57 protein-coding genes, 1 tRNA gene and 5 pseudogenes (1 of these 63 cut by a window edge) are annotated in these 55,485 nt (G+C 61.7%); 43 read left to right on the top strand and 20 right to left on the bottom strand.

Annotation, left to right across the window (positions count from 1 at the left end; genetic code table 11):
• From AC0L39_RS14305 to AC0L39_RS14330, 6 genes are all read left to right on the top strand, one after another.
• Window positions 1-566, top strand: partial view of a phasin family protein gene (locus AC0L39_RS14305; protein ID WP_473258868.1) — the 3' portion only. Its footprint begins 25 nt before the window's first position; 566 of the gene's 591 nt are visible here — the last part of the coding sequence; its start codon lies beyond the left edge, outside the window; the stop codon is at window positions 564-566.
• A gap of 295 nt (window positions 567-861) precedes the next feature.
• Window positions 862-1,206 carry an ATP-dependent Clp protease adapter ClpS gene (gene clpS / locus AC0L39_RS14310; RefSeq protein ID WP_473262400.1) on the top strand — a complete coding sequence of 115 codons (345 nt, stop codon included), beginning with the start codon at window positions 862-864 and terminating at the stop codon, window positions 1,204-1,206.
• Window positions 1,203-1,709 (top strand): DUF427 domain-containing protein, encoded by a 507-nt coding sequence (locus AC0L39_RS14315; protein WP_473258870.1) that lies wholly within the window; start codon window positions 1,203-1,205, stop codon window positions 1,707-1,709. Before clpS ends, AC0L39_RS14315 begins: the two co-directional genes overlap by 4 nt.
• 145 nt (window positions 1,710-1,854) lie before the next feature.
• On the top strand, window positions 1,855-3,096 hold the full coding sequence (locus AC0L39_RS14320) for an LptF/LptG family permease (RefSeq protein WP_473262402.1): 1,242 nt from the start codon (window positions 1,855-1,857) through the stop codon (window positions 3,094-3,096).
• Between the two features lie 18 nt (window positions 3,097-3,114).
• Window positions 3,115-4,212, top strand: a complete 1,098-nt coding sequence (gene lptG / locus AC0L39_RS14325; RefSeq protein WP_473258872.1) for an LPS export ABC transporter permease LptG — start codon at window positions 3,115-3,117, stop codon at window positions 4,210-4,212.
• Window positions 4,209-4,745, top strand: a complete 537-nt coding sequence (locus AC0L39_RS14330) for a GNAT family N-acetyltransferase (protein WP_473258874.1) — start codon at window positions 4,209-4,211, stop codon at window positions 4,743-4,745. Before lptG ends, AC0L39_RS14330 begins: the two co-directional genes overlap by 4 nt.
• A gap of 9 nt (window positions 4,746-4,754) precedes the next feature.
• Here the strand turns inward: AC0L39_RS14330 and AC0L39_RS14335 are convergent, their stop codons facing one another.
• On the bottom strand, window positions 4,755-5,858 hold the full coding sequence (locus AC0L39_RS14335) for a fatty acid desaturase family protein (RefSeq protein WP_473258876.1): 1,104 nt from the start codon (window positions 5,856-5,858) through the stop codon (window positions 4,755-4,757).
• A 143-nt stretch (window positions 5,859-6,001) separates the two neighbouring features.
• On the opposite strand from AC0L39_RS14335, the gene AC0L39_RS14340 reads away from it, so the two are divergent.
• Window positions 6,002-7,162: an N-acetyltransferase gene (locus tag AC0L39_RS14340; RefSeq protein WP_473258877.1), complete on the top strand. Its 1,161-nt coding sequence runs from the start codon at window positions 6,002-6,004 to the stop codon at window positions 7,160-7,162.
• A gap of 359 nt (window positions 7,163-7,521) precedes the next feature.
• Window positions 7,522-8,316, top strand: a complete 795-nt coding sequence (locus tag AC0L39_RS14345) for a response regulator (RefSeq protein ID WP_473258879.1) — start codon at window positions 7,522-7,524, stop codon at window positions 8,314-8,316.
• Here AC0L39_RS14345 and AC0L39_RS14350 read toward each other — a convergent pair.
• A complete protein-coding gene (locus AC0L39_RS14350; protein WP_473258881.1) occupies window positions 8,313-9,836 on the bottom strand; it encodes a CHASE domain-containing protein in 1,524 nt (507 codons plus the stop codon). The genes AC0L39_RS14345 and AC0L39_RS14350 overlap by 4 nt on opposite strands.
• 357 nt (window positions 9,837-10,193) lie before the next feature.
• Between AC0L39_RS14350 and AC0L39_RS14355 the strand changes: the two genes are divergently transcribed.
• The gene (locus AC0L39_RS14355) at window positions 10,194-10,400 is read left to right on the top strand and encodes a NepR family anti-sigma factor (protein ID WP_473258883.1); all 207 of its coding nucleotides are present in this window, start codon (window positions 10,194-10,196) and stop codon (window positions 10,398-10,400) included.
• Between the two features lie 16 nt (window positions 10,401-10,416).
• The gene (locus tag AC0L39_RS14360) at window positions 10,417-11,022 is read left to right on the top strand and encodes a sigma-70 family RNA polymerase sigma factor (RefSeq protein WP_473258885.1); all 606 of its coding nucleotides are present in this window, start codon (window positions 10,417-10,419) and stop codon (window positions 11,020-11,022) included.
• Here AC0L39_RS14360 and AC0L39_RS14365 read toward each other — a convergent pair.
• Together AC0L39_RS14365 and AC0L39_RS14370 are read right to left on the bottom strand one after the other, a co-directional pair.
• Complete coding sequence (locus AC0L39_RS14365; protein ID WP_473262404.1) at window positions 11,019-12,002, bottom strand: dicarboxylate/amino acid:cation symporter; 984 nt, start codon at window positions 12,000-12,002, stop codon at window positions 11,019-11,021. The genes AC0L39_RS14360 and AC0L39_RS14365 overlap by 4 nt on opposite strands.
• Entirely contained in the window at window positions 11,987-12,295 is a 309-nt protein-coding gene (locus AC0L39_RS14370) for a cation:dicarboxylate symporter family transporter (RefSeq protein WP_473258887.1), read from the bottom strand. The genes AC0L39_RS14365 and AC0L39_RS14370 overlap by 16 nt, the downstream gene beginning before the upstream one ends.
• Before the next feature lie 102 nt (window positions 12,296-12,397).
• Here AC0L39_RS14370 and glmM point away from each other — a divergent pair, with 102 nt between their 5' ends.
• From glmM to thiD, 3 genes are read left to right on the top strand one after another with little or no spacing between them, the layout of a single operon-like run.
• On the top strand, window positions 12,398-13,735 hold the full coding sequence (gene glmM / locus AC0L39_RS14375) for a phosphoglucosamine mutase (protein WP_473258889.1): 1,338 nt from the start codon (window positions 12,398-12,400) through the stop codon (window positions 13,733-13,735).
• Window positions 13,736-13,749: 14 nt separating this feature from the next.
• Entirely contained in the window at window positions 13,750-13,974 is a 225-nt protein-coding gene (locus tag AC0L39_RS14380; RefSeq protein ID WP_473258891.1) for a DUF1272 domain-containing protein, read from the top strand.
• Complete coding sequence (thiD, locus tag AC0L39_RS14385) at window positions 13,971-14,786, top strand: bifunctional hydroxymethylpyrimidine kinase/phosphomethylpyrimidine kinase (RefSeq protein ID WP_473258892.1); 816 nt, start codon at window positions 13,971-13,973, stop codon at window positions 14,784-14,786. Before AC0L39_RS14380 ends, thiD begins: the two co-directional genes overlap by 4 nt.
• Here thiD and AC0L39_RS14390 read toward each other — a convergent pair.
• Together AC0L39_RS14390 and AC0L39_RS14395 are read right to left on the bottom strand one after the other, a co-directional pair.
• Window positions 14,783-15,667: an LOG family protein gene (locus AC0L39_RS14390; RefSeq protein ID WP_473258894.1), complete on the bottom strand. Its 885-nt coding sequence runs from the start codon at window positions 15,665-15,667 to the stop codon at window positions 14,783-14,785. The two genes, thiD and AC0L39_RS14390, sit on opposite strands and share 4 nt — an antisense overlap.
• Before the next feature lie 65 nt (window positions 15,668-15,732).
• Window positions 15,733-15,806 (bottom strand) — tRNA-Gln (locus AC0L39_RS14395).
• A gap of 227 nt (window positions 15,807-16,033) precedes the next feature.
• Here AC0L39_RS14395 and AC0L39_RS14400 point away from each other — a divergent pair.
• Together AC0L39_RS14400 and AC0L39_RS14405 are read left to right on the top strand one after the other, a co-directional pair.
• On the top strand, window positions 16,034-17,245 hold the full coding sequence (locus AC0L39_RS14400) for a Ppx/GppA phosphatase family protein (protein ID WP_473258896.1): 1,212 nt from the start codon (window positions 16,034-16,036) through the stop codon (window positions 17,243-17,245).
• Complete coding sequence (locus AC0L39_RS14405) at window positions 17,242-17,907, top strand: RlmE family RNA methyltransferase (protein ID WP_473258898.1); 666 nt, start codon at window positions 17,242-17,244, stop codon at window positions 17,905-17,907. Before AC0L39_RS14400 ends, AC0L39_RS14405 begins: the two co-directional genes overlap by 4 nt.
• On the opposite strand, the gene AC0L39_RS14410 is transcribed toward AC0L39_RS14405, so the two are convergent.
• Window positions 17,891-18,421 (bottom strand): c-type cytochrome, encoded by a 531-nt coding sequence (locus AC0L39_RS14410; protein WP_473258900.1) that lies wholly within the window; start codon window positions 18,419-18,421, stop codon window positions 17,891-17,893. The two genes, AC0L39_RS14405 and AC0L39_RS14410, sit on opposite strands and share 17 nt — an antisense overlap.
• A gap of 341 nt (window positions 18,422-18,762) precedes the next feature.
• On the opposite strand from AC0L39_RS14410, the gene AC0L39_RS14415 reads away from it, so the two are divergent.
• The 9 genes and pseudogenes from AC0L39_RS14415 to bla all read left to right on the top strand — a co-directional run bounded on the left by AC0L39_RS14415 (window position 18,763) and on the right by bla (window position 27,392).
• A complete protein-coding gene (locus AC0L39_RS14415; RefSeq protein WP_473258901.1) occupies window positions 18,763-19,656 on the top strand; it encodes a prephenate dehydratase in 894 nt (297 codons plus the stop codon).
• Window positions 19,657-19,726: 70 nt separating this feature from the next.
• On the top strand, window positions 19,727-20,428 hold the full coding sequence (locus tag AC0L39_RS14420; RefSeq protein ID WP_473258903.1) for a hypothetical protein: 702 nt from the start codon (window positions 19,727-19,729) through the stop codon (window positions 20,426-20,428).
• The gene (locus AC0L39_RS14425; protein WP_473258905.1) at window positions 20,425-21,699 is read left to right on the top strand and encodes a DUF4350 domain-containing protein; all 1,275 of its coding nucleotides are present in this window, start codon (window positions 20,425-20,427) and stop codon (window positions 21,697-21,699) included. The genes AC0L39_RS14420 and AC0L39_RS14425 overlap by 4 nt, the downstream gene beginning before the upstream one ends.
• 2 nt (window positions 21,700-21,701) lie before the next feature.
• Window positions 21,702-22,657, top strand: a pseudogene (locus AC0L39_RS14430) (AAA family ATPase).
• Between the two features lie 15 nt (window positions 22,658-22,672).
• Window positions 22,673-24,014 (top strand): annotated as a pseudogene (locus AC0L39_RS14435) (DUF58 domain-containing protein).
• Window positions 24,011-25,103 (top strand): annotated as a pseudogene (locus AC0L39_RS14440) (stage II sporulation protein M). The pseudogenes AC0L39_RS14435 and AC0L39_RS14440 overlap by 4 nt, the downstream one beginning before the upstream one ends.
• Window positions 25,100-26,020, top strand: coding sequence for an RDD family protein (locus AC0L39_RS14445; RefSeq protein ID WP_473258907.1), 921 nt, complete (start codon window positions 25,100-25,102; stop codon window positions 26,018-26,020). Before AC0L39_RS14440 ends, AC0L39_RS14445 begins: the two are co-directional and overlap by 4 nt.
• Entirely contained in the window at window positions 26,017-26,481 is a 465-nt protein-coding gene (locus AC0L39_RS14450) for a GNAT family N-acetyltransferase (protein WP_473258908.1), read from the top strand. The genes AC0L39_RS14445 and AC0L39_RS14450 overlap by 4 nt, the downstream gene beginning before the upstream one ends.
• A complete protein-coding gene (gene bla, locus AC0L39_RS14455; RefSeq protein WP_473258910.1) occupies window positions 26,478-27,392 on the top strand; it encodes a class A beta-lactamase in 915 nt (304 codons plus the stop codon). The genes AC0L39_RS14450 and bla overlap by 4 nt, the downstream gene beginning before the upstream one ends.
• 89 nt (window positions 27,393-27,481) lie before the next feature.
• Here the strand turns inward: bla and AC0L39_RS14460 are convergent, their stop codons facing one another.
• The gene (locus AC0L39_RS14460; RefSeq protein ID WP_473258912.1) at window positions 27,482-28,531 is read right to left on the bottom strand and encodes an isoaspartyl peptidase/L-asparaginase family protein; all 1,050 of its coding nucleotides are present in this window, start codon (window positions 28,529-28,531) and stop codon (window positions 27,482-27,484) included.
• A 70-nt stretch (window positions 28,532-28,601) separates the two neighbouring features.
• Between AC0L39_RS14460 and AC0L39_RS14465 the strand changes: the two genes are divergently transcribed.
• Window positions 28,602-29,552: an SDR family NAD(P)-dependent oxidoreductase gene (locus AC0L39_RS14465; RefSeq protein WP_473258914.1), complete on the top strand. Its 951-nt coding sequence runs from the start codon at window positions 28,602-28,604 to the stop codon at window positions 29,550-29,552.
• Here AC0L39_RS14465 and AC0L39_RS14470 read toward each other — a convergent pair.
• The 3 genes and pseudogenes from AC0L39_RS14470 to bufB form a co-directional block, all read right to left on the bottom strand.
• Window positions 29,549-30,414: pseudogene (locus AC0L39_RS14470) on the bottom strand (alpha/beta hydrolase). The gene AC0L39_RS14465 and the pseudogene AC0L39_RS14470 sit on opposite strands and share 4 nt — an antisense overlap.
• Window positions 30,415-30,532: 118 nt before the next feature.
• A complete protein-coding gene (locus tag AC0L39_RS14475) occupies window positions 30,533-31,330 on the bottom strand; it encodes an HvfC/BufC family peptide modification chaperone (protein WP_473258916.1) in 798 nt (265 codons plus the stop codon).
• Window positions 31,327-32,184, bottom strand: a complete 858-nt coding sequence (bufB, locus tag AC0L39_RS14480; protein ID WP_473258918.1) for an MNIO family bufferin maturase — start codon at window positions 32,182-32,184, stop codon at window positions 31,327-31,329. The genes AC0L39_RS14475 and bufB overlap by 4 nt, the downstream gene beginning before the upstream one ends.
• Before the next feature lie 400 nt (window positions 32,185-32,584).
• Here bufB and AC0L39_RS14485 point away from each other — a divergent pair, with 400 nt between their 5' ends.
• The 4 genes from AC0L39_RS14485 to AC0L39_RS14500 are packed head-to-tail and all read left to right on the top strand — an operon-like array spanning window position 32,585 to window position 34,577.
• Window positions 32,585-32,866 carry a BufA1 family periplasmic bufferin-type metallophore gene (locus AC0L39_RS14485; protein WP_473258920.1) on the top strand — a complete coding sequence of 94 codons (282 nt, stop codon included), beginning with the start codon at window positions 32,585-32,587 and terminating at the stop codon, window positions 32,864-32,866.
• A 51-nt stretch (window positions 32,867-32,917) separates the two neighbouring features.
• On the top strand, window positions 32,918-33,391 hold the full coding sequence (locus AC0L39_RS14490) for a DoxX family protein (RefSeq protein WP_473258922.1): 474 nt from the start codon (window positions 32,918-32,920) through the stop codon (window positions 33,389-33,391).
• Entirely contained in the window at window positions 33,392-33,922 is a 531-nt protein-coding gene (locus AC0L39_RS14495; protein ID WP_473258924.1) for a sigma-70 family RNA polymerase sigma factor, read from the top strand.
• A gap of 1 nt (window position 33,923) precedes the next feature.
• On the top strand, window positions 33,924-34,577 hold the full coding sequence (locus AC0L39_RS14500; protein ID WP_473258925.1) for an NrsF family protein: 654 nt from the start codon (window positions 33,924-33,926) through the stop codon (window positions 34,575-34,577).
• A gap of 29 nt (window positions 34,578-34,606) precedes the next feature.
• Here the strand turns inward: AC0L39_RS14500 and AC0L39_RS14505 are convergent, their stop codons facing one another.
• Entirely contained in the window at window positions 34,607-35,335 is a 729-nt protein-coding gene (locus tag AC0L39_RS14505; RefSeq protein WP_473258927.1) for a CorA family divalent cation transporter, read from the bottom strand.
• Between the two features lie 13 nt (window positions 35,336-35,348).
• Window positions 35,349-35,612: a hypothetical protein gene (locus tag AC0L39_RS14510; protein ID WP_473258929.1), complete on the bottom strand. Its 264-nt coding sequence runs from the start codon at window positions 35,610-35,612 to the stop codon at window positions 35,349-35,351.
• A 70-nt stretch (window positions 35,613-35,682) separates the two neighbouring features.
• Here AC0L39_RS14510 and ispG point away from each other — a divergent pair, with 70 nt between their 5' ends.
• From ispG to AC0L39_RS14545, 7 genes are read left to right on the top strand one after another with little or no spacing between them, the layout of a single operon-like run.
• Window positions 35,683-36,831 (top strand): flavodoxin-dependent (E)-4-hydroxy-3-methylbut-2-enyl-diphosphate synthase, encoded by a 1,149-nt coding sequence (ispG, locus tag AC0L39_RS14515; protein WP_473258931.1) that lies wholly within the window; start codon window positions 35,683-35,685, stop codon window positions 36,829-36,831.
• Window position 36,832: 1 nt separating this feature from the next.
• Complete coding sequence (locus AC0L39_RS14520) at window positions 36,833-37,126, top strand: hypothetical protein (RefSeq protein WP_473258933.1); 294 nt, start codon at window positions 36,833-36,835, stop codon at window positions 37,124-37,126.
• Window positions 37,123-37,641: a thioredoxin family protein gene (locus AC0L39_RS14525; RefSeq protein WP_473258935.1), complete on the top strand. Its 519-nt coding sequence runs from the start codon at window positions 37,123-37,125 to the stop codon at window positions 37,639-37,641. The genes AC0L39_RS14520 and AC0L39_RS14525 overlap by 4 nt, the downstream gene beginning before the upstream one ends.
• Window positions 37,642-37,673: 32 nt before the next feature.
• Window positions 37,674-38,561, top strand: a complete 888-nt coding sequence (locus tag AC0L39_RS14530) for a histone deacetylase family protein (protein WP_473258937.1) — start codon at window positions 37,674-37,676, stop codon at window positions 38,559-38,561.
• A 41-nt stretch (window positions 38,562-38,602) separates the two neighbouring features.
• Window positions 38,603-40,063 (top strand): NAD(P)-binding protein, encoded by a 1,461-nt coding sequence (locus AC0L39_RS14535; protein ID WP_473258939.1) that lies wholly within the window; start codon window positions 38,603-38,605, stop codon window positions 40,061-40,063.
• A gap of 58 nt (window positions 40,064-40,121) precedes the next feature.
• Window positions 40,122-40,547, top strand: a complete 426-nt coding sequence (locus AC0L39_RS14540) for a twin-arginine translocation signal domain-containing protein (RefSeq protein ID WP_473258940.1) — start codon at window positions 40,122-40,124, stop codon at window positions 40,545-40,547.
• Window positions 40,492-40,803, top strand: coding sequence for a murein L,D-transpeptidase catalytic domain-containing protein (locus AC0L39_RS14545; RefSeq protein WP_473258942.1), 312 nt, complete (start codon window positions 40,492-40,494; stop codon window positions 40,801-40,803). The genes AC0L39_RS14540 and AC0L39_RS14545 overlap by 56 nt, the downstream gene beginning before the upstream one ends.
• Here the strand turns inward: AC0L39_RS14545 and AC0L39_RS14550 are convergent.
• On the bottom strand, window positions 40,800-42,203 hold the full coding sequence (locus AC0L39_RS14550; RefSeq protein WP_473258943.1) for a L,D-transpeptidase family protein: 1,404 nt from the start codon (window positions 42,201-42,203) through the stop codon (window positions 40,800-40,802). The two genes, AC0L39_RS14545 and AC0L39_RS14550, sit on opposite strands and share 4 nt — an antisense overlap.
• Before the next feature lie 177 nt (window positions 42,204-42,380).
• Between AC0L39_RS14550 and AC0L39_RS14555 the strand changes: the two genes are divergently transcribed.
• The 5 genes from AC0L39_RS14555 (at window position 42,381) to AC0L39_RS14575 (ending at window position 47,634) form a co-directional block, all read left to right on the top strand.
• Complete coding sequence (locus AC0L39_RS14555) at window positions 42,381-43,283, top strand: DMT family transporter (protein ID WP_473258945.1); 903 nt, start codon at window positions 42,381-42,383, stop codon at window positions 43,281-43,283.
• 169 nt (window positions 43,284-43,452) lie between these two features.
• Window positions 43,453-46,125, top strand: a complete 2,673-nt coding sequence (gene acnA / locus AC0L39_RS14560; RefSeq protein WP_473258947.1) for an aconitate hydratase AcnA — start codon at window positions 43,453-43,455, stop codon at window positions 46,123-46,125.
• Between the two features lie 34 nt (window positions 46,126-46,159).
• Entirely contained in the window at window positions 46,160-46,567 is a 408-nt protein-coding gene (locus tag AC0L39_RS14565) for a rhodanese-like domain-containing protein (RefSeq protein ID WP_473258949.1), read from the top strand.
• A gap of 137 nt (window positions 46,568-46,704) precedes the next feature.
• A complete protein-coding gene (locus AC0L39_RS14570) occupies window positions 46,705-47,271 on the top strand; it encodes a hypothetical protein (RefSeq protein ID WP_473258951.1) in 567 nt (188 codons plus the stop codon).
• A gap of 30 nt (window positions 47,272-47,301) precedes the next feature.
• Window positions 47,302-47,634 (top strand): hypothetical protein, encoded by a 333-nt coding sequence (locus AC0L39_RS14575; protein ID WP_473258952.1) that lies wholly within the window; start codon window positions 47,302-47,304, stop codon window positions 47,632-47,634.
• A 584-nt stretch (window positions 47,635-48,218) separates the two neighbouring features.
• On the opposite strand, the gene ruvB is transcribed toward AC0L39_RS14575, so the two are convergent.
• From ruvB to ruvA, 4 genes are all read right to left on the bottom strand, one after another.
• Window positions 48,219-49,259 (bottom strand): Holliday junction branch migration DNA helicase RuvB, encoded by a 1,041-nt coding sequence (gene ruvB / locus AC0L39_RS14580; protein WP_473258954.1) that lies wholly within the window; start codon window positions 49,257-49,259, stop codon window positions 48,219-48,221.
• A complete protein-coding gene (locus AC0L39_RS14585; protein WP_473258956.1) occupies window positions 49,256-49,603 on the bottom strand; it encodes a hypothetical protein in 348 nt (115 codons plus the stop codon). The genes ruvB and AC0L39_RS14585 overlap by 4 nt, the downstream gene beginning before the upstream one ends.
• Window positions 49,600-50,013, bottom strand: coding sequence for a DsrE family protein (locus AC0L39_RS14590; RefSeq protein ID WP_473258958.1), 414 nt, complete (start codon window positions 50,011-50,013; stop codon window positions 49,600-49,602). Before AC0L39_RS14590 ends, AC0L39_RS14585 begins: the two co-directional genes overlap by 4 nt.
• 142 nt (window positions 50,014-50,155) lie before the next feature.
• A complete protein-coding gene (gene ruvA / locus AC0L39_RS14595; RefSeq protein ID WP_473262406.1) occupies window positions 50,156-50,758 on the bottom strand; it encodes a Holliday junction branch migration protein RuvA in 603 nt (200 codons plus the stop codon).
• Between the two features lie 273 nt (window positions 50,759-51,031).
• Between ruvA and aroC the strand changes: the two are divergent.
• Window positions 51,032-52,135, top strand: a pseudogene (gene aroC, locus AC0L39_RS14600) (chorismate synthase).
• Between the two features lie 353 nt (window positions 52,136-52,488).
• Here aroC and AC0L39_RS14605 read toward each other — a convergent pair.
• Entirely contained in the window at window positions 52,489-53,040 is a 552-nt protein-coding gene (locus AC0L39_RS14605; RefSeq protein WP_473258960.1) for a class I SAM-dependent methyltransferase, read from the bottom strand.
• A 237-nt stretch (window positions 53,041-53,277) separates the two neighbouring features.
• The gene (locus AC0L39_RS14610; RefSeq protein WP_473258961.1) at window positions 53,278-54,180 is read right to left on the bottom strand and encodes an OmpA family protein; all 903 of its coding nucleotides are present in this window, start codon (window positions 54,178-54,180) and stop codon (window positions 53,278-53,280) included.
• Window positions 54,181-54,731: 551 nt separating this feature from the next.
• Between AC0L39_RS14610 and ahpC the strand changes: the two genes are divergently transcribed.
• On the top strand, window positions 54,732-55,298 hold the full coding sequence (gene ahpC, locus AC0L39_RS14615; RefSeq protein WP_473258963.1) for an alkyl hydroperoxide reductase subunit C: 567 nt from the start codon (window positions 54,732-54,734) through the stop codon (window positions 55,296-55,298).
• Window positions 55,299-55,485 lie beyond the last annotated feature (187 nt).

The following is a 55,485-nucleotide window of genomic DNA, read 5'->3' on the forward strand; positions in this document are numbered from 1 at the left end:
CGCCGGTGAAGACCGCCGCCAAGAAAACTCCCGCCAAGAAGCCCGTTGCCAAGAAGGCGCCGGCCAAGAAGGCGGCCCCGAAGACCACGAACACCAACCCCATCACCAAACTCAAGGAAACCATCATGGCTACTGCAGAAAAGAAAGACATCACCTCGACCGCCAAGGAAATGGCTGCTGACGTGCAAGAGCGCGTGAAGACCGCCTACGCCAATGCAGGCGAATTCGCTGGCGATTTCGGCGAGTTCAACAAGGCAAATGTCGATGCAGTCGTTGAAAGCGGCAAGATTTTCTTCTCCGGCGCCCAGGAACTGGTCCGTGACAATGTCGAAACCGGCAAGACCGTTGTCGAGACCGTCACCGAAGACGCCAAGAAGATGACTTCGGTCAAGTCGCCAACCGAGCTGTTCCAGCTCCAGGGCGAACTTGCACGCCGCAACTTCGACGCAGTCGTCGGCTACGGTTCGAAGCGCACCGAAGCATGGGTGAAGCTCTATAACGACGCATTCGCTCCGATCTCGAACCGCGTGAGCGTTGCTGCCGAGAAGATCTCGAAGGCTGCCTAAGCACAAGTTTCTAAGCCGGGCCTCTCCTCTCTCTCCCAATCCCGGTTTATGAAAGCGCGCTTAATTGCGCAGGGCCGGATGGACCGTATGGTCTGTCCGGCCCTTTACTTTGTTCCAAACGCCACTTGCCATCGACCCCCGATGGAACCGCTGCGGCGACGCCTTGTTAAGGCAAGGCGCTCTATGACGATGCGCGAACCCTTGCGATCATCGATACAGAATCCCATAATGGAGCCTCATGGCAAAGCCCCGCCCCACTCTCGATCCTGCCGATCTGCATCTGACGCTCGTGCCGCTGGGTGCGGGCGATGACGATGCTGGCAAGGATGGCGATAGCGGCGGCGACAGTGAAGTCGGCATCGCGACGAAGACACGCACGAAGCCAAAGAAGCCGAGCCAGTACAAAGTCTTGCTGCTGAACGACGATTACACCCCGATGGAATTCGTGGTGATGGTCCTGAAGCGCTTCTTCTCGATGGACATCGAACAGGCCACGCAGGTCATGTTGCATGTGCATCAGAAAGGCGTCGGCGTGTGCGGCATCTTCCCCTACGAAGTGGCCGAGACCAAGGTGAACCAGGTGATGGACTTCGCCCGGCAGAACCAGCACCCGCTGCAATGCACGCTTGAAAAGGCGTGAGGCAGCCGCACCATCCTGAGCCCGATCCCGTTGGACGGGGGCAGGAAAGTGTGTGGGACTACCCTCGCCCGGCGATTGCCGAACCAACCGCGCGCCGTATCCAGATCATCCACCGCGGCGTTGCCATTGCCGACAGCACCAATGCCTGGCGCACGCTCGAAACCAGTCACCCGCCGACCTATTATTTGCCGCAATCCGATATCGCGATGGAGCACCTCTCGCCCAATGCGCGACGGTCCATGTGCGAATGGAAAGGTCAGGCGCGCTACTGGGATGTGAGCGTCGCCGAGGACCGGATCGAGGCCGCCGCCTGGTCCTATCCCGATCCCACGCCGAGCTTTGCCGGCATTCGCGATTTCTTGGCCTTCTATCCTGATCCGTTCGACCAGTGCCTTGTCGATGGCGAAGTCATCACGCCGCAGCCGGGCCAATTCTATGGCGGGTGGATCAGTCAGTACGAAGCCGGCCCCTTCAAGGGCGGACCGGGCAGCCGGTTCTGGTAAGCGGCGCCGAGCCCTATCGGCTGCTGCAAGACGGCACATGACCGCGCGGTAATTTCGCGCTATGGGCCGCGAAGAAGCGGAAGCCGGTGCTATCCGGCGTTCCTGTGTTGAATACGAGCGACGCGAAGGCCAGTTTGACCACGTGCTGAATGCCATCCCCAGTTTAGACCGGTACATTTTCCGGCTGGTGATCGTTCCGATGTTGAGCGTGTTTGCGCTCGCCGCCTCGCTCCTGCTGCTCGACAAGATGCTTCGCCTGTTCGACTTCGTGGCGGTCGAAGGCGGGCCGATCGGCGTCGTCTTCAAGATGCTGGGAGCGTTGATCCCGGAATATGCGAGCCTCGCCATCCCGCTCGGGCTGCTGCTCGGCGTGCTGCTGGCGTTCCGCAAGCTTGCCACCTCCAGCGAGCTCGACACGATGCGCGCAGTGGGCCTGTCCTATTGGCGATTGCTGCGCGTTCCCTATGCGATCACGCTCGTGCTGGTGGCGGTGAATGTCGCGCTGGTATTCTACGTCCAGCCGCTCAGCCGTTATTATTACGAGCAGATGGAATATGAGCTGCGCTCGGGTGCCCTGGGCGCATCGATCAAGGTCGGCGAATTTACCACTTTGGCCGACCGCATGGCGCTGCGTATCGAGGAGAGCGAGGATGACGGGCGGCGCCTGATCGGTATTTTCGCGCGCGTCTCGAACAGCCGCGACCAGGTGCTCTCGATCAGCGCCCGCGAAGGCTCGTTCCTTGCAACCAATGACGACCCCGACACGATCATCCTGCGCCTGAGCGAAGGCACTATCATCCAGGACACCGGCAGCGAAACGCCGCGTGTCCTCTCCTTCAGCCGGCACGACCTGCCGATCGACCTGCCCGCTATCGAGGAATTTCGCGCAAGAGGCGACGCTTCGCGGGAGTTCATCCTGCCCGAATTGCTGCGTATCGGCTGGAGCGACAATGCGGCGGAGCAGGTGCGCGATGCGAGCCAGGCATCGTTCAATTTTCGGCTTGTCGAAGTGGTTATGATGCTGCTGATGCCGTTGCTCGCGGTCGCGTTGGCGATCCCTCCCAAGCGATCTACCAGTGCGCTTGGTGTGTTTGTCTCGATCGTGATGGTGGTCGCCTATCACAAGGTGAACCAGTACGGAGAGGACGTCGCGTCGCTGGGGCGGATCGACCCGATCATCGCGCTTTGGGGGCCATTTGTGGTCTTCGCCGCACTGATCCTGTGGATGTATCACAGGGTTGCCCATGTGCCGGGCGGACAGGCTATCGGCGCGCTCGAGACGGTGTTTGCCAAGGTCTCGAAGAAGCTGGCGAAGCTGTTTGGCCGAAGGCGCGCGAAAACCGCGCTGCCCGAGGATTCCGATCCGCAACTGGCTCCGGCTGAATAGGCAGAGACACCGCACCCTATGCAGCTCGATTTCTTTCCCTCGCGCACGCTTACGCTTTACCTTGCGAAAGCCTTCGTGGTGCGCATTCTGGCCGTGCTCGTCATGCTCGTGCTGGTTCTCATGGCGCTCGATCTGCTGTCCGCAACGGGCGATATTCTCACGCCCGAGGGCAATGGCCAGGCCGAGATCCTGAAATATGCAGGCCTGCGCATACCCCAGTTGATATCGCGTTTCCTGCCCTATTCCGTGCTGCTTGCGACGCTGATAACGCTGGTCACGCTCAACCAGAACAGCGAAGTTGTGGCGATGAAAGCGGCTGGGCTGTCTGCCCATCAGGTGCTGGCCCCGCTCCTGCTCACCGCTGCGCTCGTTGCTGTCATCAGCTTTGCCTTCAACGAGCGGGTGGTTACGCGGGCCAATTCGACACTCAAGGCGTGGGAGGCAGCCGATTATGGCCCGATCCCGCAGGAAAGCGGCGTCCGCTCGAACGTGTATCTGACGGATGGCGCGCATATCCTGACCGCAGCGACACTGAGCGGGTCGGGCGAGCGGATCACTCTCAATGACGTGACATGGTATGAGCGCGGGCCGAGCGGGATTATCCGCGAGCAGATCAATGCCAGCGCCGCGACCTACGCCGCGCCGGGCTGGAAGCTTGAAAGCCCCGTGCGCTTCGATGTCGGCAGCGCCGAGACAATCGATCTCCCGGCCCTAACCGTGGGAGAGACGCTGACTCCCGAGCAGATCGACCTGCAATCGGTCGATCCCGATGCGCAGTCTTTCTGGGAGCTCTATGAAACCATCGATGCCTATGAGGCTGCCGGACGGCGCACCTCGGAAATGCGCGCCAATTGGTGGCACCGGTTGTCCGGCCCGCTGTCTGCCCTGCTGATGCCGCTGCTCGGTTCGGTCGCGGCCTTCGGTCTTGCGCGCTCGGGACAATTGTTTGTTCGCGCCGTGATCGGAATGGCTTTGGGTTTTGCCTATTTCGTGGTCGATAACGCCGCGCTCGCAATGGGGAGTTTCGGCGGGTATCCGCCATTCCTCGCCGCGTGGGCACCCTTCTTCCTGTTCCTGCTGCTGGGCGAAACGGTGCTTGTGCGGACCGAGGAATGAGCGCTGCAAATTACGGTGGCGACTGGTCGCTGCGGCTCGCACGTCTTGAGGATGCGGACGCAATGCCCGCTATCGAAGCGGCGGCTGGCAAACTGTTCGAAAGCGTCGCAGGACTTGCCGGAATCGCCGGTTCGCACACCGTCCCGGTCGACCGCTTGCGCCGCCTGATCCGCAAGGGTCATTGCCTCGTTTCGCATTCTGGCGAGCGCTTGATCGGCTTTCTCGTGGGCGAACCATTTTCGCGCGAGCTTCATATATGGGAATTCAACGTCCATCCGGACTTTCAGGGTCGGGGGATCGGCGCTGGCCTACTGCGCGCATGTCAGATCGACGCGCGCAATTCCGGGTTCAAGGCGATAACCCTCACGACTTTCCGCGACGTGCCCTGGAATGCACCGTTTTACGAGCGGCTTGGCTTTGAGGAAGTGACGGCGCTGGATGCGCATCCACGGCTGGCTGGCGAGCTGGCGCTTGAGGCCGATAACGGTCTACCTCCAGAGCGCCGCTGCGCGATGATCCATTTTCTCGATTGATCGCGTTGATCAGCGCCGGATCATGGTGCTGCGCGCGATCCTTCCGACCAGCGGGTACATGCCCGGGTGGTTGGCGCCCTCATAGGTCGAGCCTGCGCCAAGCTCCCTGACGAGCCGGCGATGCGCCTCCGGCAGGTCGTGATACGGCATTGACGGCATCAGGTGGTGCAGCGCGTGATAGCGCAGCCCAACGGGCGCCCACACCTCGGCGATGCGGCCCGGCGGGGGCACGTTTACGCTATCGAGAAACTGCGCGGTCACCGTCATCGGCTCGCCTTCGTTTTCCCAGAGATGCGCAACCAGTGTGCGCAGCTGATTGAGCACCGCCGTTACCGAGAAGATTGCCAGCGCGATCAGCACAGGACGCCAATCGAAGACCAGCGGGCTCAGCAAGATTGCGATGGACCAGACACTCGCGGCAGCTTCCTGCCACAGCACGCGCCCGCGAAAATCGCCGGTCGGCGGCTTGCGGCGAAACTCGGGATTGATCGAGAGCGAGGAGAAACGCTGCCACACGAACTTGCGCACCGGAGGAAGGATTGCGCCCAGCGGCACGAGAATGCCGAAGCGCAGGATCAGCGCCGCCGGGGCAAGCAGCGCAATCAGCACGAAGACGGGCAAGCTCCACGGTTTCATCAGCGCCAGCGGAAGATATTCGGGATCCTCCACCGTTCCGTATTGCGCGCGCTTGTGATGGATCACGTGCACGCCTTCATACATGAAGCTTGGGGTGAGCATCGGAATGCCGACCAGCAGGTTCCAGCCAAGGCGGAACCCGGGCAAGGCGTCCTTGCGGATATGGGTAAGCTCATGAATGAACATCAGCGCGCGGTAGAGCGCGAGCGCGGCAACCACGCCAGCAATCACCGAAATCGCCGTGCTGCCCGAAAGAATTGCTACGGCGATGCCGGAATAACCGACCACCGCCGAAACTAGCATGTCGGGCCAGTAGATCGCAGCCCTGGCCTCGCCCAGATCCTTGGTCAGATCACGCGCAGCGCGCAGCATGTCCTTGTCATCGCTCGTCTGGAACTCTGCGCGCGTGGCAGGGGCCTTGTGGCGGGTAGCCAAGGAAGCGCCTTCGGCGGTTAAGGGGGTCTGCTGGGTATTCATACTTTTAAACTCGTGGGCGCATTACCGCAATTTGTGCGACAAAGCCAAATGGACTGTGTTGGCAAGTGTGATCGACTGGCTTGCTTGTCAGACCCGTTCAAGGGCACAGATGCATTGAGATAAATCGATACGGGGCAGCCTGCGTGACAGATGCGCAAATAAGCATTGAGACCATCGACGACAAGCGCGGGCGCGCACGCTTTGTCGACCTCGGACGCGACTTTTCAGCGCGGGTGGAAAACTCGGTTCCCCAGCTTCGCAGCGAGCAGCTGGAACTGGTGAATCCGAAAAAGAACCCGTTTTTCGAGCATGCCCGCGCGCAATTCTTCATCGCTCACCGCGCGGGCAAACCGGTGGGCCGCATATCGGCGCATATCGATGAACTGGCGCTGAAAATGCCGCGCGAGCAGGGCTTCGGACCCGGCACCGGCATGTTCGGCTATTTCGACGCCGAAGATCAGGCTGTGGCCAACGCCCTGATCGCGACGGCCGAAAGATGGCTCAAAGATCAGGGCATGACCCGCATTGTCGGACCGATTTCGATGTCGATCTGGGAGGAGCCCGGACTTCTCGTGCGCGGGCAGGATCATCCTCCGATCATCATGATGGGCCACCACCCCGCCGAGTATCGCGGTTGGATCGAAGCGGCGGGGTACACACCTGCAAAATCGCTTTTCACATATGACCTCGATATCAGCGGTGACTTCACGCCGCTAATCCAGCGCATCGTCAGATCGGGAGAGCGCAACGAACGGATCACAATCCGGCGCGTGAACAAAAAGCGCTGGGACGATGATGCCGAGGCGATCCTCGACATCCTCAATGACGCGTGGTCGGACAATTGGGGCTTTGTCCCTCTCACCCCGGCGGAGGTCGCCCATACCGGCGTCAAACTGAAGCCGATCATCCACGAAGAACTCAACATGATCGCCGAGGTGGACGGACGTCCGGTCGCGTTCATGCTGACATTCCCCGACCTCAATCAGGCCTTGGCAAAAATCGACGGAAAGCTCTTCCCGTTTGGTTGGTTCCATCTGCTGCGCTGGCTGAGGAAACCTTACGGGGCAGACATGCGGGTCCCGCTCATGGGCGTCCTCAAGGAATTTCAGAGCTCACGCATGGCGAGCCAGTTGGCCTTTATGATGATCAGCGCGATCCGTGAGGAAGCGAATGGAAAGTTTGCCTCGACCAGAGGCGAGCTTGGCTGGGTCCTTGAAGACAATCAGGGGATGGTCGCGATTGCCGATACCATCCAGAGCACGGTCAACCGCGAATACGTGATTTTCGAAAAACCGCTGACCTGAGAAGACCACCGATAGCGAAAAAGGCCCCCACTTCGGAAAGTGGAGGCCTCGGGATCGTATCACCAGCCGCTTGGACGGGAGGGGGTCTCGGCGGTGATACAAGGATAATGCGCCTCCAAAGAACCGGTTCCCGCACGCCTGAATTTTTTTGAACTTTTTTCTTCTGGTGCGGATCGAATGGCCTTTTGGATGGTAGCTCAGAAGACCGGTAGACTTTGTTTGGAACGGGAACGCTGGTCTGTTTGAAGAGCAATTGACAGGCACCGAACTTGGGGGCGACGGACGCGTATCAACACGCTATGGCCGCACATTGTTTGCCCCGTGCGGGTGTAAAAGTCAGTTTGAGAAAGCGAGTTTTTATGTCGTTGGGTCAGCAAGTCGCCGCAAACCTCCCTTTCCTTCGCCGCTATGCGCGCGCGCTAACAGGATCGCAGACAACCGGTGACGCATTTGTCCGCGCAACCCTTGAGGCGGTATTGGCAGATGATGAGGTGAAAGCATCGCTGGATGGCGGCCGGATCCCGCTCTATCGCGCATTCAACAAGGTGTGGTCGAGCGCCAATGTCGAAGTCGACCGCGCAGAAGTCGCCAACGGCGAACACGAGACAGGGGCACAATCCCGGCTCGGCGCGATCACGCCGCTCAACCGCCAGGCGCTTTTGCTGACGACGCTGGAAGACTTCTCTCCCGCACAGGCGGGCCAGATCATGGGCCTCGAAACCGCAGAGATCGAAACGCTGGTTGCAGAGGCGATCAGCGAGATCGACCGTGAGCAAGCCACGTCGGTCCTGATCATCGAGGACGAGCCCCTCATTTCCATGCAGCTCGAAGACCTCGTATCGGCGCTGGGCCACGATATTTGCGGGACAGCCGCCACGCGGACACAGGCCAGGGAGGTTGTCGAGCAAAAGACACCGGGCCTGGTATTGGCCGATATCCAGCTCGCCGACGGGTCATCGGGCCTTGATGCGGTCGACGATATCCTTGCGATTGCAAAAGTGCCGGTGATTTTCATCACGGCCTATCCCGAACGGCTGCTGACCGGTGATCGGCCCGAGCCGACCTATCTCGTCACCAAGCCTTTCCAGGAACAGACCGTTCGGGCTGCGATCAGTCAGGCGCTGTTTTTCGGGTCCACCCGCCCGCTGGATTAAGCCGCGGTTTCCTCGGCGGTTTCACGGATCTGGAAATCGCTGCGCTGGCGCACCGGGACGCGAAGTGTGCAGCGCACACCCTCGGCTTCGAAGAAAAGCTGGACAGGCTGCTTGAGTTCGTGCGCGACAATCTTCTCGATCAGATCGGTCCCGAACCCGCGAGCGCGCGTGTCCGCGACAGCCGGACCGCCACGCTCCAACCATTCGATCTGCGCCAGTTGATGGTCCAGCAACTGCCACCGGACCGATACTGAGCCGCCCGGCACACTGAGCGAGCCATACTTTGCAGCATTGGTGGCGAGTTCGTGCACCGCGAGCCCGAATGAAAGGGCATCGTTGGGTGCCAGTTCGACCGGCGGCCCCTCAATAACGATATCGTTCGCCGTGTCTGCGACAACGTGCTGCAATTCGGCTTCGATCACCGCGCGGATCGGTGTAGTCCCCCAATCGGTCCCGGTCAGGAGGTCATGCGTCGCTGAAAGCGAGCGGATGCGCCCTTCAAGGCTGTCGGCAAATTCATCGAGATCGGTGCTGCGTCGGCGCGTGAGCGAGAGGATCGACAGGACATTCGCCAGCGTGTTCTTGACCCTGTGATTGAGTTCGCGGCTGAGTGAATTGCGGATCGAGTGCTGCTCTTCGAAGAATGCAAGCCTGGTCTGGTCTTCCTGCGCCTGGCGTGTCAGCAATCTGGCCAGCAGCATCAGCAGGCTCGCAACCGCCAATCCGAACAAAAGCGTCACCATCGAAAGCGGCGCGAGGACGCGGGTGTCATAGGACTCGACCACGAGCAGGAGGCGCCGGTTCGCGATATTCACGCGCTGTTCGATCTGATGGGTCGGTTGCCCGGCCATCAATCGGCTGACCATCAGGTTCTGCGCATCGAGCGCTCCATCATAGAGTCGCACACCATGGTCGGCGGGCACAGCATTCTCGATGGCCGCATCCAGAAAGCTTGCGGCGTTGAACGGTGAATAGACGAAGCCCGACAGGCTTGTTTCGCTGTCCCGCGTTGCCGGATCGCCCGAATAGACCGGCATGAAGATCAGGAAACCGGGAGCATTGCCCGCCCCTTCCTGTGCCAGCACGATCCGCCCTGATGCGGTCGGCTGCACCGTTGTTTTCGCTTCGTCCATCGCCTCGGCGCGGATGGGATCGGAATACATGTTGAAGCCAAGCGCCCTGCGATTGCGCTCCGTCTCAGGAGACAGATACGTGACCGGAGCAAGCCTCGGCAGCGATTGTCCGGACTTGGGGCGGATCGCCGGAAAGTCGGGCTGCGCCTCGCGAACGCGCTCGATAAATTCGGCCTCCCCGGCGCGCGGAACGTGTGTCACCCATCCAATGCCTTCCGCCCCCTTGAAATCGACATTGACGCGCAGTTCGCTGACAAACTGGTTGAAGACCTGCGGCGTGACCTCGTCGACGCTGGAAAACAGCGCCGCGCCCGCTCGCAAATACGACGAATAGCTGGTGCCGCGTCGTTCGAGGTCCGAGGCGATCGACTGCGCGTATTTGCTCATTTGCGCAGCTTCTCGCGCGCGAACATTGCTTTCGATCGAAAAGACACTCAACGCCGTAATGGCTGCAATGGCGGCGAAGATCGCTAGCGGTATCGCACGCGGATAATTCAGGAGCCAGCGGCGCGCACGGTTGCGATCGGTTGCACGCCGCTCCGCGCGCTTCCGTTCCGCCCCATCAGAGGCACCCACCATTGGCTTTGAAGCGTTGATCCCCATCTCTACCTTCATTGCGAGTGTGTTTGGACGGAACCAAACTGACGCGGCATCGTTCCCACTCCACATCGCAAGGATTGTCCAAAAAGGACCAAATTGCGCGGACTTCGTGGAGTTCGCAGCTAAGGGATCAAGGCAACAGATATGCCGCCGCACGATAAAACAGACGACGAACCAAAGCCCAAGGGCAAGCCCGGAACTGGAAAGCACTCGCCGGAATGGGCCGACGGGCTGCGCCATCTCTATGACGCAGTTGTCGATGAGCCATTGCCGGACAGCTTCAAGGACTTGCTCGATCAGCTTGACCAAAGTGACGCCGCACCCTCTTCCGACGAAGGAAAAGCTGGCTGATGGCTGAAAAAAGGAATTGCCAAAGCGCACCGCTTCGCAAAAGGCCGACTTCAAGCGTGAGCTTACCGAAGTCGTGCCGCACCTGCGCGCATTTGCGCGCGGTTTGTGCGGCCGGCCCGACATGGCCGACGATCTCGTGCAGGAAACCATGCTGAAGGCATGGGCAGCGCAAGAGCGGTTCGAACCCGGCACCTCAATGCGCGCCTGGACCTTTGTGATCCTGCGCAATGCCTATCTCACCGATATGCGGCGCAACAGGTTTCGCGGTGAATACGACGAAGGCGTCGCAGAGCGCATTCTGACCGCTCCAGCGGGTCAGGAAGAGCCACTGCACCTTTCCGACATGCACCGAGCGCTGCTTACGCTTCCGCCGGAACGCCGCGAGGCATTGCTGCTCGTGGGTGCTGGCGGGTTTTCCTACGAAGAGGCAGCAAATATCTGCGGCTGCGCAGTCGGCACCATCAAGAGCCGTGTGGGCCGTGCCCGGGCGACGCTCAATTCAATGCTTGCCGACGGCGATATTCCGCAGCGTTCACTCAACGATGCAAGCGCGCACCGCGCAATCCTCGAAGAGCTGGACGATGTCGCTGCCGGCAAAGGCGAGGCAGCAGCGAAGGCTTAATCGGCGCTGCCTGCTCCGTTCCCGCGATCCACGATCGAGGCGACCGATACGTTCATCGTCACATTGGCGAGGGTCCGCATGATGTCGGGCAGCATCTCGACTGCCACCAGCAAGGCAAGCGGCTCGATCGGGACACCCATTGCCAGCGCGATCGGTCCGATCGAAACAACGAAGCTGATCGATCCGGGCAGGCTGACCGATCCGATGCTGATGATGACGGCGATGAGAATGCCGATCACGATCAGCGCGGCAGGAATGTCGATCCCGGCAAGCGCTGCCACGTAGAGCGCGACGGCGAGGTTCATCGCGACACTGGTGGCCCTGAAAATCGCAACCGCCAGCGGCAATACGAATTCGCTTGTCTCGGCTCTCAAACCGAGCCGGTTCGAGCTGTCGAGCATGGCGGGAAGACTGGCGAGCGAGCTTTGGGTCGAAACGGCCACCGCCTGGGCGGGCAAGACCGCAGACGCGAAGCGGAGCGGGCTGACGCCGCCAAGCAGCCATGCCATCGCGTATGCGAGGATAAGAATGAACCCGCCCATGGCCGCCACCACCAGAATGTAATGCGCTAGCGCGGCAAATGCACCGCCGCCGCTTCGCAGGCCGACGCCGAACGCCAGCGCAATCACGCCAAGCGGCGCAGCCCACAGCACCCAGCCGATGATCAGCAGCATCGCATTGGCAAGCGCATGAAAGAAACCCAGCAATGCCGTGTTCTGGTCCTTTGGCAATTTCGCAATCGCGACAGCAAACAGGGCGAAGAAAATCGTCAGCGGGAGCATCGCAGTGTCGACCGCCGCAGCAATCATGTTGGGAGCAATAAGCGATTCCGCGAAATCGAGGATGCCCGGGACGACCTGCTCTTCTTGAGGGACATTCGCCAAAAAGCCCGCCGCAGCCTCGGGGATCGGCACCGCCTGCAAAATCAGCGGCATCGCGAAGGCGGTGAAAATACCGCCGGCAATCAGCACAGCAAACACCAGCAGCAGAAACTTGATCGCCGCCGCGCCGGCCCTTGCGGCGCGATCATCTGCGCAATGCCGAGGACCAGCAGGCTTGCGACCAGCGGGATGATCGTCATCTGCAATGCGCGCAGCCACAACGTGCCGATCAGCGCGATGCTGTCCTGAACCCACGGCGCGGTGCCGCCGTCCGAAAACGCGACACCAAGCGCGAGACCGGCGATAAGAGCGACGAACGTCGCCACGACAGGCAGCCGAATGGTAACGAGTTGAAAGCCGCTTTCCGGCGTGCCGCCAGTTGAATTCGCCAAGAAAACGGCTCCCTGTAATGCCTGATGCCCTTCCCTTCGGGCGATAACCGCGCCAGAAGCGCCTGACAAATAATCGCGATCAAACAGAGGTAATCTCCCAGCATGACACGCAAGTTTTTCGGCACCGACGGAATCAGGGGCCGCACCAATGCCGATGTAATGACCGCGAAGACGGCGATGCGGGTCGGTCAGGCCGCCGGCAACTACTTCGTGCGCGGCAAGCACCGCCACCGCGTCGTCATCGGCAAGGATACCCGCCTCTCCGGCTACATGATGGAGAGCGCGCTCGTTGCCGGCTTTACCAGCGTCGGCATGGATGTGATCATGACCGGTCCCCTGCCCACTCCAGCGATTGCTCTGCTCACCCGAGAGATGCGCGCCGATCTGGGCGTGATGATTTCCGCGAGCCACAACCCCTATGCCGACAATGGCATCAAGCTGTTCGGTCCCGACGGTTTCAAGCTGTCGGACGATGCCGAGGCTGAAATCGAACGATTGCTCGAAACGGAGCCGAAACTCGCCGAAGCCGAAGCGATCGGACGGGCGCGGCGGATCGAGGACGCGCGGGGGCGCTATATTCACGCGGTCAAGAATTCGGTTGCGAGCGAAGTGCGCTTCGACGGGTTGAAGGTCGTGGTCGATTGCGCTCACGGGGCCTCTTACCAGGTTACCCCGTCTGCCATTTGGGAACTCGGGGCAGAGGTCATCACGCTCGGCGTGTCACCCGACGGCACCAATATCAACGACGGCGTGGGATCGACCGCAATCGACACTCTGCAAGCGAAAGTCGTCGAGGAAAAGGCGGATATCGGCATTGCTCTCGATGGCGATGCCGACCGGCTGATCGTCGTCGATGAAAAGGGGCAGGCGGTCGACGGCGATCAGATCATGGCCCTGATTGCGACCAGAATGCATGAGAAAGGCGCCCTTACCGGCGGAGGAGTGGTTTCGACCGTCATGTCCAATCTTGGGCTTGAGCGGTATTTCGAGGCGCTCGGATTGACGCTTGAACGAACCAAGGTCGGCGACCGCTACGTGCTTGAGCGCATGAAGGAAGGCGGTTTCAATGTCGGGGGCGAGCAATCGGGCCATATGATCCTGCTCGACCATGCTACGACAGGCGATGGCACGGTCGCAGCGTTACGCGCGCTGACCAGCCTCGTGCGCTCTCAGAAACCCGCCAGCGAGATCCTCCATCTGTTCGATCCCGTCCCGCAATTGCTCAAGAATGTGCGCTATGATGGAGATTCGCCGCTCGGCAACGAGCAAGTCCGTGCGGTCATCGCCGAGGTTGAAAGCGAGCTGGTCGGCAAGGGCCGGCTCGTCATCCGCCCATCTGGCACGGAGCCGGTGATACGGGTCATGGCCGAGGGCGATGATGCGTCACAGGTCGAAACGGTGGTGGACCGCGTGTGCGATGCGGTGCGCGCCGCCGCTTGAGGGGGCATCTGACCATGCTCGAAATGCGTCCCGATTGTGAGCGCTGCGGCGCAGACCTCCCGGCAGAAGCGCCCGGTTCTTTCATCTGCAGTTTCGAATGTACGTTCTGCGCGCGGTGCGCGGAACAGCTCGACGATCAATGCCCCAATTGCGGCGGAGAATTGATGGATCGCCCTACGCGCGCCGCGGCGCTGCATGACAAGTTCCCGCCATCGACGGTCAGGAAATATAAGGCGTGAGCAATGCTCCCCCTCCCCGGGTGCTCGCGATTGCCGGCTCCGATTCGTCCGGAGGCGCCGGCATCCAGGCGGACATCAAGACCATCGCCATGCTCGGCGGCTACGCGATGACAGCGGTCACAGCCGTCACGGCCCAGAACACTTTGGGCGTTCAGGCGATCGCGCCAATGTCCGGCGAGGTCGTCGCCCAGCAAATCACCTCGTGCCTTGACGACATTGGCGTGGATGCGATCAAGATCGGAATGCTGCACGATGCCGACATCATCGCGCATGTCGCCGAAGCACTTGTCGGGGTCAAAGCCCCGATCGTCCTCGACCCGGTCATGATTTCGACCAGCGGTGCTGCCCTGATTGCACCTGAAGCCATCGAGGCCCTACGCGAAAAGTTGTTCCCGCTCGCAAGCCTGGTCACGCCGAACTTACCCGAACTCGGTCACCTGCTCGAGCGCAATCTGACCGTCAGCTCGCAAATGGCTCAGGCCGCAGAGGAGCTGTCGCACAGGACAGGAGCCGCTGTTCTCGCCAAAGGCGGTCACACAAGCGATGCGCGGATTATCGATATACTCTACGTGCCCAGCGAAAGAGCGGTGCAGTTCGACCATGCCAGGATCGACACAAAGCACACGCACGGCACAGGTTGCACGCTGTCTTCGGCCATCGCCACCTTGTTGGGGCACGGACAGCCGCTCGAACACGCGGTGCGGTTGGGACGTCATTTCGTCCGCAGCGCGATCGAGAACGCACCGGGCTTCGGCTCGGGCAACGGACCGCTCGGCCATCATGCCGTGAGACGGCTGTCCGACGAAGTTTAAGCCGCCGATCCGTTTTCCAGCTCGTAGAATTCCTCGATATGGGCCCAAGCCTCGTCGGCTGTCTCGCACCAGTGGAACAGGTCGAGGTCCTTCTTCGAGATCGTGCCCTCCTCGGCAATCGCTTCGAAATCGACGACGCGCGTCCAGAAATCCCTGCCGAACAGCAGGATCGGTAGCGGCTTCATCTTGCCGGTCTGGATCAACGTAAGCAGCTCAAAGAATTCGTCGAACGTGCCGAAGCCGCCCGGGAAGACAGCCACGGCCCGCGCGCGCAGAAGAAAGTGCATCTTGCGGAGCGCAAAATAGTGGAAGTTGAGCGACAGATAGGGCGTAACATAGCTGTTGGGTGCTTGCTCATGCGGTAGGATGATGTTGAGCCCGATAGATTCGCTGCCCGCATCGCTTGCCCCGCGATTGCCCGCTTCCATGATCGAGGGCCCGCCGCCGGTCGTGACGACGAACTGGCGTTTGCCATCCTCGATGATCGCTTTTTCGGAAACGAGCCGCGCCAGCTTGTAGGCCTCATCGTAATACTTCGCCTTTTCCGCGAGGCGCGCGGCGACCTTCTGTTCGAACTCGGTCCCGTCCTTCGCCGCCTCGATGGTGGCCTGCGCTTGCTCTGGCGACGGGATGCGGGCCGACCCGTACATCACCATGGTCGAGCCGACGCGGGCCTCGTCGAGCAGCATTTCAGGCTTGAGCAATTCCAGTTGGAACCGGACGGGCCGCAATTCATCGCGCAGCAGGAAGTCATGATCGCGGAACGCCAGCTTGTAGGCTGGGTGCTCCGTCTGCGGAGTGCGATCTGGCGCTTCCTCGGCAAAACGGGATTCTTCTCCCGCACGGTAAAATCGGCGGTCTTTGAGGTCTTTATCTGTCATTGCTGCAGCCCTAGGCGCAGGACAAGCCATCGGCAAGGCAGCGCGTATCAGTGATAGTTAGGTAATGGATGCCCCGTGAGGATTCGAACCTCAATTGACGGAGTCAGAGTCCGTAGTCTTACCATTAGACGACGGGGCAGTGCGCGGCAGGTCGATAGTGCGACTCTTGCTTTGCGAGCGCGCCTCCTAGTTTTGGCGAGAGGCAAGGTCAAGGCTTCGTGCGCTGCGGAGCGGCTCCCTGCACGCAATAGAAGCCGGCCGGATCGGCGGCGCACTCGTTTGCTTGCTCTCTGTTCCCGCTTCGGTTAGCATTTGTTTCAGGTGCTCGTGCAACGACAACACGAGTGGTATGAAAGAAATAGTATTATGGCGGACATGCTTCCGCCGGACGAAGACAGGAGTGCTGGTAAGAACGGGGGCGGCAAGTCCGGCAAGGTAGCCGATTTTCGCTACAAGCGTCCCCTCCAGCGTGATGAAGCCCACTGCGACCGCAAGGCCGATGGTCGTGCACGCGGAACTTCGGCATCAATTTCCAAGCACAATGGCAAGCGCCCTCACCGGCCGGGCGAAGCGTATGCTGCGCTCGACCTTGGCACGAACAATTGCCGCTTGCTCATCGCGCGCCCATCGGGCCGCGATTTCACAGTCATCGACGCGTTCAGCCGAGTGGTGAAGCTGGGCGAGGATCTGGCCAAGTCCGGGCGATTGTCGGACGAAGCTATGGACCGCGCGCTCGGTGCACTTTCAGTGTGCGCCGACAAATTGCGCCGCCGCAATGTTCGCCTCGCAAGATCGGTCGCTACCGAGGCGCGCCGGCGAGCAGCCAACGGGCCCAAGTTCATCGAACGGGTGCGCGAGGAAACCGGGATAGTGCTCGACATAATCACCGCCGAGGAAGAGGCGCGGCTGGCCGTGCTGGGCTGTCATATCCTGCTCGAGAATGGTCAGGGACCGGCGGTCATATTCGACATCGGCGGCGGATCGACCGAGCTCGTATTGCTCGAACCCGGCGGCAAGATCCCGCGCATCATCGACTGGCAGAGCGTCCCCTGGGGCGTTGTCTCGCTTACCGACACGGTCGGCAGGGGCGAAGACACTCGTGCAGCCCGGCTGGATCGCTATGCCAAGATGCGGGAGATCGTATCGGGCAGCTTCGCTCCGTTTGCGGACCGGATTGCAGGTTCCGCGACCGAGGACGATATCCGCCTGCTCGGCACGAGCGGAACGGTGACCACGCTCGCCAGCCTCCATCTCGAATTGCCGCATTATGACCGCAAGGCTGTCGACGGTTTGATCGTGCCCTCGGCTGCCATGCGCGCCATCAGCGAGCAATTGTCCGGTATGTCGCCGGCTGAGCGCAGCGAATTGCCCTGTATCGGCCATGACCGGGCAGACCTGGTCGTGGCTGGCTGCGCTATCCTCGATTCGATCCTCGATCTTTGGCCTGCCGAGCGGCTTGGCGTTGCCGACAGGGGCATCCGCGAAGGCATCCTGCGCAGCCTGATGGCAGCCGAGCGGCAAAGCGAGCGGGCGCTCAAGGCGCTCAAGGATACACGATCCGGGCAGAGCGGCGCGTGACGCGTTCAGGCCGCAACCCTGACCGCCGCGTCAGGACTGCGAAGAAGCGCACGGCGTCATCGACACGCTGGCTCGAGCGGCAGCTCAACGATCCTTACGTCAAGCAGGCCAAGGCAGACGGCTATCGCAGCCGCGCGGCCTACAAGCTGCTGGAGCTGGACGACCGTTTCAATCTTATCCGGGGATCGAAGAGGGTGGTCGATCTGGGCATAGCCCCCGGCGGGTGGTCACAGGTCGTGCGCGCCAGGGCCCCGAAAGCCAAGGTCGTCGGCATCGACCTGCTGCCGACCGACGCCATCGAAGGCGTCACGATATTCGAAATGGATTTCATGGACGAGGCCGCGCCCGCAGTGCTCGAAGAAGCGCTCGAAGGGCCGCCCGACCTTGTCCTGTCCGACATGGCAGCAAACAACGTTGGCCATAAGCAGACCGATCACCTGCGCACCATGGCCTTGGTCGAAGCGGGCGCCTGGTTTGCGGCGGAAACGCTCGAAAAGGGCGGAGCGTTCGTGGCAAAAGTGCTCGCGGGCGGCACGGACACTGAATTGCTGAACCTGCTCAAACAGCACTTCAAGAGCGTCAAACACGCAAAACCGCCGGCGAGCCGCAAAGGCTCATCCGAATGGTACGTCGTTGCTCAGGGGTTCAAGGGCCGCGATTAGGCGCGGCCACCTGAAAAGAGTTTACTCGTACCGCTGCGACTTCGTTGATTTCTGCCGCCGCATCCTGCTCGGCCTCGGCCTCGGCAGCGCCTTCCGCTTCGCCTTCGGTTTCAGCATCGGGCGTTTCTTCAGCCGCTGCCTCTTCCACATATTCGGGAACCGCAAGGCCGGACCCATTGGCGTTGAGATACATCGCGACAGCCGCGCGGTCTTCGATCTTGCCGAGACCGGCAAAGCTCATCGAAGTGCCCTCGATATAGCGCTTCGGGTTGAGCAGCCATTCGTTCATTTCTTCCCAGCCCCAGTTCCCGCTCGCGCCGGAAAGTGCCGAAGAATAGTTGAAGCCAGCCTTGCTGGCGAACGGCGCGCCCATGATCGCATGCAGGTTCGGGCCGACCCCGTTAGGGCCGCCCTGCGCCACGTTGTGGCACGCCTGACACTTGGCAAAGACCTTCTCGCCCTTGGTAACGAGCTCGTCCTGCGGCATCATGTTGAGTGCAGCGGCCATCGTCATTTCAGGCTCGTGCCGCGCCCTCTTCTTCAGCGGCTTCGATGAAGTAGCCGGGCTGCTCCGGCATTTCCGGATCGTAGCCGTGAAAGAACTTGTCGCTCAGGATCGAGAGGCCGAGGCCCAGTCCTGCTGCGAACAGAACCCATCCGGCAGCGGTGTTGAAGAGATCGCCGCCACTGTTTTCCGTGGCAGGATCTCGCGTCTGAAGAGTTTTCCTGTGTCATCCCGGCGCTCCATTAATGCCGCCTACGTCCCTAGGCAAGAGCGATAGCGACATCATTTGTTGCGGACGGCGCAAGCAGGCTTGCCGCGCGGTCCGCGCCGCTCTAGCACCGCTGCCAATTATGCGCAGTTTTCCCGGACCAGCCCTCGCCCTTGTCGACACGCTTCGCGCCGCCGCCGAGGCCGAGCCTGAACGCGCCATAGCCTTCCAGGGCTCGCCCGGCGCCAATTCGCACCGTGCCGCGAAAGAGGCCCGCCCCGATGCGCTGCCCCTACCGTGTTTCAGCTTCGAGGATGCACTTGAGGCGGTGAAGGATGGCCGCGCGGGCCAGGCAATCATTCCAATTGAAAACTCGCAGCATGGGCGCGTCGCTGACATTCACTTTCTGCTGCCCGAAAGCGGCCTCGCCATCGTTGGCGAATATTTCATGCCGATCCACCACGCGCTGATGGGTCTTGGCAAAGGCCCGTTCGAGGCCGCCTACAGCCATCCGCAGGCGCTCGGCCAGTCGCGTTTGTTCCTGCGCGAACGCGGTATCGTGCCGCTCAGTCATGCAGACACGGCGGGGGCAGCCGCGTTCGTGGCGGAGAAAGGCGACCCCAAGCTTGCCGCCATAGCGCCATCGATCGCCGCTGAACTGTACGGCCTCGACATCGCGGAAACCCATGTCGAGGACAGCGCCGACAACATGACGAGGTTTGTGGTTCTCGCTGGTGACCAACTGTCGCCCGAAGACCTCGCGGGCAAACAGGCGATCACGACATTCGTGTTCGAGGTGAAGAATATTCCGGCGGCGCTGTACAAGGCCCTCGGCGGCTTTGCGACCAACGGCGTCAACATGACCAAGCTGGAAAGCTACCAGGAAGGCGCGAGCTTTTCCGCGTCGAAATTCTACGCCGACATCATGGGCGCGCCCGGCGATCCCGCGGTCGATCGCGCGCTGGAGGAATGTGCATTTCATTCGAAAGAGTTGCGGATGCTCGGAACCTATGAACAAGGGCGCGCACGCGGTTAACCATTGCCGTGTGGCAAAGCGGCATTCGCCTGTTGCGCCCGTATGGGAGCCGTGCCACCACATGCGCTGAATGACCTATGCGGCGCCCACTTCTCCTGCCGAAATCCAGCCCTCCTCCGCAGCCACCACTTCCGGACCGGTGCCTGAGAGCTGGGAAGGTGTGCGCGGCGACAGCGACCTCCAATTCGAACCCATCGATATCCCCGCCCCGGTGATCGAGCCGCCGAATTTCTTCGAAAGGGCGCTGCGGGCGCTGTTCGAGTTTCTTGGCGATGCGCTTGCACCGGTCGGCGGCTTTCTCGGGTCATCATGGCCTTGGCTGAAATGGGTGCTGCTTGCCGCGCTCATTGCCTTTGTCCTCTACCTGCTGGCGAAGACATTTGGCCCGCTGGCGAGCAAGAAACGAGAAAGCAGGGAAGCCGAACAAGAGCCTGATTGGCAACCCGATCGCACGGAAAGTCTTGCCCTGCTCGAGGATGCCGACCGACTGGCAGCCGACGGGCGTTTCGACGAGGCGACGCACATGCTGCTGCAGCGAAGCGTGAGCCAGATCGCGGCGGCACGGCCCGACTGGGTCGAACCGTCTAGCACCGCAAGGGAACTGGCGGCGCTTCCAGCACTGTCGGAGGCGGCGCGCGCGGCATTCGCTACGATTTCGGAACGGGTCGAGCGAAGTCTGTTCGCGCTCCGCTCGCTCGATGCCGCCGACTGGGAAACCGCCCGCGCTGCCTATGCCGATTTCGCGCTCGTTCGAATTGGGCACGAATCATGAGCGGCGCGTCCGCTGCACAAGGCGGCGCATCGCCGTTCGACCGCAAAACGGTCTTCGCCGTGGTCGTCGCAGGTTTCGCCGCGTTTATCGCCATGCTCTATTTCATCAGCGCCGGTGACACAGGCGATCCCGGCAACAGGGGCGCGGCCCATGCCTCCGCCACCGGGCTCAACGGGTATGCCGGGCTGGCCCGGTTGCTCGATGAAGAAGGCTACGAAGTAAACCAGTCGCGCAGCCCCAGCGGCCTTGAGACGAGCGGCTTGCTGGTGCTGACCCCGGATTTGAACACCGATGCGGAAGAATTCGGGCAAATCCTCGAAAATCGCGAGTTTGTGGGACCGACGCTCGTCATCCTGCCGAAATGGAGGGCTAGCGGGCCGCCGCGCGATATTCCGGATGAGGTTGCGGACGAGTTCAAGGAAGGCTGGGTCAAGCTCGACCGGGCTTTGACATTGAAGTGGACAGGCGAATTGCCAGAGCCGTTCCGGTTCGAGCAGCAGATCGAGACCCTCGAAGCGGATGAGGTTCCCAACTGGGAAGGCCTTGACCACGAAGGCAATTTACCAACGAAGACAATCGCCTACACCGAAGAGGACGACTTGCGGCAAGCGCTCGTGACAGATGCCGCGGGCCACGTCCTTGCGCTTCACATTCTCGGTGAAGAAGGCACCGATTATTACGAGAATGCGCACTGGACGACTTTCGTGGTCGAACCCGACCTGGTGAACAATTACGGCCTCGCCGACCCCGAGCGCGCGAAGGCCGCGCTCGCGCTGGTGCGAGAGGCCGGATACGGGGACACCACTTCGGTCACGTTCGACTTGACGCTCAACGGATTTGGCGGCGCGATGAACCTGTTGACGCTCGCTTTCCAGCCGCCGTTCCTGGCTGCGACCTTGTGCTTGATCCTGGCCATGCTGATTATCGGGTGGCGTGCATTCCTGCGCTTCGGCCCTGCGGCTGCGGGCGGGCCGGGCCTTACCTTCGGGAAAAAGCGATTGGTGCGCAATGGCGCGGGGCTGATCATGCGGGCCAAGCGGTTTGCCTTGCTAGCCGAGCCCTACACCGCGCTCTCACAGCGCCGCCTCGGCCAGATATTGGGCATCTCGAAGCCCGATCCGGAGGCGATAGACGCCGCACTGGCCGTGCGCCTGCCGGACGAAGAACCGTTTTCACAGCGCGCAGCAAGGCTGCAGAGCGCCGATACACCAGCAGAAATACTGCACGCCGCACAGGCGCTAAGAGAGCTTGAAGGGAAACTCGCGAAATGAACATGAGCCTAGATGAACTGCGCGCGCTCGCGGACGCAATCCGCGCTGAAGTCGCAAAGGCAGTCGTCGGTCAGGACGAGATGATCGACCATTTGCTGGTCGCTATGATCAGCGAGGGTCACGTGCTGCTGGAGGGGCCGCCGGGTACGGCCAAGACATTTCTTGCCAACACTTTTGCGGCGGCTCTTGGCCTCGATTTCGGGCGCATCCAGTTCACTCCCGACCTGCTGCCCGGCGATATCCTGGGATCGAACCTGTTCAACTTCCAGACCAGCCAGTTCACCCTTACGCGCGGGCCGATCTTCTGCGAGCTGCTGCTCGGCGACGAGATCAACCGCACGCCGCCCAAGACGCAGGCCGCCCTGCTCGAAGCGATGCAGGAGCGCCGCGTCACGCTGGACGGGGAGACGCACCAATTGCCTTCGCGGTTCATGGTCGTCGCGACGCAAAACCCGATCGAGAACCAGGGGGTATATCCGCTTCCCGAAGCGCAGCTCGATCGCTTCCTGTTCAAACTGCTCGTCCCCTACCCCGATGAGGACGAGGAAACTCGCATCGTCACCCATTTCGGTAAACGCCAAGGCCCGCAGCAGCCGGCGGATTTCGGCGTCACTGCCGTCGCCGACCAAGCGAAGCTTGAGGCTGCAAGCGGCGCGCTCGATCATGTGACCGTCGCCGACGAGATCACGCAATACGTGGTCCGGTTGGTGCGCGCGACCCGCGAACATGCCGAGCTGGCGGTCGGAGCCTCCCCCGGGCAGCGGTTATGCTGGCGAATGCGGCGCGCGCACGGGCAGCACTCGCAGGGCGGGCCTATGCGATCCCCGACGATGTGAAAGCGCTGGCTGTGCCGGTCCTGCGCCACCGCCTCTCGCTCAGCCCGGCAGCGGAGATAGAGGGCCGCAATATCGAGACGCTGGTGGCAGAGCTAATCGATAGCACCGAGGCTCCGCGCTGATAGGCCCCTGACCCGATGAGCCGATTTCGCCCCAACCTTCCGCTCGTACCGACAGAGCGCGCAGCCTGGCTGATCGCTGCGTTCGCGCCGGTTGCGCTCGTGATCGCCGCGGTTACCCCGGGGCTGTGGGTGATTGCGCCAGCCGCTGCGATTGCGCTGATTGTCCTGATCGTCCTCGATGGTCTTTCCGCTGGATCGTGCGAGGAATGGAGCGCGCAGGCGCCGTCCGACACGGAAGTAGGCCAGTCCACTCCCGTGGAGGTGTTCGCATGGTTTTCGCGCAAGTCGGCGAACAGGCCCGAGGCTGCGCTCGCGTTTGACCCGCGCCTTGGCGGGTCCGGCAGGGCTTCGCTGGACCTGATCCGATCGCAGGACGGCGCCTGGTATAGCGGCGGGTTCGACCTGCATCCCGAGCGGCGCGGCACGGCGGTCATCTCCCATGCCTGGCTGCGCTGGACCGGCCCGCTCGGATTGGGCGCGCGGCAGGTAGCGAGACCGCTCGCGGACGAAATCCGCATCTGGCCCGACCTGTCGCCGGTGCGCAGCCGTGAATTGCAGACTTTCCTGAAGGACTCGCAAACCGGCCTGATCGCCCGCCGTATCCGCGGCGAAGGCACCCAGTTCGAGGCGCTGTCCGAATACGAGCCCGGCATGGATCGCCGCCGCATCGACTGGAAAGCAAGCGCCCGCCACAACCATCTCTATGCCCGCGAGAACGAAAGCGAGCGCGATAACCAGATCGTGTTCGCGTTCGATTGCGGGCAGGCCATGTGCGAGCCGGTTGACGGCATGCCGCGTATCGACCGCGCGGTGTCGGCAGCGCTCACCTGCGCTTACGTTGCGCTGAAGGGCGGCGACCGGGTTTCGCTATTCGGATTTGCGCAGCGCCCGCAGGTGATGACGCCATTCATCTCGGATCTCGCGCGCGTTCCACCGCTTGCAAAGCTCGGCAGCCGCGCTCGATTACAGCGCCGCCGAACCGAACTTCACCCTCGCTCTTGCGACGCTCACAGCCAAGCTGAAACGCCGGTCGCTGATCGTCTTGTTCTCCGACTTCACCGATCCCACCGCTGCTGAGTTGATGGTCGAAAGCATCGGGCGTCTGGTGGAGAAGCATCTGGTACTATTCGTCACCATCGCTGATAGCGAACTCGACAGCTTCATCGGCGAAGAGCCGGGCGACATTGCGACGCTGGCGCGCAGCGTAACCGCCGACACTCTCGCCCATCAGCGCAGCATCGTGCTTCAGCGACTGCGGCGCATGGGGGTCAATGTTATCGAGGCGCCTTGGGACAAGATCGGATACCAGCTGATCGACCGCTATTTCATCATCAAGAACAGCGAGGCGATCGGATGAACGCCCCGACTGCCTCGAATTCGGTTACAGACCGCATCGGATCGTGGTTTGGCCGAAGCAAGATTGCCGCGCCCGCCGATATCGAGAATGCCGCGCTGCGATCCGACCGATTCCGCCTGGAGCGGGAGAGCGATTGGCGGCGGCTTGAAGAGATTGTCACACGCATGGAGCGCGGCGGGCTGCGCAAGATTGGCGATGATGACCTGCTGGCACTCCCGACGCTCTATCGCACCGCCGCATCCAGTCTGTCGGTCGCCCGTGAGACCTCGCTTGATGCGGCAACCCTCACCTATCTCGAAAGCCTCGTCCAGCGCGCGTGGTTTCAGGTCTATGGGCCGCGCAAGGGCTTGTTCGGCTGGTTGCGCGAGTTCCTGTTCGGCGGTTGGAGCCGGGCGGTCCGCGAAATCTGGCTCGATGTGTGCATCGCCTTGTTCGTGATGGTGGCAGGCGCTGTCGTGGGCTGGCTTCTCGTTGCGCAGAACACCGACTGGTATTACCGCCTCGTCCCGACCGGCCTCGCCGATAGCCGAGTGCCGGGCGCAAGCCGCGACGTGCTGCTGGAGACGCTCGAGGTTGAAAACAGCGCCGGCGGGCTGTCAGCCTTTGCCGCCTATCTTTTCAGCAACAATGCAGGCGTCTGCATCCTCGCCTTCGCACTTGGATCTCGCGTTCGGCATACCCTCACTGATGTTGCTCATCCACAATATGGCAATGCTTGGCGCGATGGTGTGGCTGTTCGCGGGACAAGGCCTCGGGGTGGAATTCGCCGCATGGTTGAGCGTGCACGGCACGACCGAGCTTTTCGGCATATTGCTCTCCGGCGCAGCGGGTCTGCATATTGGCCGTTCGATGGCGTTTCCGGGAACACGCTCCATTCTCGATGCAGCATCGGAAAGCGGTCGCCGCAGCGCCGTCGTGATGGTTGGCGTCGTGCTGATGATGGTCATTGCCGCTCTGCTCGAAGCCTTTCCGCGCCAGCTTGTTGGCGGCGCAGAAAGCCGCTTCCTGATCGGAGGCATGTTCCTCGTCTTCTGGCTCGCCTACTTCTTCCTGTACCGCCCCGAACGGGTGGAGGAGGACGAGGCATGAATGCGGCAAATCCCGTTCTTGACCGGGCGAACAAGCGCGAGCGCGTGCTGCTGACACCAGAGGGTATCGCGGTCCCAGTGACGATCGCCTCGCGCGGTTCGCGGCTGGGCGCGTTGATCCTCGATTTCACGATCATCTTTCTCGGTCTGTTTCTGATCCAGCTGTTTCTGATGCTGGTCGCAGGCGGTCTGTTCGAAGAAGCGGTCAATGCCGCGGAGGACAGCATTTCAGGCGCCGGAGAATTCCTGTTCATCCTGCTTATCCTGATCCTGTTCCTCGCGCGCTATGGCTATTTTCTCGCTATGGAACTGGGCCCGCGCGGTGCGACGTTCGGCAAGCGGGCGGTCGGCATTCGCGTCGCTGCGCGCGGCGGCGGGCGTCTCACACCCGAAGCCGTGATCGCCCGCAACCTGCTGCGCGACATCGAATTGTTCATGCCGCTGGTATTTCTCATGGTCGCACCGAGCGGCGATGCAGGCAGTTTCGGCATTGCCGGGGCAATCTGGTTCCTCGTTTTCATGGCGTTTCCCTTTTTCAACAAGGATGCGCTGCGAGCAGGCGACGTGATCGCGGGCACTTGGGTGGTCGAAGCGCCGCGAACCAAGCTGGCCGATGCGCTTTCGACACAGGGCGCCGCCGCGCGAAAATCGAGCGAGGTCACAGGCGTTCACTACGAATTCGGCGACGATGAGCTGTCGGTCTACGGCGAACGCGAGCTGCAAACGCTCGAACGGATGCTGCGCGATGGCCAGCCGGACGCACTTTCTGCCGTGCACGCGACAATCTGCAAGAAGATCGGCTGGGATCCCGGCGCCGGTGATGAACGCGCATTCCTCGAGGCTTTCTACGGGCAGCTGCGCGCCAGGCTCGAAGGGAACATGCGCTTTGGCAAGCGCAAGGCGGACAAGTTCTCGTGACCCGCTTCACCATCGAGCAGGATGATCTGAAACGCCCGGATGTGCTCGAATTGCTGCAGCTTCACCTGGACGAGATGCACAGCTGGTCGCCCGCCTGCAAGGTGCACTCCTTGCCGCCAGAGCGGCTCCGCGCACCCGACGTGACCTTCTTCACAGTCAGGTACGGTAATCGGCTCGCCGCCATTGGCGCGCTCAAGCAGCTCGGCGACAAGCGCGGCGAACTCAAAGCGATGAGAGCTTCGCCCGAATATCGCGGCAAAGGCGCCGGTAAACTGCTATTGGAGCACCTGATCGCTATCGCCAATGAGCGCGGGTACACGTGGCTGGGTCTTGAGACAGGCCGCCCTGCACCGTTCCTGCCAGCGGTCCGCCTGTACGAAAAACATGGCTTTACCGAGTGCGACGCTTTCGGAGATTACGTGTCCGACGAATTCAGCCTTTGCATGGAGAAGCACCTGTGACCTTCGACCGGCGCGCAATCCTGGGCGGAAGCCTCGCGCTGGGCGCTTCTGCCTGCCTCCCGCCTGATCAGAGCCCGCTGGGGCGGCTTACCGCAAAGCTGCGCATTATCGAGGCCGCCGCGGACGGCATGCTGGGCGCGGAAATCCTCGACACGGCAAGCGGCGCCTCAATCGGGCTCAACCGCGACCGGCGCTTTGGCCACTGCTCGTCATTCAAACTCTCGCTTGCAGCGATGGTTCTGGCGCGTGACGCCGCAGGTCAGATCGACGCCGATCGCCGTGTTTCGTGGAGCGAGGACGACCTGATGTTCGTGTCGCCTTTCACAACCCGGCGACTGGCCGAAGGTGCGACTCTGAAGGAGCTTGCCGAATTTACTCAAAAATACTCGGACAATGCTGCCGCCAACATCTTGCTGCGGGAACTCGGCGGCCCCGCAGCCTTGACCGCTTTCTGGCGCAGCATTGGCGACGATGTCAGCAGGCTCGACCGGATCGAGCCTGCGCTTAACAATGTGCCCGTCCCCGAAGTGCGCGATACGACCACTCCGGCAGCAATGGCGCGGACATTGGCAAAGCTTACGCACGGCGACGTCCTTCCCGAAGCGGAACGTGAGACTCTCAGGCAGTGGATGGTCGATACGGCGACAGGAGCGAGGCGCGTGCGCGCCGGACTGCCTGACGATTGGCGCGCAGGGGACAAGACCGGCACGTCGATCTGGCCCGGAATGGGCAGCCTCTATGTCGATATCGGCTTCGCGGAGCCGAAGGGCCATGCCCCCGTAAGTTTCGCGACCTATTTCAGGGCCCGCCAAACGCATGACGGGATGGACCCGGCGGCGGAAAGCGCCCTGGCGCAAGTGGGCGGCGTGATTGCCGACTTCGTGAAGCGGGACCGCGCGTTCCCCTTCTAGTCCTGCTGCGAGAAACATTTTCGGCGGCCTGGCGCGAGATGCGACCGATTCCGGAGGCGCGCGGATACGGGCCGGGCGATAATCGAGAGTTATTCTTTGGCGAAAATCGCCACTTCATTGACCCCGTCACTCGTCGCGCGGCCCCGGTACATGCCGGTGGTGTTGAAGCTGTAGAGAGCCTGCCCATCGGGTGTGACGAGGATCACCCCGCCATCGCCGCCGAGTTCCTTGACTTCGGACATGACGGCGTCGGCGGTCTGCTGGATCGTGGCAGTCTTTTGCAAGTCGCTCACTTCACCCGGCTGCGTCCCAAGATAATTTGTCGCTTCCACGAAACGCAGCCGCGCGCAAATCTCCTGCGCAACGCCCACACGGATGAAGAATTCGCCCCATCCTGTCGCCGATATCGCGCAGCTGCGATTGTCTGCATAGGTTCCCGCGCCGATCACCGGTGCGTCGCCAATCCGGCCCCAGCGTTTGCCAGTCATGCCGCCGGTCGAGGTGCCCGCCGCAAGGTTGCCTTCCATATCGAGCGCCACCGCGCCGACCGTCCCGAACTTGTGATCGACATCGAGCGCTGACAATTCCTGTGCCTTCATCCGTTCAAGCGATTCCATGCGCCGCTCGGTCGCAAACCATTCCGGCGGCGCGGTTTCGAGGTCCTGCTCACCAGCGAACTCCTCCGCGCCTTCGCCCATGAGGAAGACGTGCGGGCTGTCCGTGCGAACCTTGTCCGCGAGCAGAATGGGGTTCTTGATCGTGGTCACACCCGTCACCGCGCCTGCACTCCGGTCGCTGCCATCCATGATCGAGGCGTCGAGCTCGTTGCGCCCTTCCCATGTGAACACCGCGCCGCGCCCGGCATTGAACAGCGGATCGTCTTCAAGCGGGATGATCGCCGCCTTGACCGCGTCCATCGCGCTCCCGCCGCCTGACAAGACCGCCTGTCCGGCATCGAGCGCATTTTGCAGCGCCGCTTCGTAAGCGGCGCGGCGCTCGGGCGTCATGGCGTCGGGATCGAGAGTGCCCGCTCCGCCATGAATGGCGATGGACCAGCGCGGCTCGGCCTCGTCCTGAGCGTGCACGGGGAATGCGAGAGCGAGGACAACGGTGACGAAAAGGGGGATGAGTGTTTTCATGAGTTGAAGGACTAACCCAATCGCGGGCATGACGCTACCTCGGTGCAATGGCGAAACTGGAGCGAACTGCATGAGCGATTTTGGCGCGCAATCGACCACGGACGAAGTCCTGATGGGCAAGGACATGGCGGGCATGACGGTGTTCATCACCGGCGGCAATTCCGGTCTCGGCCTGGAAACGGGGCGAGCCATGACCGCGAGAGGCGCACATGTTGTCCTTGCAGGCCGAAGCCAAGCGAAACTGGACGAGGCTGTCGCTGCGATCCGCAAGGATCACGAAAATGGCGCTATCGACACGATTATTTGCGATCTGGGCTCACTCGAAAGCGTGCGAAGCTGCGGCACCGAGGCACGCAGCCGGTTTGGCAAGATCGACGTCCTCATCAACAATGCGGGAGTAATGGCGCGCCCGAAAAGCACCACCGCCGACGGGTTCGAAACGCAGTTCGGCACCAATCATCTCGGCCATTTCCTGCTTACCAAGCAATTGATGCCGCTGATCGAACAAGGCGCAGGCAAGCGGATCGTGAACCTGTCGAGCCGCAGTCACCATATTTCTCCCGCCAACCTCGATGATCCGAACTTCCAGGATACGGCCTACGATCCCTGGCTCAGCTATGGCCAATCGAAAACCGCGAATGTGCTGTTCTCGGTGGGTCTGGAGCAGCGCTTTTCGGACAAGGGCATCCATGCCTATGCCGTCCATCCCGGCGGCATCGATACCAATCTCGGCCGACACCTGAGCGACGAGCAGGCGCAGGCGCTCATCGACCGGGTCACCCAAAGCGATCCCGACTTCGCCTGGAAATCCGTCCCGCAAGGCGCAGCGACGCAGTGCTGGGCGGCCACCGCCCCTGAACTCGAAGGCATGGGCGGCGTTTATTGCGAGGATTGCCACGTGGCTGAGATCGATGACGAATCCTCGAACAAGGGTGTCCGCAGTTACGCTCTCGACAAGGGTAATGCCGACCAGCTCTGGGCGATCAGCGAGGAAATGGTGGGCGAGCGTTTCGCAGCCTAGGCAGCGATAAATTCGCCCAGTAATCTCAAGGTGTCCTTTGCTTCGCGTGTCGGTGTCACCGCCATGAAGACATGCGGCGCGCCTTCATATTCGTAGAGCTTCGCATCCACTCCCGCATCGCGCAATTTTCCGACAAAGATGCGGCTGTCGATGATGAAAAGGTCGTGGCGCCCGGTCCATATCCGGGTCGGTGGAAGCAGCGCGAGATCGTCCTTCGGGGCGAATAGCGGGCTGCACTCGGGGCTGGCCGGATCGCGGTCCCCAGCGAACATTTCTCCGCAAGCGCGCAAGGTGCCTACTTTGAGCATGATGTCATGCGGTTCGACTGCGAGCATGGCCTTGTCCTGCATGGTCACGTCGAGCCAGGGCGCGAACAATGCCAACTTGCCCGGCTGCGGCCCGCCTGCAGCGCCAGCCGCAGCGCAAGGCTCAGCGCCATGTGACCGCCTGCGCTATCGCCATTGAGGATGATACGCGAGGGATCATGCGAGGCAGCGAGTTTGGCAAACACCGCATCGGCCAGCGAGTCCTGCGCTTCATGCGAGCTTTCCGGCACCACTTCGTACAGCGGCAAGGTGATGCTGACGCCAAGCTGGTCCACTATCGCCTCGGCAAGCGGCCAGTGCTCCTTGAACATCGGAAGCACGAAGCCGCCCCCGTGAAAATACACCATGTGCCATTGGCCGGGTCCGGAGCGGGGATGCAGCGTCACAACCGGCTGACCGACCGCCTCCCAGCGCATCACCTTGAACCTGTCTTCGAATTTGGCGGGCATGGGCGCGTCTTTCGGCAAATCGCGCTGCGCCATATCTTCCGAGAACCCTTGCGCGGTATGCGGGAAGACAGGCTTGCGCTTTGCCATCAGCCATTTGATCGCGCGGAGCAGGAGGCTCGGCTTGGCCGTGCGCACTTCGATTGAGGTATCGCTGAGCAATTCGCGTCTCCCTATTCCGGCGAACCTGACGCCCACCCGCCTGCTGTCAAGTCTTCACGCCGGTGAGCAGCCCTTCGCGCAGCCACTCACCTAGGATCGCTCCTGCCCGCATCGCAGCATCGTTAACCGCCTCTGGCGCTGGATCATCGCCCGCCAGCAGGACTATCGCCTCGCCGTAAGTCGCGCCGTCCTGCATGGCGCGGAGCGCGCTCACATTGGCCGGATCGACCAGCTGGAAGGTCGGGCGCTCCCCTTCGCGCCAGACGAGGCAGCCCCGGGTTTCGGCAAGTCTCGGCTCCGGACGGTCGGCATCCGAACCCTTGTCCAGAGCGTTCCAAAGCCCGGTCAGGTTGGTATCGACCATACGGCCAGTTGCTCTTGGCTGGAATTCGAGGCGCAGCGTCATCCAGTCCTCGTCGCCGAACGTGCTCGTCAGATCAGCAAATGCAGCCGCATCGAGTGGAGCGCTGTCCGGAGCGGTTGCTACCTGGAGCATGGACCATTCGAGCCATGCAAGATCGGCCACTTCCGGATTCTTGGCGAACAATTGCGCGCAGGTGGCGTCGAAGCCGGCTCCGGCCTCGTCGATCGTCCAGCCTGAGGGCGGATTGGCAATCGCGTGGTGTGCGCTCGCCTGTTTGAAGGCGCGGCTGCCGACATAGCGCTCGGTCCTCTCGAAGGTGCTTTCAAGCGCGCCGACAAGGGCAGAGCGATAATTGCCGCGATAGACCGCCATGCCTGCGGTCTGCCGGTTGGTCCAGCCATCGGGCAACGGAGCTTTTTCATCGAGGATGGCGCGCAGGAAAGCCTCCTGCCGCGACTTCAGGTCGGACCCGTCGCTCATGCAGGGACCGAAACTGCGCCCGCAATGCCGCGCGCGCGGTCAAGTTCGGTGAGCAGGTCGGCAAGCGGCGGGATGTGCTCATCGCGCTCGATCATCGTGGCGACCGGCTGCGGAAGCATGGCAAGCGCCTTGGCGTAAAGGTCCCAGACGCCATCGGCGACTTCGCGGTCATGCGTATCGATGATGACATCGCGTTCGGGCGTGGCGGGATCGTGGCCGGCGAGGTGGATCTGGCGCACCCGGTCCAGCGGCAATCCGGACAGATATTCCTCCGCGGAAAAACCGTGATTGCGCGCGCTGACATAGATGTTGTTCACGTCGAGCAGCAGATAGCATCCGGTTCGCTGCGCCATCTCGGACAGGATCTCCCATTCGGTCAGCTCGTCTTCGGGGAAGGTGAGATAGCTCGACGGATTCTCGAACAGCATTGCGCGGCCCAAATGGTTCTGCGCTCGGTCAATATTGGCGCACACCGCCTGCAATGCTTCTTCGGTAAGCGGCATGGGAAGCAGGTCATGGCTGTTGTGCGCGCTCGTCCGGGTCCAGCATAGGTGATCCGACACCCATAGCGGGTCGATCCGCTGCTCAAGCCGCGTCAGCTGCTCCAGATGCGCGCTGTCCAGCCCGCCCGCCGATCCGATCGACATGGAGACGCCGTGCAGAATTACGGGGAACTTTTCACGCACCTGATCGAGCACGCGCAGCTGACGTCCGCCTTCGACCATGTAGTTCTCGCTTATCACCTCGACGAAATCGACCGGCACATCGCCGTCGAGGAAGCTGTCGTAATGCGCGCGGCGAAGGCCGAGGCCAAAGCCGCCGAAAGGCTCGATTGGGTCAGGATGCTGCGACATAGGCGCCCTTCATAGCAGAAGTTTCCAAAAGTCGAGGGTGGCAGCCCGGCCCCGCATAGCGCGCAAGCACCGATCAAGGGGGTCAGGAATTCGGTGCCAACCACGCACCGCGAGACCGGACTGCCTGACGGTCCGCGAAGCCAGGTCAGTCCGAAACCTTCCCTTACCCGCGCGCCGTCATTGGCACGTTGTTTCGCTGATGGAGGTGCGATACCTTTCAGTCAGCGGACATGGGGGTGTTCGCTGGAAGGACGCGCGGGGTTACACTGCGCATTGCGAAGGGGATCGCCGGCAAACTTTTTCACACGAATTGTAACCGTTGCCGCTGCTGGCGCGAATGACGTGACATGTCCGGCCCATCGCCGGGCGCCTGATTTTTTGAAGAGTTTGGAGAAATGTCATGAATGCCAAGTCGATCGCTAACATTGCAGGCCTCGCCCTTACCGCAGGGATCGCAGCCGGTCTTGCAACCACTCCGGTGACTGCCGCCGGCCCCAAGGAGAAGTGCTACGGCGTCTCCAAGGCCGGCAAGAACGATTGCGCCGCCGGTCCGGGTACAAGCTGCGCTGGCACTTCGACCCGCGATTATCAGGGCGATGCGTGGACCTATGTCGACAAGGGCACCTGCGTGACGATCAAGACGCCCAAGGGCAACGGCTCGCTAAAGCCGATCAAGCGATAACGCGCTCGCGCTGATGCAGCGCAGCCAAGTTTCAGGCTTTAGGAGGCCAAGATGAGTGGATTTGTTTCAATGTATAACCGCCTGACCGATGTGTTGTCGGGCACACTTATGGAAAGCATCGCGCAGCTTCTGACGCGCATCGCGCTCGCCGGGATTTTCTGGCGGTCCTACCAGACCAAGGTTGTCGACGGCACCTGGCTGCAAATCGATGAAACGCAGTACTTCATTTTCGAGAACGAATTTGCAGGCCTGCCCATCCCCACCGATCTTGCGGTGCCGATGGCAACCTATGCCGAATTCCTGTTTCCGATCCTGCTGGTGCTGGGCCTTGGAACGCGGTTTTCCGCTCTTGCGCTGATGATCATGGCACTGGTGATCCAGCTGTTCGTGTTCCCCGATGCGGCGCATTTCTTCGGATGGGCCATTACCGTGCTTGCCCTTGGCGGGTTTCTGCTGAGCCGCGGCGCCGGGCTGTTCTCGCTCGACGCCCTGATCGCCAGGGTCACGGGTTCGAAAGCCGGGTAAATGGTTGCCGATGAACCCACCTTCGCCCGCCTCATGGCAGCGACACAGGACGGCGACAAAGCTGCCGGCAATGTGTTGCTGTCCGAGGTCGGTGTCTGGCTGGAGCGGTATTTTCGCCGGCGTGTGCCTCCCCATCAGGTCGACGATCTGATCCAAGATGTGCTCATCGCGTTCTATACGAAGCGCGCCACGTGGGATCCCGCGCGTCCGTTCCTGCCGTGGCTTGCGGCCATCGCGCGGTATCGCTGGGTCGATCACCTGCGCAAAGTCTATAAGCACGACAGTCAGGAACTGATGGACGATGATGCGGTAGAAGACAGCGAAGAAGAAGTAGTCCTCGCCCGCGTCAGCCTCGACCGGCTTTTCGGATTGATACCAGAAAAGCAGGCCGAGGTGATCGAGATGGTGAAAATCGGAGGCCTTTCGATCCGGGAAGCCGCCGAAAAAACCGGGCAGAGTGAAAGCCTGGTCAAAGTAAATATCCACCGCGGCCTGAAGAAGATGGCTGCGTTGGTCGAGAAAGCTGATTGATATGGAAAAGTACACGAACCGCGCAGACCTGATTGCTGCAATGACCGATGACCTGAAGCCCGTGCGCCGGGTTAAACCGGTCGAGGGGCTGGCGCTTATCGCGTTCGCAACCGTGGTCGCCGCGGTCGCCTCTGTCGCGATATTCGAATGGTGGTCCGGCCTGCTGACTGGCGAGGCATCGGGATACTTCCTGATCACGCACGGCCTTTTGCTGGTCCTTGGCGCGGCGAGCGCCGCTGCTCTCGTGTCCGGCGCTTTGCCGCGGGTGGGAGCAAGGGCCAACGCCCCGATGTGGGGCGCCGCCATGCTCGCAATTCTGCCGGTTGGCGCTGTGCTCAGCCTGCTGTCCGGCCAGGGCTCGCACGCCAATGAGGGCCTCAACGATCCGGTCGCCTTGCACTGTGTAACCGCTTCGCTGTCGGCGGGCGCGCTGGTCGCTATCGCTGCCGTCCTGTGGCTGCGCCGGGGCGCTCCGGTTTCGATCGAGCGCTCGGGCTGGCTGACCGGCCTTGCTGCCGGATCGCTCGGCACGCTCGCCTACGGCATCACCTGCCCGCTGGACACGTTTTCGCATGTCGGATTGTGGCACGTTGCCCCGGTCGCGATTTCAGCAGTGATCGGCCGCCTGATCGTCCCGCCGCTTATCCGTTGGTAAGTTATATGTGAGCCGCCCCAACAGGCGGCTCACAACCATTTCCAGCGCCAGAACAAAAGCAGCTGGATGCCGATGATCGCAAAGCAGATACCGGCAACAATCCAGAAAGCCTCGGCATTGTCGATGCCCGGCATTCCGCCGACATTGATGCCCATAAGGCCGGTGAGAAAACCCAACGGCAAGAATATCCCGGCGACGATCGTAAGCATGTAGGTTGCGCGCTCATTCGAAGCGAGCGACCGTGCACGCAGTTCATCCTGCAATACGAGCGCGCTTTCCTTGCTGATATCGACATCGTCGAGATACCGCCGCAACCGCTCGATCGCTTCCATTATTTGACGCTGGTCATGATCCTCGAACCAGATCGGCGCATCGCGATAAATCGTCTCTAGAGCCTCATGCTGAGGCGACATATGCCGCTTCAGCGCCAGACAATTGCGCCGGATCGAGGTGATCCTGGGCAAGATTTCATCGTAATTATCTTCGACATCGAGCTCTTCCAGCTCGTCGATCTGATCGTTCATATCGACAATCGTCTGGTTCATGCGAACCACCAGCTGCTCAATGACCATGGTGATAGCATTCGCGGCGTCAACCGGCCCTTTGCCCTGATCGAGCAATGCGAGGACATCACGCGGTGTCTGCATCGGCAATTTGCGCAGAGTGATAAGCCGCGATCCATCGCACCACAATTGCAGCGAAATCATGTCTTCGGGCTGGGCATTGGGGTTGAAGTTGATCCCGCGCAATGTGGCCACAAGAGCCCCGCCCTCATGCAACGCGCGCGTACCGGGTCGAATCGGAAACAAGCAGCTCTGCGGTCGTCGGGGGAATGCCGAGGTCGGTTTCCAGCCACGGCTTCACTTCCGGGGCGTTGCGACGAAGGTGCAGCCAAAGGACCTCGCCGGGCACCTTGGGTTGCCAGTCATCCACTTCCTCTCGCCCGATCTTGCGCGCACCGCCTTTCCCGTCGAGCACACGTCCAAAAATCAGCGGGCCCTTACCCTCGGTTGCGTCTGTCGCTGTTGCTTCCATCAAGACTTCATGCCGCAATGGCATTGGCTTGTCATTGCTCCTTCACGCAAGCGGGCCTATATGCAGCGGCATGTCTTCAGTAAGGCCCTGGCGCGATATCGAACGGCGGCAATGCCGCCAAATCTTGGTTGGCGATGTGCCGGTGGGCGGCGATGCGCCGATTACCGTGCAGACGATGACCAATACCCCGACCGAGGATGCGGTGGCGACGATCGACCAGATCCGCCGCTGCGAAGAGGTTGGCTGCGACATCATCCGCGTCTCTTGCCCCACCGAGGAAGCGACCGCAGCATTCGGCAAGATCACGAAGGCTTCGCGCATCCCGGTCGTTGCCGACATCCACTTTCATCACAAGCGCGCTCTCGAAGCTGCCGATGCAGGCGCGGCCTGCCTGCGGATCAATCCCGGCAATATCGGATCCTCGCAGCGCGTGGCCGAAGTCGTGCGCGCCGCCAAAGCCAATGGCTGCGCGATCCGGATTGGAGTGAACGCGGGCTCTCTTGAAAAGGACCTGCTGGAAAAATACGGCGAACCCTGCCCCGAAGCGCTTATCGAAAGCGCGCTCGATCATATCAAGCTGCTCCAGGACCATGACTTCCATGAATTCAAGGTCGCGGTGAAAGCCAGCGATGTGTTCCTCGCGGTCGCCGCCTATCACGGGCTGGCCGAGACGGTCGATTGCCCGCTGCATCTCGGCATTACCGAGGCTGGCGGGCTGATTGGCGGCACGGTGAAGTCCTCCATCGGCATGGGTTCGCTGCTCTGGGCCGGGATCGGCGATACGATCCGCGTCTCGCTGTCGGCCGAGCCCGAGGAAGAGGTTAAGGTCGGCTACGAAATGCTGAAAGCGCTCGGCCTGCGCACCCGCGGCGTCCGCGTCGTGTCCTGCCCGAGCTGTTCGCGCCAAGGCTTCGACGTTATCCGCACGGTCGAGACGCTGGAAAAGCGCCTCGAACACATCAAGACACCGATGAGCCTCTCGGTGCTTGGCTGCGTGGTCAACGGTCCAGGCGAGGCGCGCGAAACCGATATCGGCCTCACCGGCGGCGGCAATGGCAAGCACATGGTGTATCTCTCCGGCGTGAAAGCGCATGCTATCGAGGACGAGGATATGCTCAATCACATCGTCAAGCTGGTCGAGGACAAGGCAGCCCGGATCGAGGCAGGCGAAGACACCGCCTTCGATCCGCATGCTCCCGAGGCAGAAGCCGCCGAGTAGGATGGCGGACACCTCGAACTCCACTGTCACGGCGACGACACCGGCTAGCGAGGAAGAGGCGTCGCTCATCAGGCACGACATGCCGGCGGTCACAAGCGCCTCTGCAGGCCGGGTTTCCACCGGAGCGGCTGCGGTTGGCGCGCTCGCGATCGGAGCCATGGCGGTAGGCGCACTTGCGATTGGAGCGCTGGCAATCGGACGGCTAGCGGTCGGGAAAATGCGGGTTCGCGATCTTCATATCGACCGCCTGCGCGTCGGCTCACTCGAGATTGAAAACGAAACGGATCCTGAGTGATACGACCGGCATTCAGCTTGGGGGCAGCGCTGGTGCTGTCGGCAGGGATCCTGGCCGGAGATTATTTCCTCTCCGGTGGTGCAGCAGCGCATGACTATCCCGAAGCGAAATCCTATCTCGTATCTGACAATGCGGCTGCCGATGTCGACGCCGCGCTCGAGCGCGCTGCTCAATCCGGCAAGCGCGTGCTGCTCGTCATGGGCGCCAACTGGTGCCATGACAGCCGGGCGCTGGCAGGCTGGCTCGGTACCGATCGTTTTGCAGAGCTGATCGACGCTAATTTCGAGCTTGTCTTCGTCAATATCGGGATGCCGCAATCGGGCGATGGCCATAATCTCGCTATCGCGCAGCGCTTTGGCCTCGAAGAACTGCCCGGCACGCCCAATTTGCTGGTTGTCACGCCTGAGGGCGAACTCGTGAATGCGGACACTGCGACGACCTGGCGCAATTCCGCCAGCCGAGCCGAGGACGAGATTTTCGAAGAACTGGCAACACTCGCCGGCAAGGCTGTCTGACCCTGCTCCACGTCGTCCATCACGCCGACTATATGGCTCCGCAGCCAACACGCGGCACCTTCAAGTTCGACAAATATTACCTCGTCATGGAGGCGCTGAGACAGAGCGGAGCCGCGATCACCGAGCATGCGCCCGACCCCATGCCGCGCGCTTGGCTCGAGGCGGTGCATGATCCGCAGTATGTCGACGAGGTGTTCCGTGCAGAGGTTCCGCGTGACAAAGAGCGGCGGATCGGGTTTCCGGTCACGCCGCGCATCAGGGACCGTGTGCGGCACACCAATGGCGGCACCTGGCTCGCGGCCCGGCTTGCAATGCAGCACGGCTATGCTGCCAACAGCGCAGCGGGGAGCCACCATGCCCTCGCCGATACAGGCGCAGGTTACTGCGTGTTCAACGATCTCGCGGTCGCCTCCAATCGCCTGATCGCACAAGGGGATGCAAGCCGCATCCTGATCGTCGATCTCGACGTGCATCAGGGCGACGGGACCGCCAGCCTTACAGCGACGCGCGAGGACATCTTCACGCTATCACTCCATGCCGAAAAGAACTTCCCGGTGCGCAAGGCGCGCTCCAGTCTCGATATCGGCCTGCCCGATGCGCTCGATGACGACGGCTATATGGAGATGCTGGACAAACACCTCCCCGCCATCATGGCCGACTTCGCGCCCGACCTGGTGCTCTACCAGGCCGGGGTCGATCCGCATGTAAACGACAAGCTTGGCCGACTATCGCTGAGTAACGAGGGGATCGCCGCGCGCGACCGGTTTGTTGTCACACAGGCCCGCCAGCGCGGAGTGCCAATCGCCTCGGCACTTGGCGGCGGATATGGCGACGATCAGCGCGAAGTCGCGGGCCGTCACGCCCGTTCGATGCTGGAAATGGCGCAGGCAAATTCGTCCCTCCCCCTTGCCGCTTCTTGATGATAGACACGTCTTGCGGGTCGCCCGCAGGAGCACCGTGAATGTCCGAATTCGAAACCGATTACCTGATTGTTGGCGCAGGCGCTGTCGGCCTCGCATTTGCAGATACATTGCTGGACGAAGACCCGGATTGCCACATCACTATCGTTGACAAGCACGCCAAGCCGGGCGGCCACTGGAACGACGCCTATTCCTTCGTCGCCCTGCACCAGCCGAGCGCGACTTACGGTGTCAATTCGATGGAATTGTGCTCCGATCAGGTCGACACGCGCGGGCATAACGAGGGCATGTATCCGCTCGCGAAACACTCGGAAATTCTCGCCTATTACGGCAGGCTGATGAACGAGCGGATGCTGCCGAGCGGACGCGTGGCTTACCACCCGCTGAGCGAATATCGTGGAGGTGAGAACGGGACGCATCACCTCAAGGGCATCCTCTCGGGCGAGCAAACCAGCGTGAAAGTCAGGCGCAAACTGGTCGAAGCGACCTATTTCCAGACTTCAGTGCCCTCTACCCACACGCCGAAATTCGAGATCGCCGATGGCACACGTTTCGCGGTTCCTGGCGGACTGCCTGCTCTCTGGCAGGATGCGGACAACCTGCCCGAACACTACATCGTCCTTGGCGGCGGCAAAACCGCCATGGACAGCGCTGTGTGGCTGCTAGAAGCAGGCGTTCCAGCGGAAAATATCGGTTGGGTGCGCCCTCGCGACAGCTGGATGTTCAATCGAAAGCTACTCCAGCCCGCGCGGCACGGCCTCGAGGGTCTTCTCAAATTCCAGATCGATCTCGTCGAGGCTGCAGCGTCTGCCGAACACGGCGACGAGTTGTTCGCAGAGCTGGAGCGGCGCGGCACAATGCTGAGGATCGACGAAACCGTCACGCCATCAATGTTTCACTATGCAGTGATATCCGAGGGCGAAGTCGCGCTGCTTCGCCAGATCGAGGCGGTCTACAGGCAGGGTCGCGTTACCAAGATCGAACCGGGCGCAATTCACTTCGGTGACGAGACCGTGTCAGTGCCAGACAACACTTTGTTCGTGGATTGCACCGCGACCGCCGTTCCGTTCGAAGCACGCGCCCCGGCAGGTCCATTCTTTCAAGGCGACCGGATCGTCCTGCAGCTCGTTCAGGTCCCGTTTGTGCCATACAGCGCTGCGCTCGCCGCGTTTATCGAAGCCAATTTCGACTCCGATGAAGAGAAAAACAGGCTTTGCCCGGTCGCGCCTCTGACCGATCTGACCGCGACCTACCCCTACGCGATCATGGCCAATCTATTGAGTAATGTGATTTTGTCGCAGAACGAAAAAACCAATGCGTTCAATGCGAGAAGCCGCCTTCACCCCACGGGACCGGCTATTGCAGAAATGACTGCCAAGCAGGATCCACGGCTTGCCGAACTCGCGAAGATCGGCCCGAAAATTGAGTCAAACATGCCCGGCGTCATCAAGCTTGGCATGAAAGCCAAGGCTATTCACGAAAGCACTGCCGGACCTGGTTAAGACCCGCACATTTTCCTGTTCACGGGAACTCCATCTTTGCGCTATAAGTATAGGAGTCATGAAACGACGCGATCTACTGAAGACCGGTATTGTTGCAGGTGCGGCCCTGTCGCTACCTGCGACCGTCGCCGCTGCGCCGCGCAAAGGATCCACCCGTGACCGCGCGCTCTTCAAACTGGCGAAGCGCGAACTCGACCGGGCTGGCGATGTAATCTGGAAGAAGGACATCGTTGGGATTTCCGACTTCGGTGTCCACTCGGCAGAGCAACGCTTTCATCTCGTCAATCTCGACCGCCAAGAAGTTCAGAGCTTTCACGTCAGTCATGGCACCGGCTCTGATCCCGAGCATGATGGCTGGCTCAATCGCTACAGCAATGTCGAAGGCTCGAACGCGACAAGCAAAGGCGCCTATGTCACATGGGAATGGTATGTCGTACCGCTATGGCACCTCGGTGCGACTGGGCGGGCTGGATGCGACCAATGACGCTGCATTGCGCCGCTATATCGTGATGCACCGCGCCAAATATGCCGAGCCCTCGCACATCGACCGCTGGGGCCGCCTTGGCCGCTCAAACGGCTGCTTTGCACTCGGAGAAGAGCAATTCCGCGTCGCGCTGCTCAACCTGTCAGGTGGGCGGCTGCTCTACGCCGACAGCCTCGGTTGGTCGGACGACTCGCTGGAAATTCTTCAGCCGGATGAACCGAACACCACGCAGCGGTATGTGCCGGGGTCGTATTAACCCCCCACCCGCGGATCGTCCTCAATCACGATAACTTCATCGTCGATCTCGTTGCTGCGATTATCGACGCGCGGCTTGTCGAGGCTGGCAAGAACCGGAGCATCGCGTTCGTAGATATCGTCGAAGGTCTGCATCTCGCCATTGATGTCCGATGCCATCGTGAAATAGGTGATGTAGGCGGGTAGCTCGTCCTTCATGAAAACCTTGGTGTATTCGCCCGAAGTAGCGATTTCGACCGCTTCGTCCTTGCTCGCAGCTTTACCCAGGATCGCCATCGTAATCGCCAGTTCGAGCGCGCGCTCGGTGCGGATGCAGCCGTGGCTCAGCGCCCGGTTGTCGTTTGCGAAAAGATGCCGGGAAGGCGTGTCGTGGAAGAAGATTGCGCGCGGGTTCGGCATCTCCAGCTTCATCCGGCCCAGCGAATTGCCCGGTCCGGGCTGCTGGACGACTGTGATCCACCCGTTCTCGCCTTTGGTTGCCTTGTATCCGTTGCGCTTGGCCCAGGCGGGGTTGCTCAGCACCTTGTTGCCGAGCCCCTCGCCCTTCACGATCGATTGCGGCACCGTCCAGGTCGGGTTGAACACCACGCCCTCAACCTTCTCAGCCAGCTGAGGCGTCGCGGTCCGTCCGGGTTTGCCCACCACGGTCCGGTAGGTGCTGATGATCGTGTCCCCGACCGTTAGCCGCAGCTGGAACTCGGGCACATTGGTAATCAGGTATTTTCGCCCGAGATCGCGCGCCAGCCACCGCCAGCGGTCCATATTGGCGCGGATCAGCTTGCGTTTTTCGACCTCGGATTCGGGCGTCTCGGCAAGTTCGGCCTTGAGCCGTGCGTAATCGGGGTGCGTCGGATTGAGCTGTGCCAGAGTGCCAGCGACAGCCCCGGTTTCCAGCGCCTCGGTCAGCAGGTCGCCCGTGCGGAAAGTGTCGCGGTCGGGATCGACCACGAACCACTGCTCGCGCGCTTCCATCGGGGTGCGGCCATCGCGCAGATCCTCGACCAGCCATACGAAATTCTTGGAAGCCAGTGCGTCGAGCTCCTCCGACGGGCCGGACTGCACTGCAACCTGCAGCGCCTGCAGGTCATAATCGCGCGGATCGAGACCTTCGGCGGCGATTCCCTCGATGAAAGCGATCAAGTCCTGCGCTGCACCAACCGACCATGGCTGCACAATCGGTCCCGGAGGAGCAAGGTCGCCTTGCACCACTTCGCCAGAGACCATGCGCGGGAAGGCTTCTTCGAAACCGGTTTCAGGCTGGACGTCCGGCTGCGCTTCTGAACCCGCAGATTCCGTGGTTTCCTCAGCGGCTTCGACTTGCTCGTCCTGAGCAAGTGCCCCGCTCGAAATCAGGGCCGTGGCTGCGATGCCGCCTGCCAAAGTGCTGATCCATTTGCGCATATTCGTCTCGTTCGTCCCGATTCTGCCGCCATGAGCGACCCTTATTGCATGTTCTGGGCACTATATCCCCGCTTACCTCCTGCTATCAAGCAGCACTGCTTACCCTGCGATGAATTGTGCGCAGCCTTGCACAGTCCAGCGTGACGCAGCAGCGGCTTGCCCTTAAGGGTCCCGCTAATGCCTGCACCATCCAGCCCTTTAAGCCGATTGCTTCCATTTGCCGCCGCTGCCGTGGGCGTGGGCTTCTTGTCGCTGATGGACGCGCTGATGAAAGAGGCCGCCCTTGCTACCGGAACCTACACCGCGACCGTGCTGAGATCGCTGTTCGGCGCGGCGATCATTGCGCCGTTCTGGCTGGCCCAGCGCAAGGGATGGCCCGGCCCGGACGTGCTGAAACTGCACATAGAGCGCGGGATCATCTCTGCGTTCATGGCGCTGAGCTTCTTTTTCGCGCTGACGAAACTGCCTCTGGCAGAGGCAATCGCGATCAGCTTCATCGCGCCGCTGATCGCACTGTATTTTGCGCGCGTGCTCTTGGGGGAGGAAATCCAGCGAAAAGCGATATTTGCCAGCATCCTCGGGTTTGCCGGGACATTGGTGATCGTTGCGGGCAAGCTCGGTGACGGCGACATGACCGCGGATGTGTGGCTCGGGATTGCCTCGCTGGGCTTCTCCGCAGTGCTCTATGCCTATAATTTCGTAGTGATCCGCCGTCAGAGCCAGCTTGCAGGGCCGGTCGAGATTGCGACCTTCCATAGCGGCGTAGGCGGCGCGGTCCTGCTGCTGTTCGCACCGTTTCTCGCCACGGTTCCGCAAACCGGTGCCTTCTGGGCCATTGCCGGAGCCGGCGCGCTGACCGGCATGGGCGCGATGGCGATAGCGTGGGCCTATGCCCGGTCGGAGGCTCAGGCGCTTGTCCCGATCGAATATACCGGGTTCCTGTGGGCGAGCCTGTTTGGCTGGCTGTTCTTCCGCGAACCGGTTACATTGCCGACATTGGCAGGGACTGCTCTGATCGTGACAGGGTGCTGGATCGCCACGCGAAAGCCCAGAAGCGCGCCTGCCGCAGCGGCAAGCTGACCCGGCAGTCGCAAGCGACTCGCAACAGCCCTCCAGACCCTTGACGCAAAGGGCAAGGTCTAGCAGGTGCACCTCATGAAATTCGAGCCCGGGCCGGGATGGCCCAGGCACCCCTCCGCGCCCAGGCATGATACTGGCGCGGGACAGCCAACAAGGATGGGATATCCCGATGACAGCTATCGGCAAGGACTCGCTCAAGACCCGCTCGACTCTCTCGGTGAACGGCACCGACTACGCCTACTATTCGCTGGCCAAGGCGGTCGAGCAGCTGGGCGATGTATCGAAGCTGCCGAATTCGATGAAAGTCCTGCTCGAAAACATGCTGCGGTTCGAGGATGACGGCTTCACCGTCGGACGCGAGCATGCGCAGGCTATCGTCGACTGGCAGAAGAACCCCGTCACCGGCAACGAAATCCAGTACCGCCCTGCGCGTGTGCTGCTGCAGGATTTTACCGGCGTGCCCTGCGTGGTCGATCTTGCCGCGATGCGCGATGCGATCAAGGAGCTTGGCGGCGACACTGCGAAAATCAATCCGCAGGTTCCGGTGAACCTCGTGATCGACCACTCGGTCATGGTCGACGAGTTTGGTCATCCCAAGGCGATGGAAGCCAACATGGCGCTCGAATATGAGCGCAATGCGGAACGCTACGATTTCCTCAAATGGGGCTCGAAGAGCTTCGAGAACTTCTCTGCCGTCCCTCCGGGCACCGGCATCTGCCACCAGGTAAACCTCGAGCATATTGCGCAGGGCATCTGGTCGAGTGAGGACGAGAACGGCCAGATGGTCGCCTATCCCGACACCTGCGTCGGCACCGACAGCCACACCACCATGATCAACGGTCTTGGCGTGCTGGGCTGGGGCGTGGGCGGGATCGAGGCCGAAGCCGCGATGCTTGGCCAGCCGATCTCGATGCTGATCCCCGAAGTCGTCGGCTTCAAGCTGACCGACCGCATGGCGGAAGGCGTGACCGCGACCGACCTCGTGCTCACCTGCGCGCAGATGCTGCGCGAAGTGGGCGTTGTCGACCGCTTCGTCGAATTTTACGGACCCGGCGTTGCCACCCTCACCCTTGCCGACCGCGCGACCATCGCCAACATGGCGCCCGAATACGGCGCGACTTGCGGTTTCTTCGGCATCGACGACAAGACGATCGAATATATGCGCCTGACGGGCCGGAGCGAAGAGAACCTCGCTCTGGTCGAAGCCTATGCCAAGGAGCAGGGAATGTGGTTCGATCCGGCAAATGAGCCGGTGTTCTCGAACACGCTGGAACTCGACGTTTCTTCGGTCGTGCCAAGCCTTGCCGGACCCAAGCGCCCGCAAGACCGCGTGATCCTTCCCGAGGTTGACGAGCTGTTCAACAGCGACCTCAAGACGACTTACAAGAAAGACGCCCCCGTCCGCACTGCGGTCGAAGGCAAAGACCACGATATCGGTGACGGTGACGTCGTGATCGCGGCGATCACCAGCTGTACCAACACCTCCAACCCGGACGTGCTGATTGCTGCGGGACTGGTCGCGAAGAAAGCGGTCGAAAAAGGCCTGAAGCCCAAGCCGTGGGTCAAGACGTCGCTTGCTCCGGGGTCGCAGGTGGTCACCGACTACCTCGTCAAATCCGGGCTGCAGGACGATCTCGATGCAATCGGCTTCGACCTCGTCGGCTATGGCTGCACGACCTGTATCGGTAATTCGGGACCGCTCGCTCCGCCGATCAGCGCGGCGATCAACAACAACGATATCGTCGCCGCCTCCGTGCTGTCCGGCAACCGCAATTTTGAAGGGCGCGTCAGTCAGGACGTGCTCGCCAACTTCCTCGCATCGCCGCCGCTCGTGGTCGCCTATGCCCTGAAGGGAACCGTGACCGAAGACATCACCACCACGCCGCTGGGTCAGGACCAGGACGGCAACGATGTGATGCTCGCCGACCTGTGGCCGACCAATGCCGAGATTGCCGAGCACCGCGCGGCCAATATCGACCGCTCGATGTTCGTGAGCCGTTATGCCAACGTCTATGACGGCGATGAGCACTGGCAGGCGATCACGGTCGAACCTTCGGACACCTATCAATGGCGCGCCGGGTCCACCTATGTCGCCAACCCGCCCTATTTCGACGGGATGGAGATGACGCCGGCAGAGATCACCGACATCGAGGGTGCGAAGCCGCTCGCGATCCTCGGCGATTCGGTCACGACCGACCACATCTCGCCAGCCGGCGCAATCAAGGAAGACAGCCCCGCTGGTTCCTACCTGAAGAGCAACCAGGTCCCGAAGAAGGACTTCAACTCTTACGGTTCGCGCCGCGGCAATCACGAAGTCATGATGCGCGGCACTTTCGCAAATATTCGCATCCGCAACGAGATGGTCCCCGGCGTCGAAGGCGGGGAGACCACCTATAATGGCGAGCGAATGCCGATCTACGATGCCGCCATGAAGCACAAGGCAGACGGCACGCCGCTGATCGTCGTCGGCGGCAAGGAATATGGCACGGGCTCCTCACGCGACTGGGCCGCGAAGGGCACGATCCTGCTCGGTGTGCGCGCCGTTATCGTCGAGAGCTTCGAGCGTATTCACCGCTCGAACCTCGTCGGGATGGGCGTGCTACCGCTGCAATTCAAGGACGGCGATACGCGCGAGACGCTCGGCCTGACGTCCGATGACACTTTTTCGATCAAGGGGCTGGACGGCCTCACGCCCGCTCAGGACGTGAAAATCGAAGTCACCCGCAAGGATGGTTCGACCTTCGAATTCACGGCGCTGTGCCGGATCGATACCGCCAACGAGATGGAGTATTACCGCAATGGCGGCATCCTCCATTACGTGCTGCGCAAGCTTGCGGCCTGATGCCTTGGTGATCCGTCATCTCTTCACGATTCCCGTGGGAGCAGCGCTTGCCGCGTGCGCTCCCGAGGGGGCGGTGAGCGAAATCGTGAAGGATGAGATCAACGAATCGGCAAGCCGGGACGAAGTGGCAGGTCCGGTAGTCGACCTCACAGTGCAGCAGGTGCGCGCGCGGTTGGACAGCGGCAAGGTCCGCCTGATCGATGTGCGCACCGCGGAAGAAGTGGCCGAGGGCATGATCCCCGGCGCAGAGCATATACCGCTCGACGAATTCGATCCGGTGGCCTTGGACACAGGCGATGGCAGGGAAATCATCCTCTACTGCCGCTCCGGCAGGCGTTCGGCGATAGCGGCTGAGCGCCTGGCCGAGCATCTTGGTCGGCCTGTGCCGCACCTTTCCGGAGGCATGAAGGCCTGGCAAGAGGCCGGCGGCGCGGCGCAGTAATCACGCCGGCGGCGGCCCGAGATCGGGATGATTATTGCGCGGGTTTGCGGAGCTTTGTCTTACGCCGTCCGAGAATCGCAGCGACAGCAAGCCCGAACAGCGCCATCATCGGCGGTGCGGGAACTTCCGTTCCGCTGGTGGTTCCGCCCGAGGTCGAGCTGGTCGAAGAACTTGAGCTCGAGCTTGAGGACGAGGACGAAGACGAAGAAGAGCTGCTGCTCCCCGATGATCCGGAGGTCGAGCTGCCCGACGAGGAACTCGACGAGCTGGACGAGCTTGATGACGAACTCGTGCTGCTGGTCATGTCGCCCGACGAACTACCGCCGGTGCTCGATCCGCCCGAGGACGAAGAACTGCTGGATGAGCTCGACGATCCGCCTGTAGAAGTCGCGCCGCTGCTGGTCCCCCCGGACGAAGACGAGGAGCTGCTGCTGGACGAGGATGAACTGCTCGACGACGAACTCGAAGAAGACGACGAACTGGAGCTCGACACATCGCCCGAGCTGCTCGATACGCCGCCCGTGCTGGATGAGACCGAACCGGTCGAGGTGGAGACGTTGCCGCTGCTCGTGGACACCGCACCCGTGCTGGATGACACCGCGCCGGTCGAACTTGAAACATCGCCGGACGTTGTCGACGTCGTGCTGGAAATGCCCCCGGTGCTGGTGGAAACCTCACCGGTGGAGGTCGAGGTTGAGACCTGACCGGTCGAGCTCGAAACCTGCCCCGTAGAAGTGCTGATCCCGCCCGACGACGATGTGGTCGATGTCGAATTGTCGATATCGATGTCGATATTGATTGGGGGAGGGTCGAGCGGAATGTTCACGTCGCCGGAGCTGCTGCCGCCATCTCCGGGATCATCAGAGTCGCCGCTGGTCCCGCCTCCGGTTGTGGTCGTGCTGACCACGGATACATCGCCGGACGACGATCCGCCTCCGCCGAAGAAGCCTCCGAAGAATCCGCCCCCGAACCCTCCGCCAAAGCCGCCGCTGCCGCCGATGACCACGGGCGCCCCGCCGCCGCTACCGCCGACCGGCGGAAGCGGAGGGAGCGGTGCAGGCGCGTAGGCAATCTGCTGTATCGGCGGGCATTCGTTGGGATCGATATACGCCTGTGTTGCACCGTCGGGCAGCGGCGCGTTCTGTGCGACTGTTCCGGCAGGGCCATAGCCGATCGGCTGGCACTCGATCGTGCGTTCTACGATCCGGCGACGACGCTGCTCGGGCGGAGGTATCTCACGCTGCCGGGTCTTGATGTATTTCAGCTCGTCCTGGAGGGTCTGCTCGTCCAAGTTGGTCGTATATTGCGGGTCGTCGGTGTTGAGCGGCTCCGCCACGCGGACGGCCCCGCCCTGGATCAGGGCAACACCCGCGACGGCGGCGGAGAGCTTAGCAGCTGCCAGTTTGAGCGACATATTCCGAACCTTGCTTGCCTGGACCGGCTCGATACGGACCATCCGCATCTTCACCAATTCACAGCAGGTCATGGCGATCAATCGGGTGAAGCCGCAATGCGATTAACCATCTTTACAGTCGGCTAACCGCCCAAACCCTGCGGAATCGGCTGATTTTCGGGGTCGCTGTCCCGTATTGATACCGAAACCGGGCCGCTTGTTAGTCGCTGTCTTAACCTTTGGCGCACCTCCGACCGATTACTTGTCTTCACCGAACAAGCCTTCTTCTGGTGGCGGCTGCGGACGCGGCGGGGTCATCTCCAGATGCTCCCACCCCGCATCGTTGAGCATCCGCCCGCGCGCGGTTCGTGCCAGCAGGCCGAGCTGTATGAGGTAGGGCTCGACCACCTCCTCGACCGTATCGCGCGGCTCCGCCAGTCCCGCGGCGAGCGTCTCCACCCCGACCGGTCCGCCCTTGTAGGTGGTTGCGATCATCGAGAGATAGCGCCGGTCCATGGTATCGAGGCCGAGCCGGTCGATCTCCAGCCGCGTCAGCGCATCGTCGGCGGCAGCGCGGGTGACTACGCTCTGGCCTGCGACATGGGCAAAGTCGCGCACCCGGCGCAGCAATCGGCCTGCCACGCGCGGCGTCCCGCGCGATCGGCGGGCGATCTCGCGCGCGCCGTCCGCATCGATGTCCAGCCCAAGCAGCCGCGCGCCGCGCGTCACGACCTGGTCCAGCTCGTCATGAGAGTAGAATTGCAGCCGCACCGGGATGCCGAAACGGTCGCGCAGCGGCGTCGTCAGCAGCCCCTGCCGGGTCGTCGCTCCGATGAGCGTGAACGGCGGCAGGTCGATCCGCACGCTGCGCGCCGAGGGCCCCTCCCCGATAATGATGTCGAGCGCGCGGTCCTCCATCGCGGGATAGAGCACCTCCTCGACCACCGGATTGAGCCGGTGGATCTCATCGATGAACAGCACGTCATGCGGTTCGAGATTGGTGAGCAGCGCGGCGAGGTCGCCCGCCTTCGCGATGACAGGCCCGCTGGTCGCGCGAAAGCCGACGCCCAGCTCGTTCGCGACGATCTGCGCCAGCGTGGTCTTGCCCAGCCCCGGAGGCCCGAAGAACAGCGTGTGGTCCATCGCCTCGCCGCGCTGGCTCGCGCTGTCGATGAACACCCGCAAATTATCGCGCGCACCCTCCTGCCCGATGAACTCGGCGAGCGATTTGGGCCGCAGCGCGGTGTCGAGATCGCCGGGTTGACGGTCAGGGGAATGGAGGGGGACGGGATCGGTCATGCTTTCAACACCAGTTTTACCAGCGCTGCCACAGCGATATAGGCCCATTCATAAAGCGGCAAAAAGATAAGGCCCAATGCAGTCGTGCTACTCGTCGATACGAAGCCCATGTCGTAAGCACCATATGTGCCGAACAGGATGAGCGGGATTAGAGCGAATACCCAGAAATCTGACGTTAGCCCGCGCCACGCGACGAACACCGTTGGCGCGATAGCCCATGCGGCAAAAGCCCATGAGAGCGGGTCAGTCAGCATTCCGCCCATCGACATGTGATACATGACGTAGATCAGGAACGCGATGTGCAGCGCAGCCGCCGCGAGCCCGATTTTACCGAGCGCGCTCAAAACGGGTTCACCGTGTAGCCGCGTTGTTGCAGCAGCGCATGGGCGGTCATGGCGGAGAGGTCCATCTCCACGCCTTTGATCAGGTCATCGGCGCGCACGCCCCAGGCGCTTGCACTCTGGCCGCATACGATGAAGCGTACACCGTGCTCCAGCATGGCGCGCACCATCGTATCGGACGCATTCGCTTCCATCGCGCGAGCGTCGCGCGATTGTTCGGTGATGAGGTCGAGCACGGCCTTGCCATGCACCACGACGGCGATGTCGATGTTGTCCTGCGGCACTCCGGCGGCGACGTGCATGTTGATGAAGCGCGCCGCGCTCTCGAACTTGCGATTGCGCGCGCCTTCCTCGGCCTTGTCTGCCACGTCGAACGCGATGCGGAACTCGGTATCTCTTGCGATCCCGTCCACACCTTCGACAGGCGCATGCGGGCCGAATTCAGCGAAGATCGGGCCAGTGTCGAAGGCGCTAAAATCGGGCTCCTGTGCGGCGGTACCGGCGAGGCGAGCGCGAGCAGCGGGATGATCAATAGTTTGCGCATATTCGTCTCCATCACCCAGCCGCTTTCTTCAGTGCCACGCGGATCAGCTCGCCTTCGCTCGCGTCTTCGCCCAGTTCGCCTTGCGCCCGTGCCACGGCCTGCGCCGCCACCGCCGGTTTGAAGCCAAGGTTTTCCAGCGCGCTCACCGCATCGGCGCTCGCTGCGCCCCTCGGAGCAATCGCCACGCCGCCAGCCACACTGCCGCCCGGAAGCGCGCCGGCCTTGTCCTTCAGCTCGTTGACGATCCGCCCCGCCAGCTTCGGCCCCACGCCGTTGGCCCTCGCCACGGTCGCTGCGTCTCCGCCCGCGCAGGCATCGCGCACCTCCCCGGTCGACAGCGCCGAGAGGATCGCCAGCGCCACCTTGCTGCCCACACCCTGCACCGTCGTCAGCAGGCGGAACCAGTCGCGCTCGCTGCTTTCGGCAAAGCCCAGCAGGCGCATGTCGTTCTCGCTCACCTGCAAATCGGTGTGCACCGTGCAGGCCTCACCCACCTCGCCCAGGGCTGCGAGCGTTTTGGTCGAGCAGTGGACCAGATAGCCCACGCCCTGCACATCGACGATGGCCCAGTCCTCGCCCGTCTCGTCGAGCCTGCCTGAAAGCTTTGCAATCATGCCCGACTTGTCGCCCATTGGCGGCCCGAATGCCAGTGAGTCGCGCCACTTGTCCGCAGGCGCTGGTCCACCATGAGACACATGAGACAGTGTCCAGGGGTAGAAAACCAATCGATCACAGAGCGCCGAATTGATCGGGACAGGCGATCAGGAGAAGGAGCACGGCGTTTCGTCATCGCCCAGCACTCATATCGTCGCACGCACGTGTAGGAAAATCGCAGGCGCCCTCGCGCCATTCTCGACAGGTCGTCCTTTTTCGCTAATGCAGCATATATGAGCTTCAACACGTTCGGGCGCATGCTGCGCTTCACCACATGGGGGAAAGCCACGGCCCCGGCCTTGGCGCAGTGATCGACGGGTGTCCGCCGGGCCTCGCTTTGCGCGAGCGCGACATCCAGCCCTTCATGGATGCCCGCAAGCCGGGTCAGAACCGCTTCACCACGCAGCGCAAGGAAGCCGACGCGGTGAAGATCCTGTCCGGCGTGTTCGACAACGCCGATGGCAAGCAGGTGACGACCGGCACGCCGATCCACCTGATGATCGAGAACACCGACCAGCGATCGAAGGATTATTCCGAGATCGCAAAAAGCTATCGCCCCGGTCACGCCGATTACACGTATGACGCGAAATACGGCATCCGCGATTTTCGCGGCGGCGGACGTTCGAGCGCGCGCGAGACCGCAGCGCGGGTGGCCGCAGGTGCCGTCGCGCGGCTCATCATCCCCGAAGTGACTATCACCGCCTATGTCTGCGAGCTGGGCGGCGACAAGATCGAACCCGAGGCGATCAACCTCGAAGAAATCGGCAACAATCCGTTCTTCTGTCCCGATAGCTGGGCGGCGAAACGCTGGGAGGAACTGGTCGAGAAAGCGCGCAAGGACGGATCGTCGCTCGGCGCAGTGGTCGAATGCATTGCGGAAGGCGTTCCCGCCGGATGGGGCGCTCCGGTTTACGGGAAACTCGACAGCGATCTTGCGAGCGCGATGATGAGCATCAACGCGACCAAAGGCGTCGAGATCGGCGCCGGGTTCGAGGCTGCACGCCTGACCGGCGAACAGAACGCCGACGCAATGCGGTACGGGCAAGGACGGCAAGCCGGTCTTTGCCAGCAACCATGCAGGCGGCACGGCAGGCGGCATCTCGACCGGACAGCCGGTGGTGTGCCGGGTCGCGTTCAAGCCGACCAGTTCGATCCTCAAGCCTGTCGAGACGATCACGAGCTCTGGCGAGGCAACCGAGATCCGCACCAAAGGCCGCCACGACCCCTGCGTAGGCATCCGCGGCACGCCGGTAGTCGAGGCGATGATGGCGCTGGTGCTGGCCGATCACAAGATGCTGCACCGGGCTCAGCTGGGACCAGGTGAGAACGACCGCTAAGGAACCGGTTGCGGCTATCTTGAATGCGGCACACTTGGTTTAAAGACGACTGAGGCAAAAGATCGCCGATCTGAGTTCCGTTCTGGCCGAGGCCCTGCATCTTCCGCTCTTGCCAGCCACTAATGCGTGAAGCCTGGCAAACCATGTTTGAGCCCTTTGTGTTCAAATCGCATGGCGAACCGATGGATCGCGGACCACCCGCACAAAGGCGCGGTCTTGGCCCGCTGAACCCTCGCACAGAATACGGATGTGGCAGTCTCGCGGAGCCGGATTATCGCAAATGATGGAACGGGCTTTCAAACAGCGCTTATGAAAGGCGACCGATTGCGCTCCATTTCGCGGCCAAGATCGGCTCAGTCCGGTTTGCGATAGACACCGATCATGGACTTCGCCAAAGGAGCGATCCTCCCCACGCGGTGGAAGTCGATTTCCTCCATTTTCACGCGCGCAAAAAGGCGTCCCATCGTGTCGCGGCTGAAGAATTTGATATGGCCGCCTTCCCACAGCGCGGTAAAGTGGTTGTCCATCTTGCCGCTAACGGCCAGTGCGAGATTTTTCAGGTAACCATGATAAGGCGTCGATATTATCGCGATGCCATTTGGCTCCAAAAGATCGTGTACCCGCTCCGCAAATTGCCTCGGCGAAAAGACGTGTTCGATTACTTCGAGGCTGAGGACGACAGGGAAAGTCCCGAATTTTGCGGCCAGATCGTCATCGGTCGATCCGGCGTGCAAGTCCAAACCCAACTCGGACGCGATTTCTATTCCGTCTCGAGAGGGTTCGACTCCTGAGACTTCGAAGCCGCGATCACTGAGAAATTTTGCGTTGGCACCGTTGCCATATCCGAGCTCGAAAATCTTCTTGCTGTGGCCGTGCTGCTCCAAAATGGCCGATACTGCAGGCATCAAATAGGATTGAGTATGCGCCGCTGACCTATTCTTGAAAGTGTATCCGTCAGTTCCCAAAATCTGATCCTCTTGTTCGCTACGCGCTTGGCATCGGCTTGTGAAACGCGCAACACGAATTAGTGCGAAGGGGTCGAGATTCAGGCACGCATTTTGCGTTAAAGCCTCTTTATGACTGACAAAAAAGGGGGCGGACCCGCAGGCCCGCCCCCTTTTCAATTCGAACCCTTGCGGGCCTTAAAGTCCGTCGACGCTCTTACTGACGAGGATGTTCACCGCGACGCGGCGGTTCTGCGCCTTGCCTGCTTCGGTGTCATTGCTCGCTGCCGGATCGGATTCAGCCATGCCGGTCGGGCTCAGCATCCGCCACGGTGCCCAGTCGCACTGCTGCTGCAGGTAGTTGACCACGCGGTCGGCGCGCTTCTCGCTCAGCTCCTGGTTGATCTCGTAGCTACCGGTCGAATCGGTGTAGCCGACAACGAGCAGGAGCGCGTTTTCCATGGCATTCGCTTCGGCTGCAGCCGAGCACAGCTCGGTGCGGGCCTGGTCGGAAAGCTGATACTTGCCGGTGTCGAAGTACACGTTGGTCGTGCCGCGAATGTTGTACTTGTCGATATCGCCAAAGCGTCCGCGCAGTGCTTCGGTGGCGATCGCATTCTCCTCGATCGCCGCGCCCTGCTGGGCGAACTGCTGCGAGGTGCCGCTGCGGATCATGGCGGCGGTGCGCAGATCCTTGTTCTTCAGGTCGATCTCGCTGGCAACGAGGCCGCGGCCCCACTGTACGGTTTCGACACTCACGGGCAGACCATTAAGCAGCGAATCTGCCGTCAACTTGTCCCGGTCGAGGCCGAGGAAGCCGCCGCGCGACTTGATCTCAGTGCCAGCGCCGACGGTCACGATCGTGCTGGTTCCGTCAGCTGCGGTAACCTGGATCTGGTTGCCATTGCGAGCCGAGATCAGGCCTTCGAGTTCCGGTCCTTCGGTAAGGCCCGTAAGATCGGCAGGCGGCGAACCGACGACCGTAGTCAGGACCTGACCTTCGTCGGTGTCCTGGTCCTGTGCGGCGAGCGTGGCCGGTGCTGCAATCAGCAGCATGGCCGGAAGGGCAAGAGCCTTTGGCGCGTTGGAAATGAAAGTCATTACGATACTCCTTAAAAACCTACTTCAGCCGTTCCGGCGTCCTTGCGGCCAACTGACCGCCCGCCCCCACGATGAACTACCCGACATATGGCCTGAAAAATGGCGGCCCGGCTGTCAGAACCCCTGTCATCTCGAAATGGAAGATGTGCGTCATGGATGCCGCTCTTGGGCACCATGCGAGGCGTGAGTGTTCGTCCCTAGCTTTCTCTCACATGAACGCGCCAGACCCCACCGGCTGTTGTGCGGGCAATCTGAGCAGATGTTGCGACGAACCGTTAAATCGGCTGCCTAACGCGGCTCTCAATCAGGGCTCGGGAGCCCGAAGAATCCCCCTCTCCGGCAGGAAGCAGGCGCGCATCGAGGCGCCGAAGAGGTGCGCCCGTGCGCTTCGATTCTGGCGCATCGCCGGTTTGGAACGAAATCGATTAGTTCCCGTTTGTGTGATTGAAAAATCCGATCTTCGCAATCGCACAAATCAGCTTTTGTGCATTGCAGCGCGCCCTACATGGGACGTGTAAGTTTCAACCAATCCTAATCAGGGGAATTATACAATGGGCATTATCGGCTCGACCATCAAACCGTTCAAGGCCACCGCATTCAAGGCCGGCGAAGATTTCTTCGACGTCACGCAAGACGACATTGCCGGCAAGTGGGCCGTGTTCTTCTTCTACCCGGCAGACTTCACCTTCGTGTGCCCGACCGAGCTCGAAGACCTGGGCGAAAAGTATGACATGCTGCAGAGCATGGGCGTCGAGGTGTTCGGCGTTTCGACCGACACGCATTTCAGCCACAAGGCATGGCACGACACGTCGGAAAAGATCGGCAAGCTGAAGTTCGCATTCCTCGGCGACCAGATGCACACGCTGGCGAACAATTTCGGCGCGCTGCGCGAAGATAGCGGCCTTGCCGACCGTGCGACCTTCGTGGTCGACCCCGATGGCGTGATCCAGATCATGGAAATCACTTGCGAAGGCGTGGGCCGCAACGCGAATGAGCTGACCCGCAAGATCAAGGCGGCACAATATGTCCGCGCCAACCCCGGCCAGGTCTGCCCGGCTGCGTGGGAAGAGGGCGGCGACACGCTGGCTCCTTCGCTCGACCTCGTCGGCAAGATCTAATCAGACACGGGACCGCACGCACCCTTCCTCCAATCCCAAGCGCGCGGTCCCGGAAGTCCGGGCCATCCCCCAAGAGGCCCGGACCCGACAAAGGGCCCGGATCGAGCGTCCCCTCCTCCCTCTCCCTCCTCCGGAGCGGACGCCGATCCGGGCCCGACTTGCCTCTCCTCACGAGGTGGCACCAACC

Source organism: Erythrobacter sp. K21-9 (assembly GCF_055808355.1).

What these genes read in the sequence shown, in the direction of transcription:
- AC0L39_RS14425 (WP_473258905.1), top strand. Translation starts at nt 20,425, where the DNA reads ATGAGCGGCGCGTCCGCTGCACAAGGCGGCGCATCGCCGTTCGACCGC.
- ruvA (WP_473262406.1), bottom strand. Translation starts at nt 50,758, where the DNA reads ATGATTGCAAAGCTTTCAGGCAGGCTCGACGAGACGGGCGAGGACTGG.
- AC0L39_RS14465 (WP_473258914.1), top strand. Translation starts at nt 28,602, where the DNA reads ATGAGCGATTTTGGCGCGCAATCGACCACGGACGAAGTCCTGATGGGC.
- AC0L39_RS14550 (WP_473258943.1), bottom strand. Translation starts at nt 42,203, where the DNA reads ATGCGCAAATGGATCAGCACTTTGGCAGGCGGCATCGCAGCCACGGCC.
- AC0L39_RS14510 (WP_473258929.1), bottom strand. Translation starts at nt 35,612, where the DNA reads ATGGAAGCAACAGCGACAGACGCAACCGAGGGTAAGGGCCCGCTGATT.
- AC0L39_RS14610 (WP_473258961.1), bottom strand. Translation starts at nt 54,180, where the DNA reads ATGACTTTCATTTCCAACGCGCCAAAGGCTCTTGCCCTTCCGGCCATG.
- ispG (WP_473258931.1), top strand. Translation starts at nt 35,683, where the DNA reads ATGTCTTCAGTAAGGCCCTGGCGCGATATCGAACGGCGGCAATGCCGC.
- AC0L39_RS14500 (WP_473258925.1), top strand. Translation starts at nt 33,924, where the DNA reads ATGGAAAAGTACACGAACCGCGCAGACCTGATTGCTGCAATGACCGAT.
- AC0L39_RS14535 (WP_473258939.1), top strand. Translation starts at nt 38,603, where the DNA reads ATGTCCGAATTCGAAACCGATTACCTGATTGTTGGCGCAGGCGCTGTC.
- AC0L39_RS14530 (WP_473258937.1), top strand. Translation starts at nt 37,674, where the DNA reads ATGGCTCCGCAGCCAACACGCGGCACCTTCAAGTTCGACAAATATTAC.
- AC0L39_RS14330 (WP_473258874.1), top strand. Translation starts at nt 4,209, where the DNA reads ATGAGCGCTGCAAATTACGGTGGCGACTGGTCGCTGCGGCTCGCACGT.
- AC0L39_RS14410 (WP_473258900.1), bottom strand. Translation starts at nt 18,421, where the DNA reads ATGACGATGGCCGCTGCACTCAACATGATGCCGCAGGACGAGCTCGTT.
- AC0L39_RS14415 (WP_473258901.1), top strand. Translation starts at nt 18,763, where the DNA reads ATGCGCAGTTTTCCCGGACCAGCCCTCGCCCTTGTCGACACGCTTCGC.
- lptG (WP_473258872.1), top strand. Translation starts at nt 3,115, where the DNA reads ATGCAGCTCGATTTCTTTCCCTCGCGCACGCTTACGCTTTACCTTGCG.
- glmM (WP_473258889.1), top strand. Translation starts at nt 12,398, where the DNA reads ATGACACGCAAGTTTTTCGGCACCGACGGAATCAGGGGCCGCACCAAT.
- AC0L39_RS14350 (WP_473258881.1), bottom strand. Translation starts at nt 9,836, where the DNA reads ATGAGCAAATACGCGCAGTCGATCGCCTCGGACCTCGAACGACGCGGC.
- AC0L39_RS14390 (WP_473258894.1), bottom strand. Translation starts at nt 15,667, where the DNA reads ATGACAGATAAAGACCTCAAAGACCGCCGATTTTACCGTGCGGGAGAA.
- AC0L39_RS14545 (WP_473258942.1), top strand. Translation starts at nt 40,492, where the DNA reads ATGTCGTACCGCTATGGCACCTCGGTGCGACTGGGCGGGCTGGATGCG.
- AC0L39_RS14555 (WP_473258945.1), top strand. Translation starts at nt 42,381, where the DNA reads ATGCCTGCACCATCCAGCCCTTTAAGCCGATTGCTTCCATTTGCCGCC.
- AC0L39_RS14345 (WP_473258879.1), top strand. Translation starts at nt 7,522, where the DNA reads ATGTCGTTGGGTCAGCAAGTCGCCGCAAACCTCCCTTTCCTTCGCCGC.
- AC0L39_RS14475 (WP_473258916.1), bottom strand. Translation starts at nt 31,330, where the DNA reads ATGAGCGACGGGTCCGACCTGAAGTCGCGGCAGGAGGCTTTCCTGCGC.
- AC0L39_RS14420 (WP_473258903.1), top strand. Translation starts at nt 19,727, where the DNA reads ATGACCTATGCGGCGCCCACTTCTCCTGCCGAAATCCAGCCCTCCTCC.
- AC0L39_RS14540 (WP_473258940.1), top strand. Translation starts at nt 40,122, where the DNA reads ATGAAACGACGCGATCTACTGAAGACCGGTATTGTTGCAGGTGCGGCC.
- bufB (WP_473258918.1), bottom strand. Translation starts at nt 32,184, where the DNA reads ATGTCGCAGCATCCTGACCCAATCGAGCCTTTCGGCGGCTTTGGCCTC.
- AC0L39_RS14485 (WP_473258920.1), top strand. Translation starts at nt 32,585, where the DNA reads ATGAATGCCAAGTCGATCGCTAACATTGCAGGCCTCGCCCTTACCGCA.
- AC0L39_RS14460 (WP_473258912.1), bottom strand. Translation starts at nt 28,531, where the DNA reads ATGAAAACACTCATCCCCCTTTTCGTCACCGTTGTCCTCGCTCTCGCA.
- AC0L39_RS14495 (WP_473258924.1), top strand. Translation starts at nt 33,392, where the DNA reads ATGGTTGCCGATGAACCCACCTTCGCCCGCCTCATGGCAGCGACACAG.
- ahpC (WP_473258963.1), top strand. Translation starts at nt 54,732, where the DNA reads ATGGGCATTATCGGCTCGACCATCAAACCGTTCAAGGCCACCGCATTC.
- acnA (WP_473258947.1), top strand. Translation starts at nt 43,453, where the DNA reads ATGACAGCTATCGGCAAGGACTCGCTCAAGACCCGCTCGACTCTCTCG.
- AC0L39_RS14335 (WP_473258876.1), bottom strand. Translation starts at nt 5,858, where the DNA reads ATGAATACCCAGCAGACCCCCTTAACCGCCGAAGGCGCTTCCTTGGCT.
- ruvB (WP_473258954.1), bottom strand. Translation starts at nt 49,259, where the DNA reads ATGACCGATCCCGTCCCCCTCCATTCCCCTGACCGTCAACCCGGCGAT.
- AC0L39_RS14445 (WP_473258907.1), top strand. Translation starts at nt 25,100, where the DNA reads ATGAATGCGGCAAATCCCGTTCTTGACCGGGCGAACAAGCGCGAGCGC.
- AC0L39_RS14355 (WP_473258883.1), top strand. Translation starts at nt 10,194, where the DNA reads ATGCCGCCGCACGATAAAACAGACGACGAACCAAAGCCCAAGGGCAAG.
- AC0L39_RS14380 (WP_473258891.1), top strand. Translation starts at nt 13,750, where the DNA reads ATGCTCGAAATGCGTCCCGATTGTGAGCGCTGCGGCGCAGACCTCCCG.
- AC0L39_RS14490 (WP_473258922.1), top strand. Translation starts at nt 32,918, where the DNA reads ATGAGTGGATTTGTTTCAATGTATAACCGCCTGACCGATGTGTTGTCG.
- AC0L39_RS14605 (WP_473258960.1), bottom strand. Translation starts at nt 53,040, where the DNA reads ATGCCTGCAGTATCGGCCATTTTGGAGCAGCACGGCCACAGCAAGAAG.
- AC0L39_RS14520 (WP_473258933.1), top strand. Translation starts at nt 36,833, where the DNA reads ATGGCGGACACCTCGAACTCCACTGTCACGGCGACGACACCGGCTAGC.
- AC0L39_RS14400 (WP_473258896.1), top strand. Translation starts at nt 16,034, where the DNA reads ATGGCGGACATGCTTCCGCCGGACGAAGACAGGAGTGCTGGTAAGAAC.